The sequence below is a fragment of the Streptomyces sp. GL_140 genome, assembly GCF_057834465.1.
Window position 1 is genome coordinate 57672 of the sequence record NZ_JBYQMJ010000003.1, and the last position, 55740, is coordinate 113411.

The window sequence follows — 55740 nt, forward strand, 5'->3', positions numbered from 1 at the left end:
GCGCCGATGGCGGGCTGGGCGTACGCGGTCGCCCGCAGTGCGGTCTCCTGCGCCGTACGGCCGGCCTGGTCGAACGCCGGCGGCGGGAAGGCGATCGCGGACAGTGCCTGGGCGCCCTCGAAGTGCTGGTTGGCGCGGTCGAAGGCGGAGCGCAGCGCGGGCAGCGCCATGACGGCCGACTTGCCGGGGTTGACGTACTGGCTGCCCTGGCCGGAGAAGAGCGCCCCGACCTTGCCGGGCGCTGCCGCGCGACGGCGGAAGTAGATGCCCTTGGGGTGCGACCAGGAGTCCTCGGAGGGGCGGGCGCGCAGCTGGCCGAGCGCGATCTCGCGCAGCGCGGCGAGCTCTTCGCCGCCGCGGGCGACGAGCGCGACGCGGGCGCTGCCCTCGGGGACGGGGCCGCCGGTCGCGGGGGCACCGTCGGCGAGGGCCTTGGTCAGGGCGGCGGTGTCCTGCGCGTGCCACAGGTGGACCTTGGCGACGGTGTGGGTGACCTGCACGTCGTCACCGTCACCGTGCTCTTCCAGGACGAAGTGGAAGTTGGTGCCGCCGAAGCCGAACGAGGAAATGGCGGCGCGGCGCTTGGGACGCTCCGGGTGGCGGATCCACGGACGCGCCTCGGAGTTGACGTACAGCGGGCCGGCGCCGGGCGCCAGAGCCGCGTTGGGCGTCTCCACGTTGATGGTGGGCGGCAGCACCTTGTGGTGCAGCGCGAGCGCCAGCTTGATCATGCCGGCCGCGCCGGCCGCGGCCTTGGTGTGGCCGATCTGGGACTTCACACTGCCGACGGCCGCGTAGCCGAGGTCGTCGGAGGCCTCGGAGACCACGGCGGTGAGCGCGGTGATCTCGGTGGCGTCGCCGACGGCGGTACCGGTGCCGTGGGCCTCGAAGAGCTCGATGCTCGCGGGCGAGCAGTCGGCGTCCTCGTACGCGCGGCGTAGGGCGACCATCTGGCCTTCGGCGCGCGGAGCGTAGATGGACTTGAACCGGCCGTCGCTGGAGGTGCCCAGGCCGCGCAGCACCGCGTAGATGCGGTTGCCGTCGCGCTCGGCGTCGGAGAGGCGGCGCAGGGCGAGCATGCCGATGCCCTCGCCGATCAGCGTGCCGTCGGCGCCCTTGTCGAACGGCCGGATGTTGCCGGACTTGGACAGCGCCGGGGTCTTGCTGAAGCAGAGGTACATGAAGATGGTGTTCTCGGCGTCGCAGCCGCCCACCAGCATCGTGTCGGAACGGCCTTCGAGCAGCTCGCTGACGGCCGCGCGGATCGCGCCCAGGGAGCTGGCGCAGGCGGCGTCGACGGTCATGTTCATGCCGCCGAGGTCGAGCCGGTTGGCGACGCGGCCGGCGACGACGTTGCCGAGCATGCCCGGGAAGGAGTTCTCCTCCCACGGCGCGTACTTGAGGACGAACTTGGCGGCTATCTCCTCGGCGTCCTTCTCGGAGAGCCCGCAGCTGCGGACGACCTCCTTGATGACCGGGGTCTGCAGGCGCGCGGTCAGCGGCTGGGTCAGCTGGTTGGCGCCGGTGATGCCGAGGACGACACCGGTGCGGGAGGCGTCGTACCAGGGTTTGTCGGCGCCGGCGTCCTTGAGCAGGTCGCGCGCGACGACGAGGCTGAGGAGCTGGAGGACGTCGGTGACCTCCAGGGTGTTCGGGGGCAGGCCGAACTCCAGGGGGTTGAACGGCACGTCGGGAATGAAGCCGCCGCGCGTGGAGTACGTCTTGTCGGGCACCGACGGGTCCGGGTCGTAGTGCTCGGACACGTCCCAGTGGGTGTCCGGCACGTCCTCGATGCAGTCGGCCGCCGAGACCACGTTGGCCCAGAAATCACGGAGGTTGGGCGACTTGGGGTACAGCGCGGAGAGACCGACGATGGCGATCGGGTTGTTGGCGAGCCGGCGGTCAAGGTGGCTGTCAGACGGTGGCTTGACGGGCTGCGGAGTGTTCACGACAGAGCTCTCAGGGTCTCGGGGCGATCGGCACTGTGTGCCGGGGTCCGCCGGTCATCGTGGAGAAGGGGCCTGCCAGGAGCGGGCTTATGTGGCGTGCACCAGCTGTGCGATTACGGCGGCTGCGTCCGGGCGGCTGAGCATGGTGTAGTGGTCGCCGGGGCTCCGGTGGGTGGTGAGCCCCAGGGGTGCCAGCGGCTCCCAGCCGAGCGTGGGGTCGTCCGGGATGAGGCTGCCCTCGGCGGTGACCAGGACCAGCGGCACGCTTGACGGTGCGGCCTGGTACGGGGCGGTCAGCCGGTTGTTGCGCAGCAGTCCGTCCACGTAGGTGTCGTAGAGCTTGCGCAGCCCGAAGATGGGGGTGTCCGCCTTCAGGGCCCCGCCGGCGACGGCGGCTTCCAGAACGACCTGCAGGCCGTCCTCGACGCTCGCGCCAGCGAGCCGCTCCGCGTCCGGGGTCACCGGACAGCCGCGCTTCGCCCCGAGGTACAGCGCGAACCAGCCGAGGAGCAGGGTGGGGTCCAGCTCGTCGTCGGACGGCTTGTACACGTCGGTCGGGGCGATGCTGTCCAGCAGTACGAGGCTGCGCGGGCGCCGGTCGGCCGGGAGCTGCTCGACCAGGGACTGGGCGATGACCCCGCCGAAGGACCAGCCGGCGAGGGAGTACGGGCTGTCGTCGAGGGCGGACGTCAGCTCCGCGGCGAGCCGCCCGGCCAGTTCCTCGACGGTGGTGGCGGCGTGACCGCCGGTCAGTGCCGCCTGCCAGTACTCGGGGAGGGCGGACAGGTCGAGCACGGTGAGTCCCGCGCCGTCGGGCAGCGTCTCGGCGAGGGTCTGGTGCACGGCGGCGTCCAGTGCCCCCGGGTGCACCACGTACACCGTGTTCGCGCCGCCGGTGGCGACGCGAAGACGGCGCACGACCGTAGGAGTCCGGTCAGGACGCAGCCGCATGCTGTTCCTTGGCTCGGGTCGCGGACTCCTCCGCGATGAAGGCGGCGAGGTCCTTGATGGTCGGGTGGTACCACAGGGTGGTGGTGCCGAGTTCGAACCCGAGCCAGTTCTCCATTTCTCCGGCGAGAATCAGAGCCTCGGTGGAGTCGAGATCGAGCTCATCGAAATACAGTTCCGGTGATACTTCGCTCTGCTCCACCCCGAGCTTGTGGGCGATCTTCTCGATAAGCCACTGCTGGGCTTCTGGCGCCGTCACAACGAGCACGTTGATCCTCCCTATTACTGAATCCGGAGAGCCCGGTTCAGTGTGTCCAGATGGGCGAGGGCTCGGAAGCAGCGGCCGTGCGCTTCCTTGCGCGGGCCAGATGCGGTCAGGAGAAACGGAGAATCGCTTTTAATCCACTGGAGTGAAATTGCAAGGCATGTCGCAAACCCCGCCGGCGCGAAATCCGAATATGGATTTCTCCTGCACCCTGCCTACGCCCTTATTCAGCACACTAGGCCGGTCGTGAAGGACGTTGCAACCCAAGGCGGGCCCTCCTGGAGATATGCGTCGCGATCTCGAGGTGGTATTGAGTTCTCGTCAAGTGACAACTCGCCCGAACCGATCTGAACCGGGCTATTCGAATGAGCGTGCCCGGAACGACGAAAGCACCCTCCCGGGACCCGGGAGGGTGCTTTCGCGTCAGTTTTCGAGCCGGAGGGGACCGGGCCGCGGTCCTACCAGGCCTGGGGCAGGAGCTCCGGCTTGTTGCCCAGTTTCAGCAGGAGCAGGGCCAGGGTCGTGCCCTGGGTACCGAGGGCCGAGCGGTACTTGTTCAGCATCTCGGTCTCCTGCACCAGCTGGGTCCGCGGCAGGCCGACCTGGCTCTTGGCGCGCTGGAGTTCCGTCACGAGCTCCGTGCGCCGACGGATCAGGTCGATGATGGTGGCGTCCAGCTCGACCACCTGGTGGTCCTGGCGGGTGATGTCCGGGGTGGCTACCGAGGACATGGGGGTTCTCCCATCTCTGAATCAGTCGGTGAGGGCGGCGTCGAGCAGGTCGGCGAGGATGGCCGTGGCGTTCTGGGTCAGTACCGACGCCGGGTGGAACTGGACCGAGGCGAATCCCGGGCCCGTCATGGCGTGGACCTCGCCCGTGAGTCCGTCGCGGCAGGTCTCGACCGTGCCGGGGCGGACCGGGCAGGGGAACGAGGCGGTCCGGGAACGGGCGGCGAACGTGTTGTAGAAACCGACCAGTTCGGGCCGGCCGAAGAAGTCGATCTTCTGTTGGACGCCCTGGTTGGGGACCGGGCGGCGGTGCACCTGGAGGCCGAGGACGGTGCTCAGCACCTGGTGGCCCAGGCACACCGACACGAACGGGGTACCGCTGCGCAGCAGGGTCTCGGTGGCCGAGCGCATCGCGGCGATCTTGGGGTGGTCCGTGTCGCGCGGGTCGCCGGGACCCGGCCCCACGATGACCAGGTCGTGGGCGGTCAGGTCCGACACCTCGTCGTAGCGGCGGATCGACACGCTCAGGCCCAGCGCGTTCAGCTGGTGCTGCGCCATGGCGGTGAAGGTGTCCTCCGCGTCCAGCACGAGGACCCGCAGGCCCTCCAGGTGGCGCCGGGGTTCGGCCCGCGAGCGCGGGTCGAGCAGCCAGAACTGGCCGAGCGGGGCGTTGCGCGACTCCAGGGCCCGGCGGATCTCGGGATGACCGGCGAAGGACGGGGCCGTCGCGGCCGGCGGCGGCGCCCCGTCCAGCGCCGACAGCAGACCCGCAGCCTTCGCCCGGGTCTCCGCGACCTCGGACTCCGGCGAGGAGTCCCGTACGAGCGTCGCGCCCACCGAGAGCCGCAGTCCGCCCGAGCGGTCCACGTCCGCGGTACGGATCATGATCGCGGAGTCCAGGGTGCGCTCGCCGGCCGCGTCCCGGCCGATCAGCGCGGCGACGCCGCTGTAGTACCCGCGGCCCTCGGGCTCGTACCGCTTGACCACCTTGCAGGCGCTCTCCAGCGGACTGCCCACCACGGTCGGCGCGAACATCGTCTCGCGCAGCACGTCCACGACGTCCAGGTCGGTCGTGCCCTCGATCAGGTACTCCGTGTGGGCCAGGCGGGACATCTCCTTGAGGTACGGGCCCACCACCCGCCCGCCCTCGGAGCACACCCGGCCCATCATCTTCAGTTCCTCGTCTAGGACCATGTACAGCTCGTCGGCCTCCTTGGAATCGGCCAGGAAGCCGAGCAGCCCGTTCACGGTGGGGCCCGACGGGGGATAGCGGTACGTGCCGCTGATCGGGTTCATGACCGCGGCGCCGCCCGAGAGGCTGACGTGGCGCTCCGGCGTGGCGCCGATCAGCGTGCGCTCGCCCAGGTGCACGACGAACGTCCAGTACGCCGACGGCTCGCCCAGCAGCATCCTGCGGAAGAAGGACAGCGCCGTGGCGGCGCTCCACTTCTCCACCGTGGCCGTGTAGGAGCGCTGCAGGACGAAGTTGGCGCCCTCGCCCCGGCCGATCTCCTCGGCCAGCACCCGGGCCGCCCGCGCCGCGTACTGCTCGTCGTCGATGTCGAAGGTGCCGCCCGTGGTGGTCAGCGGCAGCGCGGGAAGGCGCCGCAGCACCTCCTCCAGGGGCACCACCGCCTGGTCGTGGATCTCCAGGGCGACCAACGGCGTACCGTCGTCGGGGAACTCGAAGCCGCGCTCGCGGATCTGCCGGTACGGCAGCAGGGCCAGCAGCTCGTGCTGCGAGCGGGCGCCCGCCGCCGGGAGCGGCAGGCCGTCCAGCCCCGCGGCGTCCGGGACCTCGGTGACCTCGCCGACCAGCAGCTCGACCTGGTCGCGGCCGGACTCCGGGCGGTGGATCAGCGCGAAGGGCGGTGCGCCGGCCGCCAGCACCCGGCTCAGCAGCGGGCTCTCGTACCCGGTCAACGGACCGGCTCCGGCTTGGGCGCGGCCGCCAGCTGGGTCAGCACGTCGTGCGTGGTCACCGCCATGCCGCAGCGCGTGGCCACGTAGTCCACCGTCATCTGGTGGAACTCCGGAGTGAAGTCGGCCACCGCGTCGGCCACCACGAAGGTCTGGATGTCGTGGGCGAACGCCTCGTTGGCGGTGGTCAGGATCCCGATGTGGGCGTAGACGCCGCAGACGATCAACTGGTCGCGCCCGTCGGCGCGCAGCCGCTGGAGCAGGTCCGTACGGAAGAACGCGCTGGGCCGCCACTTGGTCAGCACGGTGTCCTGGCCGGCCGGGGCCAGGGCCGCGGTGATGGCCCGGTCGGCGGGGGCCACCGTCATGCCGGGCCCCCAGAAGTCCTTCAGCAGACCGCGGTCGGCCTCGGTCATGTCGCCGGGCTGTGCCGTGTAGGCCACCGGGATGCCCAGCTCGGCGCACCCGTCGCGCAGCGCGGCGCTGTTGGCCATCAGGCCGGTCAGCGGCTCCTGGCCGGAGCCGAACGGCTGCAGGAAGAACTCCTGCATGTCGTGGATGAGCAGCATGGCCCGTCGGGGGTCGAGGTCCCACCGTGCGGTGTTCACGGGCAGGGAACCGCCGGAGGGCATGGAATACGGTGCGATCGCCGGGATGCCCAAGACGATCTCCTTTCTGGGTCGGGACGGCGGGTGGGGTCGGGACGGCGGGGTGGGGACGGCGGGGTGGGGACGGCGGGTTCGGAGGGCGGTTCGCGGCGTCCGGGTTCAGACGCCGAGGGTCGCGCCCCCGTCGACCACGAGGTCGTGCATCGTGATGTGCCGGGCGCCCTCGGAGAACAGGAAGAGCACCGCGTCGGCGATGTCCTCGGGCTGGGCGATGCGCCGCAGCGGGATGCCGGTGCGGAAGTTCTCCGGGAGGCCCTCGATCGAGCTGCGGGCGACCTCGGCCGGGTCGTACATCCCGCTGAGCATGGGGGTGTCGGTCGAGCCGGGCGCCACCGTGTTGCAGCGGATCCCGTACCGGGCCAGCTCCAGCCCCAGGCACTTGGTGAGCATGGTCGCCGCGGCCTTGGACGCCGCGTACGCCGCCATGTTCATCCGCGGGGTGCCCGCCGCGTTGGAGGCCACCGTGACGACCGAGCCGCTGCCGCGGGCCGCCATGCGCAGGCCGACCGTGCGGGAGAGCCGGAAGACACCGGTGACGTTGACCGCGAAGGTGGTGTCCCAGTCCTCGTCGGAGAGGTCGAGGACCGCGCCCATCCGCAGCACCCCGGCGCAGTTGACCAGTTCGTCCACGGGGCCCAGTACGGCCTCGGTACGGTCCACCGCCGCGGTGATCCCCTCGGGGGAGGTGACGTCCGCGGGGACGGCGAGGACCCGGTGGCCCTCCGCGGCCAGCCGCTTGGCCAGCGGCTCCAGCGCCGCGGCGTCGCGGTCCAGCAGGGCCACCGCGCGGCCCTGCTCCGCCAGGGCCGCGGCCACCGCCGCGCCGATCCCGCCGGCCGCCCCGCTGACCAGGGCCGTCTTGTGCGCGTACTCGCTCATGCGGTCCCTCCCCGGCGCCGCGAGGCCCCGAGCACACCCGCGACGGCCTCGCCGGAGATGCCCAGCGTCCGCGTCGAGAAGGAGGCCAGGGCGTCCAGGTAGTCGTCGCGCAGCTGGTCCTCGTCGAGGTGGACGCTGCGCCCGTCCTCGACCAGCACCCGGCCCGCCACGATCACGGTCTCCACGTCCGTGGACCCGCCGAGGTTCAAGAACCCCTCCAGGGGCCGCGGATTGAGCAGGTAGCGCCAGTCGTCGACCGGCACCAGCACCATGTCGGCCTGCTGTCCGGCGGCCAGCGAGCCGATGCCCTCCCACCGCAGCCCGCGGGCCGCGATCCGGGTGGCCATCGCCAGCGCGTCGGTCGGGACCAGCACGGTGTTGTCGGCGAACAGCTCCGTGTGCGACTGCCAGGCGGCGCGCATCGCCTCCGGCATCCCGCCGATCGGCAGGGAACCGCCGTCCGTGGACAGCGATACGTCGAGCCCGGCCCGGCGTAGTTCCGGGATGGCCCGGGTCTCGGTGAGCGTGGACTCGCCGGTGGGACCGTACTTGGCGGGGGAGTGGCTGATGTGGGCCTTCGCGGCGAGCAGCAGGGAGCGCTCGTGCTCGTCCAGGAAGGCGCAGTGCACCGCCATCAGCCGGTCCGTCAGCAGGCCCAGCTCGGCCAGCCGGCGCACCGGGGTGGAGCCGTAGTAGGCCCGTACGACGTCCACCTCGTCGCGCAGCGCGCCGACATGGGTGGCGAACGGGACGTCGTAGGCCAGGGCCAGCTTGCCCAGGCCCTCGCCGAGCTCGTCGCTGACATTGGTGATGTAGGAGGCGCTGACCTGGGCCCGCACCAGTCCCGAGGTGTCCCGGGCGCAGTCGGTGAGCAGGCCCTCCAGGCGGGCCAGCACGGCGTCGGTGTCCCGGGTGCGGCGGTAGCGGCTCTCGCCGGGGGCGCAGACCGAGTCCCCCGTCCAGTAGCTGACGGAGGCGCGGATGCCGATCCGGCGGGCGGCGGCGGCCAGCGCCTCCGGGCGGTTGAAGGAGCCGACGTCGCCGAGCGCGGTGGTCCCCGAACGCAGCTGGGTCCACAGGGAGTAGGCGGCCACGGCCTCGGCCTCGTCCGGGGTCAGGCCGTCGGCGAGGTTCTGGAAGTCGTCGAACAGCACGGAGATCTTCCGGGCGTCGCCGCCCCGCGCCATGATGCCGGGCTCGTCGGTGACGTCGCGCGGGTCGCGCAGCGCACCCTTGAACGGCAGCCGCATGGCGAACATCTCGTGCCAGTGGGCGTTGACGAAGCCGGGCAGCACCATGTGGCGGCTGCCGTCGATCGTCCGCAGCCCCGCCCGGATCGCGGCGGGCAGTGCTTCGACCGCCGCGTCCACCTCGGTGACGGAGCCCACGGCGGCGACCGTGTCCCCCACCACCAGGACCGAGCCGGCGGGCAGCATCCGGCCGTCGTGGTCGGCGTCGGCGGTGTAGACGCAGCCGCCGCGGACCAGGAGCGCAGAGGGCCGGGCCGGCAGGCTTCCGGACAGGTCGCCCGGGAGTACGGAGCTCATCCGAGCCTCGTCACGATCTCGTCCGCCGGGAGGATGCCGAGCAGGTGCCGCGTCCAGTCCTCCAGGGTCGGCTTCGCCGCCAGTTCCATGACCTCGGCCCGGATCCCCGCCTTGCGCAGGTGGCCGACGATCCGCATGATCTCCAGCGAACCGAGGTCGCGCTGGACCAGGTTGGTCCCGGGCAGCAGGGTCTCGGGGTCGACCTTCATGTACCGGGCGGTGATCTTCCCCAGGACCTGGGTCACCGCGTCGGCCGACTGGACTGTCATCAGAGCTCTCCTAGCGTCAGGGGCGTTCGGGCCGGCGCCGGTCGGCACCTTCGTGATCGGCACGGGCCGGGGCGGGGTCAGCCCACGGTGGCGAGGCCCGCGGCCAGCACCTTCTTGTCGACCTTGCCGAGCCCGGTGAGCGGGAAGGCGTCGACCAGTTCGAGCCGGTCCGGGAGCTTGTACTCGGCCAGTCCCCGGACCTGGAGCGCCTCCTTGAGGTCGCGCAGGCTCGGCGGTTGCCCGTCGGCGACGACGAAGGCGCAGATCCGCTCGCCGAGGTACTCGTCCGGCACCCCGATGACGGCCGCGCGGGCGACCGCCGGGTGCGTGAGCAGGTGACCCTCGACCTCACCGGCCGAGACCTTGTCGCCGCCCCGCACGATGACGTCCTTGATCCGGCCCTCGATGACCAGGTGGCCCTCGGGGGTCAGCCGTGCCAGGTCGCCGGTGCGGTAGAAGCCGTCGGCGGTGAAGGCGACCTTGTTGTGCTCCTCGGCCCGGTAGTAGCCGTGGAGCGTGTACGGGCCGCGGGTGTGCAGCTCGCCCGTGGCTCCCAGCGGGAGTTCCGCCCCGTCCTCGCCGACGATCCGCACCTCGTCCCCCGGTGAGATCGGCCGGCCCTGGGTGGCGACCACGGCCTCCAGTGGATCGTCGTCGCGGGTGAAGGAGATCAGCCCCTCCGCCATGCCGAAGACCTGCTGCAGCCGTACGCCCAGGCCCGGACCGACGCGCGCCGCGAGCTCCGGCGACAGCGGGGCGCCGCCGATCTGGACCGTGCGCAGAGTGCTCAGGTCGTGGTCCGACCATTCCGCCGTCTCCAGCCACAGCTGGGCCACGGTCGGGACGAGCGAGGTGAAGGTGACGCCCTCCTCCTCGATCAGCCGGAAGCAGTCGTCGGCCGTGGGGCCCTCGGCGAGGACCACGGTGCCGCCCGCCCGCAGGGTCCCGATCACACCGGGGCAGCCCCAGGTGAAGTTGAACTCGACGGGGAGGGCCGCGAGGTAGACGTCCTGCTCGGTGAGGCCGTTGACCTGGGCGGCCGTCCGCGTCTGGTACGCGTAGTCGTTGTGGGTGCGCGGGATCAGCTTGGGCAGGGCGGTCGTACCGCCCGACAGCAGGAAGAACGCCACGTCGGCGGCGTCCGGCTCCGGAAGCTCGACCGGATCGGCGTCCACCGCCTCCAGCGGCGTGGCGTCGACGCCCGGGGGCACCTCGCCGAGGACGAACAGCTGCTTCAGCGTCGGCAGTTCCTCGCGCAGGGCCAGTGCCGCCGACAGGTGGTCGAAGCCGCGGTGCGAGGCCGGCAGGGCGTACGCGACCGCACCCGAGATCTCGCACAGGTGGCGGATCTCGCTGGCGCGGTGCGAGGTCAGTGAGAACACCGGCACCGCGCCGAGCCGGAAGAGCGCGAAGCAGACCGCCGGGAACTCGACGGAGTTGGGCAGCTGTACGACCACGCGGTCGCCGGGCGCGATGCCGTGCCGCAGGAAGCCGGCGGCCAGCCGGTCGACCCGGGCGTCCAGGTCGCGGTAGGAGAGGCGGGTGGCGCCCTGCACCAGGGCGGTCTTGCCGTCGTGGCGCCGCGCCCACGAACGCAGCAGGGCCGAGAGGTTCTCGCCCAGCCAGTAGCCGTTCGCGCGGTATGCCGCGGCGATCCGCTCATCGGGCGGAGTGCAGCCGTCGAGCATGGTTGTCGGGTCTCCTTCTGCTTCTTCTGCTTCGCTTGGGGGATGGTGCCGGGCCCTGGCAGGGCCTATTCGGGCATCGGCCCGGTGATCCGGATGACCGCGCAGGTGACCTCGGCGCCGGGGGCGGCGCCGATGAGCATCACGTGGTCGCCGACGGTCACCTGGCCGGTCGACAGGAGGTATTCGAGCCCTGCGAAGGGGTCGACGGCTCCGGCGTGGCCGGTGCGGCGGGTGAACTCCCACACGCCGCGGTCCTCGTCGATGTCCAGCGGGTCCAGGAAGGTGTCGTCCAGCGGCCCCTTGGAGAACCCGATGTGCACGACGCGCCGGATCCCGTCCATGGACACACCGGCTTCCGCGAGGGTGCGCTCCGCGACGTCCGCGACCAGCTCCCCCAGGTTCCCCATGGGGGGCAGCACTCCCTTGGCCCACTGGTCCCGCCAGAACTGGCGGCGGGCCTCCAGGTTGAGCGGCTGCCCCAGGGTCACCGGCGGCGGGAAGAGCACCTCGCCGCCCCGGTTGAACTCCTCCATCACGGGGTTCGAGAGCGAGCCCGCGGCCAGCACCCGGGCGAAGCCACCGTCCGAGGAGACCACCGCCGCGGCGGCCCCGTCGGCCAGCAGGAACAGTCCGGACGCCCGCCAGCGGTCGACCATCGGCGTACCGAAGTTGTCGGCGGCCGTGATCAGCACCGCGGGCCGCGAGGGATCGGCGATGAGCCGGTGGGCGGCCAGCTCCAGCGAGGCCAGCATCCCGAGGCAGCCCTGGCGGACCTCGATCGCGGGGATCGGCAGCTCCAGGGTCTTGCGCAGGATGTAGTGCTGGGCGGACCAGCCGTCCGGCCCCTGGAAGTGCGCACTGCTGTGCAGCAGGGCGGCGAACTCCTCGGGCCGGCGGCCGGAGCGGCGCACGGCCGCCTCGGCCGCGGTGACGGCCATGTCCGGCGCCGCGACGTTCCCGGCGACGGCGACCGACTCGATGCCGGACGCCTCCCGGACGGCGGGGTCGAGGAGACCCTCCTTGACCGCCCGATCGGTGTCGACGACCTCCGGCAGCCAGCTGGCGACGCCCGCGAGGTACAGGTTTTCGAACCGCATGGTGGTGAGCTCTCCTTCCGGGGCTGTGGTGCTCGGCGGGTCGCTCAGCCGGCCAGGGGGACGGCCGTGTCGGTGGTCCCGGCCGAGGCGCTCGCCCCGGTGGCGGAGACCAGGAAGCGCGAGACGCTCTCGAGCTTCTCGGAGGTCTCCTCGAACTCCCGGGCCGCGGTGGACTGCCCGACGATCCCGGCGCCGGCGCGCAGCCAGGTGCGGCCGTCCTGGCGGTAGACCGAGCGCAGGACCAGCGCCGCGTCCATCTCGCCGTTGTGGTCGGTGACCAGGACCGCTCCGCTGTACAGGCCCCGGCTCTCGGGCTCGTACTGGCGGATGACGTCGTAGGCGGCGGCCTTCGGGACACCGGAGGCGGTGACGGCGGGGAAGACCGCGCCGAAGGCGTCCCAGGTCCCGAAGCCGTCGGCCAGCCGGCCGGCCACCCGCGACGCCAGGTGCTGCACGCTGCCCCGCTCGCGGATCGCCATGAACTCGGGAACCTCGACCGAGCCCTCCTGCGAGACGTTGGTCAGCTCGTCCGTGCCGACCTTGACCGAGATGGCGTGCTCGTAGATCTCCTTGGGGTTGGAGAGGAGCTCCTCGCGCAGCTCGCGGTCGCGCTGCGGGTCGCCGGTGAGCGCCCGGGTCCCGGCCAGCGGCTGGCTGAACACGCGGCCGCCCGCCTCGACCTCGACGACGGTCTCGGGGCTGAAGCCGGCCGCCTCGATGCCGCCGAGGTCGAGCAGGAAGGAACGGGCGGGGGTGTTGCCGCGCCGGCCCTGGACGTACGTCTCCACCAGGTCGATCTCGCCCTCGATGTCGACGACGCGGGACAGGATGACCTTCTGGAGCTTCTCGTCGTTGATCTCCGCCACGGCCGACTCGACCGCGCTGCGGTAGTCCGTCTTGTCGAAGCCGCGTACGTCGATCAGGGCCGCCCGGCCCGCGCTGCGCAGGACCGGCGCGCGGAGCACGTCGAGCGCTGCGCTCAGGCCGGCCTGGTCGGCCGAGCGGACGACCGCCGTGGTGCCGTCGAGACGGATCTCGGTGCGCGGCACGATCAGGTGGAGCAGCCGCTCGTCGCCGATGTGGTCCAGTACGCCGTCCTTGGCGTAGGACAGCTCGAAGGTGGCCCAGCCGTAGGCGCGCCAGCCCTCGATGGAGATGGTGTCGAGCAGGGTCTGGATCTGCTGGAGCGGCTTGCCGTCCCATGGCAGGAACTGCTCGTCCTCGGAGCGCAGCCGGGCGCCGGTGCGGTCCAGCGTCAGTTCGGCCAGGGCACCGCCGGCGTAGGACCAGCCGGTCGCGCCCTCGTAGACGACGTAGTCGTCGTAGAGGCCGGATTCGGCCAGCGCCGCGACCGTGGCGAGCTGGTCCTGGCCGAGCGCGATCTTCGTTTCGACGTAGTAAGGCGACATGCCTGGGTCCCCCCGGGGATCATGGTCAAAGGAAAGGGAGTGGAATCGCGGCCGTGGAGAAGGGGCCGGGGACATCGGTTCAACTGCGTGCTTCCTGGAGCTCGGTCGTGGGTGCGGAGGCCGCCGGTGCGGCGGTCGTGGCCTGCGCGGGCGCCTTGCGGATCAGCAGGGCCACGACGACGGCACCGATCAGGCCGGCGATGCCCGAGGCGAGCATGACGTCGTCGAGGGCGGTGGCGAACGAGGACCTGACGAGGTGTCCGACGGCTTCCAGCTGGTCGGCGGGGGCCTGGGCGATCACCCGGTGGGCCTGGCCGCTGCCCAGCGCCGCGGCCACGGATTCGCCGGATCCCGTCCGGGCGGTCCCGCTCAGCGCGCTTTCGAGCCCTTGCTGGAGCACGATGCCGAAGACGGCGATGCCCAGGGCCTGGCCGAGCTGGCGGAAGGTGTTCATCGCGCCGCTGGCCATGCCGCCGCGCTCGGGCGGTACGGCTGCCATGGCGGTGGCGGCCAGCACCGGAGAGACGACTCCGACACCGAGTCCGGTCAGTACCAGACCGGGGATCAGCGCGGTCCAGCTCGAACCGGAGTCGAGCCGCGTCTGCAGCAGGCTGCCGATGCCGATCAGCGCCAGGCCGCCGCTGAGGGCCAGCCAGTTGGGCAGCTTCGGCAGGTGCTTGCCGGCCAGTGCGGAGACCACGAAGGCCATCGCGCTCATCGGCAGCACCACCAGGCCGCCGGAGACCGGGCTCAGTTCGAGTACGGACTGCACCCACAGCGAGGTGTACGGCAGGTAGGCGAAGGCCACGGCGGAGAAGAGCAGGCCGCAGAGCATCACCCCGACGAAGGGGGCCCGGCGGAAGAGCGAGAGGTCCAGCATGGGGTGGCTGCCGCGGCTCTCGATCACCAGGAAGGCCGCCAGGGAAGCCGCCGACAGGGCGCCGAAGCCCAGTACGGTCGCGGAGGTCCAGCCGTCCGTGCCTCCGCGGATCAGGAGGAAGACGAGCGCGCCGACCGACACGGTGAAGGAGCTGATGCCCCCCCAGTCGATCCGGCCCGCCTTGGGGTTGCGGGACTCGGGGAGCACCGCCAGGGACAGGGCGATGGCGGCCACGCTCACCGGCAGGTTGACCAGGAAGATCCACCGCCAGCCGAAGTATTCGGTGAGCAGCCCGCCCAGGACCGGTCCGACCGCGGCCGCGGCGCCGCTGACGGCGCCCCAGACGCCGAAGGCGATCCCGCGGTCCCTGCCCTGGTAGGTGACGTTCAGCAGGGCCATCGCGGTGGCGAGCATCGCCGCGCCGCCGATGCCCTGGACCACCCGGGCCGCGACCAGCGTGGCCGGGGCGTCGGCGATGCCGCAGACGAGCGATGCGGCGGCGAAGAGGAGGAGGCCCCCCACGTAGACCCGGCGCAGGCCGGCCTTGTCCGCGAGGGATCCCGCGCCGAGGAGCAGGGCGGCCAGGGTCAGGGCGTAGCCGTCCATCACCCACTGGAGGTCGGACATGGACGTCTTGAGGTCTGAGCCGATGCCCGGCAGGGCCACGATCACGATCGTGACGTCCACCAGCAGCATGAACACGCCCAGGCTGACCGCTGTCAGCGGTAACCACTTTCGCACGAGGGCCCTCCACGGTCTCGATATGGCGAGTTGAATTCGGGGCGCATGAATAACCGTCTTCATTGACGCCGTTTCATGCGCGGATATTCGGACTCTTGGGACTGCCCCGGTGGCTCGAAATTGAAGATTGCATGCCCGAGTCGGCCCCGCAAGCCAAAACAAGTGCCTTGCGGAACATTCCCCCGGGCCTCCAGATGGGGTTGAGTTCTGCACGAGCGACAAATTGGACTTTCCGGTGTGACCTGGGCTTATCGCCCCACCGCTCTCCCGTGTCTCTGGCCCCGGTCTTGAGCGGTTGTCCGGCAGAAAGGCACCCGGAGCCGTGCCGGAATGACTCCACTTGCGATCCGCGTCCAAAATTCGAGTAGGGCTTTAGCGGTCCGGCCGAGGGTGTAACTGCGACACCGGCCGGATCCGGTGCCTCTGTGGAAAGGGCCTGTATGAGCATCGTCGAGGAAAGACCGCTGGAGCGCGTGAACGCACCGGAAGCCGGGCTGGCCTCTGTGCCGCCCGCCTTAAAAGAGGAAGTCCGCTTCGCCTCTTTGCGTGAACGCACCGCCGAACTGACCGCCATACGGGCGCTGGCCGAGGCCGGTCCGAGCGAGCGCGCCACCGCCGCGCAGCACGCGAAGGGCAAGCTCACCGCCCGGGAACGCATCGAGCTCCTCTTCGACGAGGGCACCTTCAACGAGGTCGAGGGGCTCCGCCGGCACCGTGCCACCGGATTCGGGCTGGAGGACAAGCGCCCGCACACCGACGGTGTCGTCACCGGCTGGGGCAAGGTCCACGGCCGCACCGTCTTCACGTACGCCCACGACTTCCGGATCTTCGGCGGCGCGCTGGGCGAGGCCCACGCCGAGAAGATCCACAAGCTGATGGACCTCGCCGAGGCGGCGGGCGCACCCATCGTCGGCCTGTGCGACGGAGCGGGCGCCCGCATCCAGGAGGGCGTCACCGCGCTCGCCGGCTACGGCGGCATCTTCCAGCGCAACGTCCGCAACTCCGGTGTCATCCCGCAGATCTCGGTGATCCTCGGCCCCTGCGCCGGCGGCGCCGCCTACTCCCCGGCGCTCACCGACTTCGTCTTCATGGTCCGCGGCACCTCGCAGATGTTCATCACCGGACCCGACGTGGTCCAGGCCGTCACCGGCGAGGCCGTCACCATGGAGCACCTCGGCGGGGCGGACAGCCACGCCGGCACCTCCGGAGTCGCCGGCTTCGCGTACGACGACGAGCAGAGCTGCCTGGAGGACGTGCGCCACCTCCTGTCGCTGCTGCCTTCCAACAACCGCGAGCTCGCTCCGCACGGCGACCTGGAGGACCCGGTCGACCGCCGCTGCGAGAGCCTGCTCGACCTGGTGCCCGCCCGCGCCACCCAGGGCTACGACATCCGTGACCTCATCGAGGAGGTCGTCGACGACGGCGACTACTTCGAGGTGCACGGGCAGTGGGCACAGAACGTCGTCTGCGCCCTCGCCCGGCTCGGTGGCCACGTGGTCGGCATCGTCGCCAACCAGCCGGCCCACCTCGCGGGCGTGCTCGACATCCAGGCGAGCGAAAAGGCCGCCCGCTTCGTCCAGTTCTGCGATGCCTTCAGCATCCCGCTGGTGACCCTGATCGACGTCCCCGGCTTCCTGCCCGGCGTCGACCAGGAGCACAACGGCATCATCCGGCACGGCGCCAAGCTGCTCTACGCGTACTGCAACGCCACCGTCCCGCGGATCAGCCTGATCCTGCGCAAGGCGTACGGCGGCGCGTACATCGTCATGGACTCCCGCTCCATCGGCGCCGACGTGGCCCTCGCCTGGCCCTCCAACGAGATCGCGGTGATGGGCGCCGAAGGAGCCGCCAACGTCATCTTCCGCCGTGAGATCGCCGCCTCGGACAACCCCGACGAGACGCGGGCGCAGCGGATCAAGGAGTACCAGACCGAGCTGATGCACCCCTACTACGCGGCCGAGCGGGGCCTGGTCGACGATGTCATCGACCCGGCCGACACCCGCGCACGGCTGATCTCCACCCTCGACATGCTGCGCAGCAAGCACGCGCAGCAGCCGACCCGCAAGCACGGGAACCTGCCGCTTTGACGGCCGACGACCGCCCCGACGAGCGCACCGCCCTGGCGCTGGCCTCGCTGCGGATCACCAGGGGCAACCCCACCGCGGAGGAGGTCGCGGCGATCGCCGTCCTCCTCATGACAAGGCTCCGCCTGCTCGACGAAGCGCAGGCGGAGCAGGCATCGACGGCGAAGGTGCACAAGCTCCCCGTACGCCGTCCGCACGCCTTCGTGGCCCCGGGCGCCTGGGCCTCGTAGACGGGCCTCGTGGACGGGCCTCATGTACCTGGCCCGTGGACAGGCCCCGTGGACGGGGCAGCACAGCGGAAGGATCCCGCCGGAATCCGGCGGGATCCTTCCGCTGTGTCGGGACCCGGTCCGCCGCCCGCCGTCCGCTCTGCCCGCGGTGATCGACTGCACTTCCGTATACGGGAGTTGACGCCGTTGACGGATGTGGCGATTGTCTGATGGAAAGACGGGGCAGCCGGTATATTTCCCGTGTCTCAGGCCAGGGGGAGGGCACGATGCACGCGCAGGTGGCAGTGGTCGGCGGGGGGCCCGTCGGCATGCTGATCGCGGCCGAGTTAGCCGGCTACGGGGTCGACACGTTCGTTCTGGAAACGCGTGCCGACGTCTCCGAGCAGCCCAAGGCGAACACGATGCACGCCCGTGCGGTGCAGTCCCTCGCCAGGCGCGGCCGCCTTCCGGAACCGGGCTACCGGAAGCCGCAGGGTGCGTCGGCCAGCGCCTTCCACTTCGCGGGCCTGCCCGGCCTGGTCATCACGGCGCCGGAGACCGAGCCCGTACCGATCTTCAAGTACCCGCAGTCCGAACTGGAGCGGTTGTTCGAGGAGCAGGCCCTGGCCGCGGGCGCCCGGGTACTGCGCGAGCACCGGGTGATCGGGGTCGCGCAGGAGCGGGACGGAGTGCGGATCACGGCCGAGGGGCCGGCGGGGCCGATCTCCTGCACCGCCCGGTACCTGGTGGGAGCGGACGGCGCGCGCAGCACCGTCCGCGAACTGGCGGGCATCGCCTCCGACACCCACCGGGCGACGGTGTCCGCGCTGATGGGCACCGTCCGGCTGACGGACGCGGGCTCCCTGAAGCCGGGATGGCACCGCACCCCCCGCGGTCATCTCGCCGTCAAGCCCGACCCCGACGGCGGCACCCATATCCGCACCCTCAACTGCAGGGCCGCGCACGAGCACCGGCATCTGCCGCTGTCCCTGGAGGAACTGCGCGACGAGGTGTCCTGGATCGTCGGACGCGAGATCGCGATGGAGGAGCCCCGCTGGCTGAGCAGGTTCAGCGACTTCACCCGGATCGCCCGTACCTTCGGCTCGGGACGGATCTTCCTCGCGGGGGACGCCGCGCACGTGCACTTCCCCATCGGCGGCCAGGGTCTGAGCACCGGGATACTCGACGCCGTCAACCTGGCCTGGAAGCTGGCGTGCACGGTGCACGGCCGAGCGGCCGAGGGCCTGCTCGACACCTACGACCTGGAGCGCCGGCCCGCCGCGCAGCGGGTCGTCGACAACACGCGGGCCCAGCTCGCCCTGATGAGGCCGGTGCCCGAGGACGGCGCCCTGGGGGCCCTGTTCGCGGGGCTGCTCGCGGCGGACCGGGAGAGCGGCTACCTCAGGGAAATGATCAGCGCGCAGGACACCGTGTATCCGAGCCGTACCGGCAGCGCCTGCTCGTGGGAAGGAACGTTTCTGCGGAACACGGCGCTCACCACCGGGGCGGGCGGGACCGATGTGATCGAGCTCCTGCGGGACGGGCGTCCCGTACTGCTGCTCTTCGGGGAAGAGGGAACCCGCCACTGGGAGGGTGCACAGGGCTGGGCCGGGACCTTGAAGGTGGTCCACGCGGCGCCGACGCCGGATGTGCCGTACGACGGGCTGCTCGTCCGGCCCGACGGCTACGTGGCCTGGTCACCGGACGGCGGTCGGCTGGCCGACGCCCTGTCCGCGTACTTCGCCGCGAGCCCGCCCGTCGGAGGACCGGCGGCCGTGCCGTCGGTCAGCGTCTCCGGAGCGGGGCGGAGCTGAGCCCGGCCTGATCGGCAGGGCACCCCCTAGGCCGGGATCGCCTGCGCCTCCTCCGCGACCGTGTGGGCCTCGGCCTCGGTGTAGACGGTGACGCCCCTGGACGGGGAGAGGTCCAGCGAGGCGAGGACCGAGGGGACGGTCACGCTGGGCATCAGGTGGCGCAGCAGCGCGGACACCCGGGTCGACAGGTCCTGGTAGTCGCTGATCGACTGGGACATGGACTGGATCCCGGCGAACGAGCCGACGATCACGTCCGCGGTCTCGGACGGCACGACGTGGGGCAGCAGCTCCCCCTGGGCCTGTGCCTGGGTCAGAAGGGCGGTGCCGACCTCCGCCCACTGCTTGAACGGACCGCTGCGGTCGAGGCCCGGCTGCTGCTCCATGGAGAGCCGCACGCCGGCACGGACCAGGGGATCGTTCTGAAGCCGGTAGGTGTGCAGCATCACCGCGTCCACCATCTCCTGCACCTTGGACGGGCGATCGGGGACCATGAGCCGGCGGTCCACTTGCTCGGCGAGCACCCCCTGGGCCAGGTCGTCCTTCGACTGGAAGTGGAAGTACAGGGCGCCCTTGGTCACCCCGGCCTCGGAGAGGATCTCGGAGATGGTCGCCGCCTTGTATCCGCGATCCTCGAAGACCTTGGCGGCGGCCAGGAGGATGGTCCGACGGGTCTGGATAGCTCGGGCCTGCTCAGCCATGGTGTTGCTTCCCTCCATAGGAGTTGAACCGGCGGGGATGGATACCGTCCAGTCCGTATCTCGCATTCGGATACTGGCAAAACCGCCCAGTCTGTATCTTACACGGAGTGACTAGCGCGCCCAAGGGAAGGGGGAAATGCCGATGAATCTTGTGACCGGCGCAGATGGTGGGCGTGGGGCGGTCGGGACGGCCGGAACGGTTGAGCGGGAAGCCGTGCTCGATCTCCCCGCCGGTCGGGCATTTCGTGCCCTGCCCGTGGCGAGGCCCTCAGGCGGGCGCTGAAGCGGAGCGGACCGCCCTACGGGGGGTGGTCCGGCCCGGGTTCCGGTTGCCCGGCATCCGCTCGGACGCGGGGCGGGCACCGCTCGGACGGGGCCTGCCGGGCTCCGCGTGCCGCGTGGGAGCGCCGGGTGACGAGTGTCCACTCTCAGCCACCGGCGACCCGGCCCGCAGGCGGGGTTCGGGCGGGGGTGGCGTCCGCGGGGGGACATCCGCAAGACGTTCCGGGGTGCGGCGGGTGCGATGGGGGGAAAGTCGGCCGGCCTGGCCCGGCGAGGGCGTTCGCAGTGGAACGGCGAGTGAACGCCGGGTGAATTCGGGACGTTCCCTGCCCGGTGCGCCGCTCTCGGCCGAACGGGAGGCGGGCCGTACCGCTCCTGTAGTGGGTGGGTGGATGGTTGCCCTACGGGCCGTGGCCCGAGGGTGGATTCCGGTGTCCGCGACCCCCGCGTGTCCTTGGGCGGAGTGGCGGGTGCGTGGGGGTGGCTGGATTAAAGCATCCAGCTCCTCAAACCGCGCAAGTGGTTTGTTACGCTGGGTCATTGATCGGCTCTGCCTTCGCCCAGGGGGCCGGCGGGCGATTCCCAGCAGTGACGGAGAGGTCGATGGCCAAGCAGGAACGCGCGGTGCGCACCCGGGAAGCTCTGATCAGGTCCGCGGCCGAGACCTTCCATCGCGAGGGCTTCGCGGTGGCGTCACTCACCGCTATCAGTGCGCGGGCGGGGGTCAGCAGCGGCGCGCTGCACTTCCACTTCGCCAGCAAGGCCGCCCTGGCGGGCGCCGTCGAGGGTGCCGCGCTGGAACGGCTGGGGGACATCACGGGCGAGTGGCCCCTGGACGGGGCGGGCTGTCTCCAGCGTCTGGTCGACGTGACCCACGGACTCACCCGGGGACTGCGCGACGACGTGGTGCTGCGGTCCGGGTTCGAGCTGAGCGGTGATGTCGCGCATCTGCCGAGCATCGACCTGCGCGAGCACTGGCGGAGTTGGGTCGAGGGGGCGATGGTCCGGGCCCGGGGCGCGGGGGAGTTGTGTCCGGGGGTGGCGGCCGAGGATGCCGTGACCGCCGTGGTCGCCGCGACCGTGGGTTTCGAAGTGCTCGGAGCCCGGGACGCGGCCTGGCTCGCGCCGCGGACGGTCACCAGGTTCTGGGAGCTGCTGCTGCCGCGGCTCGCGCTGCCGGATGCGCTGGGAGCCCTGACGGCCACCGGCTCCCGACCGGAATAAAACGGGGTTGCCAGTCTTTTTGGTGGCCACTTCCGGGGTCGGTTGAGCGGGTCGGGAGCGTGCCCGTGCGGCTCCGGCAGCCGATGGTTGGGTAGAAATAGCAGGTCAGGGGTGGTTTGTTAGCGAGGTACTTGAGGGCGCCTAGAAAAAACAGGGTGGACGGTTTGATATTGACAAACGGTCGGGTCTTGTCTTCTACTGGTTGGGCTTGAGTTGGGGCGAGGCTCGTCCACAGACCAGGGGAGTTCGGCGTGAAAATCCAAGTACTTGGCGCACTGGCCGTGCGGGAGAACGGGATCTCCGTCGCGCCGACAGCCCCCAAGCCCCGGCAGGTCCTGGCGCTTCTGGCGCTCCATGCCGACCAGGTGGTGCCCGTGGCCGCCCTCATCGAGGAGCTGTGGGGCGACGCCCCGCCGCGCAGTGCCCGCACCACCCTCCAGACGTACGTACTCCAGCTGCGCGCGCTCATCGCGACGGCTCTGGAGGCGGGCGCCACAGGAGTGGACGGCGCGGAGTCGGCCGGCTCAAGGGCGGACGGCGCGAAGGCGGCCCGGACCGCGAAGGACGTCCTCGTCACCCTCCCCGGCGGCTACCTGCTCAGAACCGGCGGCGGCACGCACGACGTCCGCGAGTTCGACCGGCTCGCCGGCAGCGGCTACCGCGCCATGGACGCCGGAGACTTCCCCGGGGCCGCCCGCCTGCTGCGCGAGGCCCTGGCGCTGTGGTCCGGCTCCGCCTTCGCCGACGTACAGGGCGGCGTCCAGCTGGACATGGAGACGCGGCGGCTGGAGGAGATACGGCTGTGCGCGCTCGACCAGCGCATCGAGGCCGACCTGCGCCTGGGCCGCCACCGCGAGCTGCTGGCCGAACTGACCGTCCTGGCCAGCCGGTACTGCACACACGAGAACCTGCACGGACAGTTCATGCTCGCCCTGCACCGCTCCGGCCGACGGGGCGAGGCCCTGGACGTCTACCAGCGACTGCGCGCCACGCTCGTCAGAGAGCTCGGACTCGAACCCTCCTCCGCACTGCGCCGGTTGCAGCGCTCCATCCTCATGGCCGGTCCGGAAAGCCTGACCGAGGCCGCCGAGCCCGGCGGCCGGCGCCTCGTAGGGGTGTGACGCGGGCGGTGGCGAAACGCGCGTGCGCCGCCGAAGGCCACGAGCCGGAGGCCGGAACAAGAGGGGTACGAGGGGAACGCGACGACTTACGGAGGAGACCGTGAAAATTCAGGTTCTGGGTCCGTTGAGTGCCGAGGTCAACGGGGGCTCGATCGTTCCGACCGCCCGCAAGCCGCGGCAGATCCTGACGCTCCTCGCCCTGTACCCGGGGCGGGTGATGCCGGTGCCCAAGCTCATGGAGGAGATCTGGGGCATCGACCTGCCCCAGAGCGCGCTGACCACCCTGCAGACGTACATCCTCCAGCTGCGCCGCCGACTCGGCACCGCCATGGGTCCGGGCGCCCCGGGCGCCAAGGAGGTGCTCGCGACCCGGCACGGCGGCTACCTGCTGCAGATCCCGCCGGAGGCCGTGGACGTGCACGAGTACGACAGCCTCGTCGCCCAGGGGCAGAAGGCCTTCGAGGTCGGTGACGACGAGCGCGCGGCGGACCTGCTGCGCGCGGCGCTGAACCTGTGGCAGGGGCCGGCCCTGGTCGACGTACAGGTGGGCCCGATCCTGGAGATCGAGGTGATGCGGCTGGAGGAGAGCCGGCTGGTCACCGTGGAGCGGCGGATCGACGTGGACCTCAGGCTCGGACGGCACACCGAACTGCTCGCGGAACTGGCCGAGTTGATGGCCCGCCACCCGCAGCACGAGGGGCTGCACTCGCAGGCGATGGTGGCGCTCTACCGGTCGGGCCGCCAGGCCAAGGCCCTGGACGTCTACCGCAGGCTGCGCGGCCGGCTGATCGAGGACCTGGGCGTGGAGCCGTCGCCGCAGTTGCAGCGGCTGCACCAGGCGATGCTGGCGGTGGACCCGGCGCTCGACGTGTCGGCGGGGTCGAAGCGGGGCTCGACCTTCGATCTCTACGCGGCCTGAGCGGCACTTCGACGACAGGCCCTAAAATCCCGGTGCATGAGTGATCTTGGTCAGTGGGCGCAGCCGTTCCGCCTCGACGTGGAGCAGGGCGCCCTGGACGATCTGGCCGAGCGCCTCGACCGGGCCCGCTGGCCCGACGAACTGCCCGGCGCGGGGCGGGCCTACGGAATGCCGCTCGACGAGGTGCGCGAGCTCGCCGGGTACTGGCGCACCGGCTACGACTGGCGGGCCGCCGAGGCGCGCCTGAACTCCTGGCCGCAGTACACCACCGTCATCGACGGAGCGCGGGTGCACTTCGCCCACCTGCGCTCGCCCGAGCCCGACGCCCGGCCGCTGCTGATGACGCACGGTTGGCCCGGCTCCTTCGTCGAGTTCCAGCGGGTCGCGGGACCCCTGACCGATCCGCGGGCGCACGGCGGGGACCCGGCCGACGCCTTCCACCTGGTGCTGCCGTCGATCCCCGGCTTCACCCTGTCCGGGCCGACCACCGAGCGGGGCTGGGAGTTCAAGCGGGTCGCGCGGGCCTTCGGGTCGCTGATGGAACGGCTCGGGTACGAGGAGTACGGCGTCCAGGGCGGCGACTGGGGAGCGGCGGTCTCCCGCGAGCTGGGGCGGATCCACCCCGACCGGGTCAGCGGGGTCCACCTCAACCTGCTGCCGGGCGGCGGGGCCACCGCCGAGCCGACCGAAGAGGAGCTGGCGGCGCTGGACGGGGCCGAGCGGGAGCGGACCCGCGCCTCCTGGGAGCGCTACCGCACCTGGGCGCGCGAGCGGCAGGGCTACGCCGACATCCAGGCGACCCGGCCGCAGACCCTCGCGTACGCACTGAACGACTCGCCGATCGGCCTGCTGGCCTGGATCGCGGAGAAGTTCGCCGAGTGGAGCGACCCGGACTGCCCGCCGGACCGCGACCAGGTGCTGACCAACGTGATGCTGTACTGGCTGACCGGCACGGCCGGTTCCGCCGCCCGGATCTACCACGAGCGGTTCCACGCCGACTACTACGGGAAGCCGCCGGAGGTCTCCCGCACCCCCACCGCGCTCGCCGACTTCCCCCGGGACAACTTCATCCCGCTGCGCCACATCGCCGCGCGCACCGACTCCGTCGTGCGCTGGACCTCGTACGACAGGGGCGGGCACTTCCCCGCGATGGAGGTCCCGGAGCTGCTGGTGGGGGACGTCCGGGCCTTCTTCCGGGAGCTGCGGACGGTCTGACCCGCGGGTCGGGGTCAGCGGGGTGTCCCGGCCGTCCGATCGGTGAGGTCCAGGGCGCCGACCACCTCGCCGGCGCTCAGCTCGCCGGTGGGGCGGAAGCCCAGGCCCAGGTAGAACGGTTCGGGGGTGCCCGGACCCTGGTGCCACGTCACATGGGCGCGGGCGGCGCCGCGGCGGCCGAGCTCCTCGGCCACCGACCGCACCGCGAAGCGGCCGTAGCCCTTGGTCTGGTGGGCGGCGTCGATGTTCAGGCGCCAGAGGCCCGAGCGGATGTCGGCGGGGTCCTTCTCCGGGTCCCAGGCCAGGTCGAGGAAGGCCATCACGAAACCGACGACCTCGTCACCGTCGACGATCGCCCGCGGCCAGGCCGATTCCCCGTGCACGTAGGCCTCGGCCAGCGATTTGACGACCGGGGCGACGAGGCGGGACTGGTCGGGACGCACCGATATCGCGCAGACGGCGTCGAAATTGTCTGCGGTGACCGGTTCCAGGCGGAGTGCGGGGCGGGGTGCGGGGATGGGTGCGGGGGCGCTCATCCGTGCACCCTACAAACAGTGCGGACGGCGCCGCGAACTGACCCTGGGCCAGCCGATGTCGTCGTCCGGCATCCCGTCCTGGAGCCGCTCCGCGCACACCGATGGCCTCATCGTCGACTCCCAGGCGCTCGATTCGGGAAAAGGGCAGGTCCAGACCGTGCGAAAGGCCGGATGGTGGAGAGCATGGCTTGCTCCGGTCGAGAACCGCTTGAGGAATACCCCATGACCGCTCCGTATCCGCACGAGACGGACGGGGCCGGCCTGGCAAATGTTTGCCCGCGAATTGCCGGGCGGCCTAGTCTCGTCGACGGTTCCCGACAGAGTTCTGCCACCGATCTCAGGGGTGCTCATGCTGCGACAGCCCGCCTTCGGACACCGGCTGAGGAAGCTGCGGCTGGCCAAGGGCCTGTCACAGACCGCGCTCGCCGGTGAGGGGATGTCCACCGGCTACCTCTCCCGGCTGGAGTCCGGGGCCCGCCGGCCCACCGAACGGGCCGTGGCCTACCTCGCCGCCCGGTTGTCCCTGGACCCCGACGACTTCCAGGAACCCGCGACCGGCTCCCTCGCCCACGCCCTCACCCTCGCCGCGTCCACCGGTTCCCCCGACGCCATCGACTCGCTGCGCCGGGCACTGGCCGCCGAGGGCCACGAGAGCGCCGTCCTGCGCTGGCAGGCCCTGTGGCTGCTCGCGCAGGCCTCCCGCCTCCAGGGCGACCACTCCACGGAACGGGCCCGGCTCGCCGAACTCGTCGGGCTCGGCGACGAGGTCGGCCTCGGCGAGCTGCGCGTACGCGGCCTGACCCGCCTGGCCCGCTGCCTGCGCTCGCTCGGCGAGATACTCCCCGCCCTCGACGCGGCCTTCGAGGCGCACCAGCTCGCCCGGAGCGAGCGCCTGGGCGTTGAGGACCGGGCGACCGTGCTGCTCGCGCTGGTCTCCGTACAGGCCGAGGCGGGGCGTACGGGAGACGCGCGGCTGCACGCGGACGAGCTGACCGCGCTGGTCGAGGGCCGCACCGACGCGCTGTGGGCCGAGGCGATGTGGACCGCGGCCGCCGTGCGGATGCGCCAGGGCGACCACCACGGCGCGCTGACCTGCCTGGACGAGGCCCTCGACCGCTTCGGCAGCCACGAGGACCTCGTGCTGTGGCTGCGCCTGCGGCAGGCCGCCGCCCGCCTGCACCTGCAGATGCGGCCCGCCGACCCCGTGCAGGCGCAGCGCCGCATCACCGAGGCGGAAGCGGCCCTCGTCTTCGTCGGCACGCCCTCGCTGCGCCAGTACCAGGCGGCGCTCAAGGCCGAACTCGCCTTCGCCGACGCACGCTACGAGGACGCCCGCACCCTCCTCGCCGAGGCGGTCGGGGACCAGCCGAGGATGACCCACCGCGACCAGGTCCGCCTGGGAATCCTGCGCCACCAGCTGGAGATCCTCGAAGGGGACCCGGCCGGCGTGCAGGGACTGCGCGACCTGGCGCAGCAGGCGCAGGACGACGCCAACATCGACCTCGCCGCGGAGATCTGGCGGATGCTGGCGGAGGCGCTCACCCGGACCACGCACGCGTAGAGCCGGTCCGTGGAGCGGCTTGAGCGGAGTTCTAGTGGCCGGGTGCAGCCTTGAGCGCATCTGCACTCATCCGGAGGGAGGCCGTCGTGTCTTCTTCGTCTTCTTCGAACGCCTCGCGGCGTGTGCAGGCCAGCGAGCGGACCGCCGAGGTGGCCGCCCCGCCCGGCGTGGTCTACGGGCTGCTCGCCGACGCCGTGCGCTGGCCGCTGCTGCTGCCGGCCCCCGTCCACGTCGAGCGGATGGACTTCGACGGTACGCAGGAGCTGCTGCGCCTGTGGGACGTGGACGCTGCCGGTGAGCGGGTGCGCTCCTTCCACCTGCGCCGGGTCCTGAGCCCGCACGCCCGTACGGTCGCCTTCGAGCTGGAGGACGTCTTCCGGATGGGCGCGCCGACCACCGGCCGCTGGACCGTGGACGCGCACGACGACGCCCAGAGCCTGCTGACGCTGCGCCAGGAGCGCACGCTGGAGGGGCTGCCGGGAGAGTCGAGCGAGCGCAGCCGCCGGGAGTGGGACGAGGAGACCGAGGCGCTGCTCGCGCAGGTCAAGGAGATCGCCGAGCGGTGGAAGCAGCTGGACCAGCTGCTGCTCACCTTCGAGGACAGCGTGCACGTCGCCGCTCCGGCCGAGCTGGTCTACGACTTCCTGTACCGCATCGAGGACTGGCCGGAGCTGGTCCCCCACGTGGACGCGGCCAGGGTCGTCGAGGACGTGCCGGGCGTACAACTGGCGTCGGTCGACGGCCTCGTGGAACCGGACGGGCTCAGCGTCACGACGCGCACGGTCCGGCTGTGCTTCCCGGCGGCCGCCAGGATCGTCTACAAGGAGCTGACCTCCCCCGAACTGATCGCCGCCCACAGCGGCGAATGGTCCCTCGAACCCGACGAGGACGGCGTACGGGTCGTCTGCGCGCAGCAGGTGCTGCTGCGGGAGGAGGCCGTCGGCCCCGTCCTGGGCGAGGGCACCGAACTCGCGGAGGCCCGCCGGTACGTGCGCGACGGGCTGGGCCGCGCCAGCGTCGAGACCCTGCGGCTGGCGACCTGGCACGCGCTGAACAGCGGAGTGCGCCGGCTCCGATGAGGGCGGGGCCCGGCCAGGACGCGGACCCCGCGGTCCCGGGCCGTCCGGCCGCAGGGTCTCGACGCCGTCACAGGTGATCGCCGAGGTGATCGTTCAGCTGCGGCTCCTCCAGGTGGTTCAGGCACAGCTCGTACGGGTCCTCGCCGTGGATCTGGGACCAGTGCACCGGTACGGGGACCGAGGCCGGCCACAGCGCGCGGTGCCCGGCCGGATCCCGGACGACGACGAACGTGCGGAACGCGTCGGCGAACGGGTCCTCGTCCCACGGGTGGTCGAAGACGTGCAGGCTGCCGCCCTCCCCCACCCGCGCGGCGTGCCCGGTGCGCCACATGCGGGCCGCGACGCCGTGCGTGCCCACCAGGGGGTCGGGCAGGAAGCGCTCCCCGGTCGCCGCCGGCAGACCCGGGTACCCCTGGGCCACGCCGACGCCGCCCACGTACAGCGCTCCGACCTCCCCGGACGGCACGGGCCGCATCCGCGCGTCCAGTACGTAGGCGTGGTAGCCGGGGGCGGGCCGCGCCGGGCCGCCGGGCACCTGCTCGACCAGCAGCCGGCCCTCCGGCCAGCCCGCGCTGATCGTCAGCTCCGTGTCCTGGGCATGGGCGAGCGCGACCACCACGTCGTCCGACGGGCCCAGGATCGCGGAGGCACCCCGCTCGCGCAGCCAGCGCAGCACCTCGTGCGGAGCCGCGTACGCGAGGGACGGGTCCAGTACGTGCACCTGGGCCCCGCACACCAGCGCCGACAGCAGACCGAGCGCGACCTCCGCGTCCGGATAGCCGTTCAGCAGCCAGGCGGTGTCGCGAGCCCGGCCCCGGCGGGCGGCGGCCAGCGCCTCGCCGCCGACGGCGACGGACCCGCGGGGCGCGACCGCCAGTACCACCGGGGCTCCGGGATCGAGCGGTCTCGTACGGTCGCTCTCGCGCACCGGCCAACTGGCGCCCACCGGCAGCAGGTCGGCGGCCGGATCGCGTACGAGGCGGACGGGCCCGGGGGTCGGCGCCAGCAGCACGTCGGCGGCCTCGTCGAGCAGCAGTACGGCGGGACGCGCGCCCACGGGCAGACCCTGCGAGGGATCCACCGGCAAACAGGCGGCTCCGGTCTTGGCGATGGCCAGCGCGGCGACCGCGAAGCCGGTCGGCGAGACGATCGCGGTGGCCACCGAGGTGCCGGGGCCCGCCCGGTGGGCGATCAGGGCATGGGCGAGCAGGTCGGAACGGGCGTCGAGTTCGGCGTAGTCGAGCCCGGCCAGCGCGGGTGCGCCCGGGGCGCGGGCCACCTGGGCGGCCAGGAGCGCGGCGACGTCGGGCGCGGCCTGGGGCGCGGTGGGCGGGCCGTTCCAGAGGCCCTCGGCCTCCACGGCGGGCTGTTCGGCGCTCGGCAGGCCCAGCCGCCCGATGGTTTCCCGGGGCGTGTCGAGAGCCGCTTCGAGGAGCGCTAGCAGCTGCCCGGTCAGCAGGGCCGCGGCCTGCTCGCCGAGGCATTCGTACGCGTACGAAGCGGTGACGGCGATCCCCGCCGGGGCGCCCGCCGGGTCCTGCCGCTCGGTGAGGATCAGCCCCAAGGACGCTGCGGGGAAAGGTAGTTGCTCCGACTCGGTCAGTACGGTCAGTGCGTCGCCGGCGGGGAACGCGCCGAGGCTCTCGCGCAGCACGCCCAGGGCGATGCCGCCGGGCCTGGCCAGAGCCGCGTCGGGGTCGCGGTAGGCGGCGAGGGCGGCGATGCGGACGCGCCGCAGCAGTTCGGCGAAGGCCGGGTCCCCCGAGGCGTCGACCGTCAGGGCGAGCACCCGCCCGTACGGGCCGACCGCGCCGGCCAGGACCGCGCCGTCCCGGGCCGGTACCGGCGCCGCGACGGTGACCTGCGGCAGCGCGCCGTTGCCCAGCCGGTGGAGGAGGGTCACGAGCGCGGCCTGGACCACCATGAACAGCGTGACGCCGTGCTCGGCGGCGAGGGCCGTGAGCCGCCCGTGGGTGGCCGCGTCGAGGTCGAAGCCGAGGGTGCCGAAGGTGTCGTCGGGGCCGAGCGGACCGCTGCCGGGCGCGGCGGTCGGCGTGACGTCGCCGTCCACCGCCCGGGGCGGCGCCGGGGGTACGGGCCGTGGCGCGGCGGGCTCGCCGTCCTCGACCCGGGCCGCGTAAGCGCCTGCCAGGGCCGCGGCGAGCGGTGCGTGCGACCAGAGGTCGACCTCGTCGGCGGGCAGAGTGAGCTCCAGCCGGTGGTCGTCGGCGGCCAGTTCGCGCAGCCGGGTACCGGCCGAGCCGATGCGGCTGTTGCGCAGCGCGCGGTGACCGCGGCCGAGCTCTTCCAGGGCCGCCTCCAGGGCGGCCACGTCGAGGGCGCCGCGCAGCCGCAGCGGCAGTACGGCGCTGCGCGCGGGCGCCGGGTCGGGCCCGGAGGCGGCGACGGGCCCGTCCCCGGCGAGCTCCGCCAGGTGGGCCGGGGTGGGCGCCCCGTACAGGCCGCGCAGGTCCACCCGTGCGCCGAGCACCTGCCGCGCCCGGGCGACGAGCCGCGCGGCACCCAGGAGGTGCCCGCCGAGTCCGAGGAAATCGCAGTCGCCGCCCACGACCCGCGCGGGCACCCCGAGCACCTCGGCGAACAGGTCCCGCGCGATCCCCTGCAACGGCGTCCCGACCGGCACACAGCCGACGCGGCCCGCGTGGCCGACGTGGCCCGTGCCGCCCGGGTGATGCCGGTCGGCCGCGGCGGTCCGTGGTCCGGCGGCCAGTGCCGCGCGGTCGGTCCTGCCTCCCGCGTCGAGCGGCAGCTCGTCGTGCAACACCACCGTGGCGGGAACCATGTGATCCGGAATCCGGGCCTGGAGATACGCACGCAGCCGGGCCTGCGGGGACCCGGCGCGGGCGAAGCCCTCGGGCACGTTGACGCACGCCTCGGCGCTGGACCGCGGCCCGCCGCCCGTGGCCGTCGCGGCGGACCCCGCCGGCACGGCCGTGCCGAGCACCACGTCGTAGCGCTCGCCCGCGCCGGGGGCCGGGCGGACGTCGATCGTGCGGATCGCCGGGATCTCCCGGGCCAGGGCCGTGAACAGGGCCGGGTCGATCCGCAGCTCGGGGCCGCGGACCGGGCCGCGGCCGAGCGGGCGCAGGTCGCCGAGCAGGAGCGCGCCGCCCGGTGCGAGCAGCTCCAGGGCGCGGGCGACGACGGTCCGCAGATAGCCGAGGCCCGGGAAGTGCTGGACGACCGAGCCGAGGACGACGGTGTCGAAGTACCCGGTGGGCAGCCCGGCGGTGTCGTGCGCCTCGCGGCAGCTGAGCCGCACCTTGTCGCGCAGCCGCTCGTCGCCGCGCGTCCGCGCGCGCAGCGCCTCGACGGCCGCGCCGCAGAAGTCGGTGGCCCAGTACTCCTCGCACCGCGGGCCCGCCGCGAGCGGCCCCATCAGCAGGCCGGTGCCGGCGCCGATCTCCAGGATCCGCCGCTGGCCCAGCTCGCGCACGCGCTCCACCGTGGCGGCGCGCCGTTCCCGTACCGCCTGCGTCTGCGTCTGCGTTTGAGCCGCCACCGGCGCCGCGCCACCGGTGGCGGCGGCCATCCCGTCGGCGAACGCCTCCAGCTCGTACGGGTCCTGCGCGCGAGCATCGGCGTACAGGGCCGCGTAGATCTCCTTCCACTCGCCGATGCGGACCGGCTCCGCCACGGCGGATGACGTGGGCACCACGTGCGCGACCAGTTCCCCGGCCGGCTCCCCGGCCAGGGTGACCACGGCCTCCGCGACCTCCGGGTGCTCGCGCAGCGCCGACTCCACCGCGCCGAGCGCCACCGGCATCCCGTGCACCGTCACGCGGTCCGCCGCTCGCCCGGCGAACTCCAGGCCGCCGTCCTCGCGTACGGTCACCAGGTCGCCGGTCGGCCGCAGCGCGGCCCCGCCGCCCAGCAGCAGTTCACCCGTGCCGCCGGGGCCCGCCTGGGTGCCGTCGCCGGCGACGACCACCGCGCGCACGCCGTCGCGCGGGCGCCCGATCGGGACCGTGCGTGCGCCTTCGGGGACCTCCGAGACCTCGTGCCACAGGGCGAAGGGCGCGGCGCCGGGCGCCCCGTAGACCTGGACGAGCCGGCCCGGCGCCCCGCCCGCGGCGCGCAGTACCTCCCGCACGGCGCGCGGATCGCAGGCCTCGCCGCCGAACAGGACGGTCCGCAGCGGGGCGAAGGCCCCGGGCCGCTCGCGGGCGATCCGCTGGAACAGGGCGGTGGCCAGGAAGAGTACGGAGACCTCGTGCTCGGCGACCGCTTCCTCGAAGCGGGCCGGGTCGGCCACTGTCTCCCGGTCCAGGACGACCAGGCGGGCGCCGGCGGCGAGGGTGGACCAGACCTCGAAGGCGAATGCGGAGGAGTCGGGGCCGGCGGTCTGGGCCACCACGTCATCGCAGGTAAGCCGCACCGGGTCGGCCGAGCCGACGAGTTCGAGGAGGGCGCGGTGCGATACGGCCGCGCAGGTGCCGTCGGGGAGCCGGCGCAGGTACGCCGTGTCGGTGGCCGGGATCGCGGCAGATGTCGCGGTGGGTATCGAGATCGTGCCAGTGCCAGTGCCAGTGCCCGTGTCCGCGCTCGGGACGCGCACGATCTCGGCGACGCCGAGGCCGGTCACGACGGCGCGCGCCGAGGTGTCGCGGACGATGTCCCGCAGCCGTTGCACGCCGGGCGGCAGGGCCGGATCGAGGGGCACGTAGGACGCTCCGGCCCGCAGGATCGCCAGGAGAGCGGTCACCAGCTCCGGGCCGGGCCGCAGCGCGGTGACCACCCGGTCGCCCGGGAGCACCCCGAGCTCCGTGAGATCGGCCGCGAGCCGATCGGCTGCGCTGCTCAACTCGCCGTAGGAGAGCGAGAGTTCACCACCGCCAGGGACGGGGGTCGTGACGGCGATCGCCTCGGGTCGCGCGAGTGCGTGCCGCTCGATGAGGCCGGAGAGTGACATCTGGACGTGCTCCTTCGACTTCGACTTCGACTCGACTGCGGCTGCGACGGCTCGGACTTCGACTTCCACGGGCGACTGCTGACGGGCGGTTACGGCCAGTCGGTGTGGGGGGCGACCGGCCAGCCGATGTCCGAGGCGGGGGCCGAGGCGGCCGGGGCGAGCGGCCAGTCGGTGTTGGGTCCGCTCTTGGCCTGGGCGATGCCGCCGGCGGTCAGGACCGCGAAGCCGACCAGGGCGGTCGTGGCGAGGGCGCGGGCGATGTTCTTCATGGTGACTCCTCCTTGGCAGGTGTTTCGGTCCTGTTTGGCAACACCTCTGCCAAGAAGATTGGCAACGCTTCCTCGGGATTCGCTCGGAATTGGCTGGAGATTCGCTCAACCCGGCAGGAAAAAACCGCCGATCCGGCCATGAGGCCCCTTTCGGGAGCCCTCCATGCACCGCTCTGACCTGCAAAAACAATAATCCTGGCGGGATCGGCGCGCTCCTTTGCCAGCTATTGCCAACCTACTCGGGCGAAGGAGGTCCAGTACTCGGGAACTCGAGTACCGCTGGAGCGGCCGTTGCCAATGCGCGCTGATTCTGGGCAATGTATTGCCAAGAGCGATGGCAATCACCGGTACATCCCAACAGCGAGGTGGGGCCCCCGAAATGAGCGCGCAGACGATCCACCGCGAACCGACGGCCCACCTGAACTCCGCGGGCACGGGCCGGATGCCCGCGGCCGTCCGCGCCGTGCTCGCCGACCGCACGGCGCACGACGACCGCGGACCCTACGCGCCGCGGGAGAACTACGGCTCCGTCCTGGAGGCCGAGGTCCACGCGCGCCTCGGCGCCCTGCTCGGCGTCCCGGCGCACCGCACCGCCCTGTTCACCGGTGCGGCCGACGGCTTCGACTCCTTCGTCTCCCGCCTCCCGCTCGGCCCCGGCGACCGGATCTGGACCACCCCGCACGAGGGAGTGGCCCGCCTGGTCACCCTCCACGCCCTGCGCGACCGCACCCGCTGCACGCTGGAGGTCGTCCCGCTGCGCGAGGACGGCGACCTCGACCTCGACTGGATGCGCGAACACCTCGACGAGCAGGTCGCGCTCGTCTCCGTCGTCCACGTCTCCTCGGCCTGCGGAACCGTCAACCCGGTCGAAGCCATCGGCCGGCTCCTCGCCACGAGCCGTGCGCTGTACGCGGTCGAGGCCTCCCACTCCGTGGGCCGGCTCCCCGTGGACGCCGCGCGCATCGGCTGCGGGCTGCTCACCGCCGACGGCTGGCGGTTCCTGCGCGGCCCGGTCGGTGCCGGGTTCGGCTACGTCGACCCCGGCCTCGGGGAGTCGATGGCGCGGCTGCCGGCCGCCGCGGCCGTGGCCGCGCTGAACGAGGCCCTGGCCGTGCACGCCGCGGACACGTCCCTCCCGTACGAGGACCTCCTGCCGCTGCTGCGCGACGCGCTCGGCAGGCTGCCCGGGATCCGGTTGCTGACCCCGGGCCGGGAGCAGGCGGGGATCGTGGGCTTCCGACACGAAGAGGTGCCGGCCGCCCTGATCCGCCGGGGCCTGGCGCGACGCGGTGTGGTGGTCCGCAAGTCGGTCGCCCAGGAGACCCCCCTCCACCCGGCGTCCCGGACCGGAACGACGGCCGTCGAAGCGTCCGTCCATTACGACAACACCCCGGCGGACATCGACCGCTTCACCCTGGCCCTCGGCGAAGTGCTCCGCGAGGAGCACCGCCCCGCCGCCGCGCCCGCGCCCGAGCTCGGGGCAGTGCCCGCTTCCGCCGCCCGTCCCGTCCGTGCCCTCGTGCTGGTCGGTTCCGCCTGAGATTCGCTCGAGAACCGGTGAAACCCCCTGGCCCGGCGTCCGTGTGAGTGCCACGATCGAGCGCCCGTGCCTGGGCGAGCAGTCCTACCAGTACACCAGACGAGGATTTCCCATGAACCCCAATCCGGTCGGTAGTTCCCAGCCGTACCAAGGCGGCGACCCGAGCCCGTACCCGCCCCAGCCGCCCGTGCCGGCGGCCGCCCCGGGGCGCAGCAAGGTGACCACGGCGCTCCTCCTGGTCTCGACCGTTCTCGTGGGCCTGATGGCGGGCCTCTTCTTCGCCTTCGACGTCTCGGTGATGCCGGGTCTGGCGACGACCGACGACCGTACGTACGTCACGTCGATGCAGGCCTTCAACGCGTCGATCGACGGCAACGGGCTCTTCGGCATGGCCTTCATCCTGGCCCTGCTGGTGTCCGTCGCAGCGACGGTCGTCGAGTTCCGCAAGGGCCGCCGCAACGTGGCGATCTGGGTCGGGGCAGCCGCCGTGGCCTACTTCGTCGTCCTGGTGATCACCTTCTCCGTGAACATCCCGCTGAACAACGATCTGAAGTCCGCGGGCGACGCCGCGCAGATGACGGACTTCTCCATCGTCGAGAAGTTCAAGGGCACATGGGTGTCGACCAACATCCTCCGCACACTGCTGTGCACCGCGGCCCTGACGGCGCTCTCCCGCGCCCTGGTCCTGTACGGCCGGGCCGCCCGCTGAGCCGGGCCGCCCGCTGAGTCCTGTCCTGCGGCGGCCGGAGTCAGCTCATCTGGCCGTGCAGGTACAGGGCCCAGCCGAGGAATCCGACCGAGGCCGTGCACAGCAGGGCGCGCCAGTGGTTGGCGCGCACCCAGGGGCCCTCGAAGGCGCGGCGGACGGCCGCCGGGTCACCGATGCGGTCGACCGGCCCGGCCTGCTCCAGCGCGTTGTTCAGGGGGATGTTCACCTTGCCGGTGAGGCCCATCGAGGCGACGTAGCAGACCAGCGCCGCGATCAGCGGAGGCAGTACCCCGCGGCCGTCGGACGGGACGTGCAGGGCCACGGCCAGGGCGGTGAAGAGGAGCGCGCCGATGTAGCCGAGGAGGAACCAGCCGTTGAGGATGGCCACGTTGATGCGCTGCATGACCTCGATGACCGTACGGTCGTCGGTGCGCTTCAGCCCCGGCATCACGGCGACGGAGAACCCGTAGAACAGGCCGCTGACCAGTCCCGTCGTGAGGGTGGCGGCGATGAGCGAGGCCAAGCGCGCGGTTTCCATCACGGCGATGATACGGGCGGGTCCGGTCCGGGTCCGGTGGATTCGAGCGGCTTTCCAGTCGGACTCGATGGACCGCGAAATGGAGTGCGCCGCCCCCGTACCGCTGTGATGATCATCCGATGATCGATGAACAGCGGACCCGGCCCGTCCTGGTGGGCGATGAGCGCGCCACCCTCACCAGCGTCCTGCAGTGGCAGCGGGACACCCTGATGATGAAGTGCTCCGGCCTGACGGACGAGCAGCTGCGGCGCCGGGCGGTGGCCCCTTCGGGGCTGAGCCTGCTGGGACTGGTGCGCCACCTCGCGGAGGTCGAGCGCGGCTGGTTCCTCAACCTCGTGGGCGGCGCGGACGTGCGCGGCTACTTCCCGAAGAACGAGGCGGGGGAGTGGACCGAGTTCCACGTCGACCGCGAGGACGCGGACGTGGCCGGGTCGTTCAAGATCTGGGAGGACACCTGCGCCCGCGCGCGGGAGATCGTGGACGCGGTCGAATCGCTCGATGCGACCTGGCCCTACGAGGACCAGGTCTACTCCCTGCACTACGTCCTGGCCCACATGATCGAGGAGTACGCCCGGCACAACGGGCACGCGGACCTGCTGCGCGAGGTGATCGACGGGGCGACGGGGGAGTAGGAGCACCCCCTACGGGGCTGCGGCGCCCTCCCCCACCCCCCGGCCACAGCGAGAGACGGCCTAGGCGGCGGCCGCGCCCGCCCGGTCCACCGCCTCCAGGGCCACGTCCCACGGGAAGTGCGCCGGGGCGTCCGGGCCGGCCGGGCCGGGGGTGAAGCCGTCCTCGCCGAAGAGGACGGTGACCCCGGCGCCGCGCAGGACGGCCAGCGACTGGTCGAACTGCGGGTGCGCGGCGAGGGCGGCATTGGTGCAGGGCATGGTGACCACGGGGGTGCCCTTGCCCATGGCCTCGGCGGCGACGCCTACGACGAACCTGTCGGTGAGGCCGAGGGCCCAGGCGTTGACCGAGTTGAAGGTGGCCGGAGCGAGGAGCAGGGCGTCGGCCGTCGGCCACACGTCGGCCTCGCCGGGGAGTTTGTACTGCCAGCGGACCGGGTGACCGGTGAGCGCGGCGAGGCCGTCGAGGCTGCCGGACAGCCAGTGCGCCGCGGTGGGTGTGAGGCCGAGGCAGACGTCCCAGCCCCGGGACTGGGCGTCCTCGATGACACGGGCCACGTCGAATACGGGCGGTGCGGCGGAGCAGAGCAGGTAGAGGGTCTTCGTCGTGGTCATGCCGCAATGTGATCATATGGATTGACCTCGGCTTCACCTGAGGGTGCACGGTCGCGATCCCGACCGGTCGGATCCCGTCAGAGCGTCGCGAGGAACTCCGACAGGAGCGTGTTCAGGACGGCCGGCCGGTCCAGGTGCACGTCGTGGCCGGTGCCGGGGACGGAGACCGCCGTCGTCCTCGCGGACGGGTCGGCGCAGTCGAGCATCCGCACGGACTCCGCGGGCGGGACGATCCCCTTCTCGCCGAGGACCAGCAGGGTGGGGCAGCGGACCCCGCGCCACCGCGGCCACCAGTCGCGGCCGGAGTTTTCGGAGATGGCCGCGACCATGACCGAGCGTTCGAAGCGGGGGTGTCAGCCGTCCGCGCGCAGCTCCAGACCGGCCGCCCAGGCCTCGCCGTTCAGGCCCTGACCGGTGAGGAACTCCCGCGCGGCGGCGGGTGACGGGAACGGGACCGGCCAGGAGTCCAGCCAGTCGCCGATCTTCTGCGCGGTGCCCGGGTCGCCGGCGGCCGCGCCGGCGTCGACCAGCACGAGGCCCCGTACGAGTTCCGGGTGGGCGGCGGCGGTGAGCATCGCGGTGTGGCCGCCGAGCGACTGACCCACCAACACCAGCCGGTGCAGGCCGAGTTGTTCGCAGACGGCTCGCACGTCCGCCACGTACGCGGCGCGGGAGACGTCAGCCGGACGGCGCTCGCTCGCGCCGTGTCCGCGCTGGTCCACCACCACGACCCGGTGGTGCGGGGCGAGGTGCGCGGCGGCCGCGTCCCACTCGCCCGCATGACCGGCGAGGCCGTGCAGGAGGACGACGGGCGTACGGGTGTCGTTGTCGCCGCCGGTGCCGGTGCCGGAGGGGGTCCGGTCCCAGTCGCGGCAGACGAGGCGTACACCGGATCGGGTGATGGTGCGTTCGGTCCACATCATCTGATGATCATCGGACGTGAGGTGCGCCGCGGCCGATGAGTTTTCGGCCCGGCCGGGGTCCACCTCCCGCAGGCACACGAACAAGGCGCCCGAGAGAGGCGCAAGAAGTCCGCTGGGGAGCCGGTGGACCCGATGGAAGAAGGCAGTCATGACCGAACCGCTGAAGGGCCCTGTCAGCTACTTTCCTTCCATCGAGAAGAAGTACGGTCGGCCGATCTCCGAATGGGAGGGGATCATCCGGTCCTCGCCGCTGACCCGGCACATGGAACTGGTCGCCTGGCTCAAGGCGGAGCACGGTCTTGGGCACGGGCACGCGAACGCGCTGGTGGCACACGCTCTCGCGAAGCGGTAGCCGACGGGCGGCGGCCTCCTGAGCGGGCCGAAAAGGCGCATGGCCTTGTTCCTCATGTGCGGGGTACTCTCCGGCAGGGGCCGTATTCGGGCCGAATAATTCCGCCATGCGGAATTCGGTGCCGAAGCGCCGAGCCGCATCTCGCCGCCGGTCCCGCTGAGCAACCCAGGAGGAACACACCGTGACGGACCCCAAGGACCCGCAGAGCCGGCTGGACGCGCTGCGCGCAGACATCGAGCGCCGGAACCCCGCTCAGCCCGAGTTCCACCAGGCCGTACGAGAGGTCCTGGACACCCTGGCCCCCGTGTTCGCGGCACGCCCCGAGTATGCGGAGCCGGGCGTGGCCCTGCTGGAGCGGCTCACCGAGCCGGAGCGGCAGATCATCTTCCGGGTGCCGTGGCAGGACGACCGTGGCCGCGTCCACGTCAACCGCGGCTACCGCGTGGAGTTCAACAGCGCCCTCGGCCCGTACAAGGGCGGCCTGCGCTTCCACCCGTCCGTGGACATCGGCGTGGTGAAGTTCCTCGGCTTCGAGCAGATCTTCAAGAACGCCCTGACCGGTCTCGGCATCGGCGGCGGCAAGGGCGGCAGCGACTTCGACCCGCACGGCCGTTCCGCGTCCGAGGTCATGCGCTTCTGCCAGTCGTTCATGACGGAGCTCTACCGCCACATCGGCGAGCACACCGACGTTCCGGCGGGCGACATCGGCGTCGGCGGCCGCGAGATCGGCTACCTCTTCGGCCAGTACCGCCGCATCACCAACCGCTGGGAGGCCGGCGTCCTGACCGGCAAGGGCCAGGGCTGGGGTGGCTCGCTGATCCGCCCGGAGGCCACCGGCTACGGCAGCGTGCTGTTCGCCGCCGAGATGCTGGCGGTCAAGGGCCTGTCCCTGGACGGGCTGTCCGCGGTCGTCTCCGGCTCGGGCAACGTCGCGATCTACACGATCGAGAAGCTCCAGCAGCTCGGCGCGAACCCGCTGACCGCGTCCGACTCCCAGGGCTACGTCGTCGACGACAAGGGCATCGACCTCGCCCTGCTGAAGCAGATCAAGGAGGTCGAGCGCGGGCGCATCAGCGAGTACGCGCAGCGCCGCGGCGCTTCGGCCCGCTTCGTGCCGGGCGGCCGGGTCTGGGACGTCGCGGCGGACGTCGCCTTCCCGTCGGCCACGCAGAACGAGCTGACCGAGGCCGACGCGCGCTCCCTGATCGCGAACGGGGTCAAGGCGGTGTCGGAGGGCGCGAACATGCCCACCACGCCGGACGCGGTGCACCTGCTGCAGTCGGCCGGAGTCGCCTTCGGCCCCGGCAAGGCGGCCAACGCGGGCGGCGTCGCCGTCAGCGCGCTGGAGATGGCGCAGAACGCGGGCCGCGTGTCGTGGACCTCGGAGCGCGTCGAGCAGGAGCTGGCGGGGATCATGCGCGACATCCACGCGGTGTCCTACGAGACCGCCGAGCGGTACGGCTCCGCCGGGGACTACGTGACGGGCGCGAACATCGCCGGCTTCGAGCGCGTGGCCGACGCGATGCTGGCGCAGGGCCTGATCTAAGGAATCAAGGCTCCTGGCCGATCCATCGGCCGGGCCGGGACCCGATCCGGGACCCGATCCGGGACCCGGCCCGGCCTTCTGGACCCTGACGACACCGGACATGCCCGATCGGGGCCGTAGCCTGGCCCCGATCAGGCACGTCCATTCGCCGCAGGGGGAACAACCAGTGCTGACCGCGCTCACCGGTGCCTACGGGGACCGGCCCGACGCCCTCACGGTGGCCGGCCGGACCGCCTCCTACGAGGCCCTGCTCGGCGCCGCCCGTGCGGTGGCCGCCGATATCGCCGGTGCGCCCGCCTTCGCGGTGACCGCGACGGCCTCGCTGGAGACGGTCGCCGCCGCCGTCGGCGCACTGATCGCCGGCGTGCCCTTCGTACCGCTGCCGCCCGACGCCGGGCCGGCCGAGCGCGAGCACATCCTGCGGGACTCGGGCGCGGTGCTGACCGAGGTGGACTTCGCGCGGCGCGGGGCCGCGGGGCCCACCGCGGCCTCTGCGGCCGACTTCGGCTCCGGCTCCTCCGGGGCGGCGCTGATCCTCTACACCTCCGGTACCACCGGGCCGCCCAAGGGCGTCGTCCTCACCGCCGGGGCCGTCGCCGCCGACCTCGACGCCCTGGCCGGAGCCTGGCAGTGGAGCGCCGAGGACACCCTCGTGCACGGGCTGCCGCTGTTCCACGTACACGGACTGGTCCTCGGCGTCTTCGGCGCCCTGCGCACCGGCAGCCGCCTCGTGCACACCGGCCGGCCCACCCCCGAGGCCTACGCGGCGGCCGGCGGCAGCCTGTACTTCGGGGTCCCGACCGTGTGGTCCCGTATTGCCGGGTCGCCACAGGCGGCGGCCGCGCTGGGCGGGGCCCGGCTCCTGGTCTCCGGCAGCGCGGCGCTGCCCGCGCCCGTCTTCCGGGACCTGGAGCGGCTGACCGGGCTGCGGCCGGTCGAGCGGTACGGGATGACCGAGACGCTGATCACCGTGAGCGGGCGCGCGGGCGGCGAGGTGCGGCCCGGTACGGTCGGCACCCCGCTCCCCGGCATCCGGACCCGCATCGCGGCGGAGCCGGGCGCGGAGATCGGCGAGCTCCAGCTCACCGGACCGACGCTGTTCTCCGGCTACCTGGGCCGCCCGGAGGCCACGGCCGCCGCGTTCACCGAGGACGGGTGGTTCCGTACGGGCGACATCGCGGCCGTGGACGAGGCCGACGGGGTCCACCGGATCGTGGGCCGGGCATCCATCGACATGATCAAATCGGGCGGCTACCGGATCGGCGCGGGCGAGATCGAGAACGCCCTCCTGGACCACCCCGGGGTGAGCGAGGCCGCGGTGGTCGGACTGCCGGACCCGGATCTGGGCCAGCGGATCGTGGCGTTCGTGGTGGCCCAGGGCGTCACGGGCCCGGAACTCACCGACTTCGTCGCCGCGCACCTGTCCGTGCACAAGCGCCCGCGCGAGGTCCGCTTCGTCGCGGCGATCCCGCGCAACGCGATGGGCAAGCCGCAGAAGAAGCTCCTCATGACGGACGGCTGACCACCGGTCGCCGGGGCGGGTCAGCGGCCGTCTCGGGGGACCAGGTGGCGGGCCAGGAGCTCCAGGGCGTGGGTCACCTCGGCGAGTTGGTCGGCCTCTGCTCCGGGCTCGGGATCGGTCGGGGTGAGGGCGAGGGCGCGGGTCAGGGCCTCCTCCACCTTCGAGGTTCCGGCGGCCCGTACGGCGGCCACGCGGGCGGAGGCGCCGGGCGCCTGGCGGACCAGCGTGCGGCGGCGGTCGGTCGGGTCGGGGGCCGTCTCCACGGAGCCGGCCTCGCGCAGACGGGCGACGGCCACGGAGACCTGGCTCTGCGGGAGGCCCGTGCGCTGGGCCGTCTCGCCGACGGTGGTGTCCGGGTGTGCGGCGATGTCACCGGCCACGATGACGACGGAACGGGTGCCGCCGACGTACTGGCCGGAGCCGCCGGGCGGTTCGGGCAGGGCCTCTTCGCCGAGCTTCATCAAGGCCCGGCCCAGCAGGAAGAGTTCGATTCCATCCACGTGGACACGGTACATCGAAGGAGATGCATCTTTTTTGATCCATCACTCTTGATGCATCTATTTCGATGGGTTATGTTGGTTGCAGGGCAGCGGGCGAAGGGTCCGGCGCCACCGCACGGCATGCGAAGGAGTCGCACCATGTCCGCCACCGCCACAGGCCCAGAGTCCGTCGTTTTCGGTGCGCTTCCGGTGCCGGGAGCCACGCTCCACTACCAACTTCAGGGAACCGGGCCCCTGTTGCTCATCTCCCAGAGCGGGGAGGGGGACGCCGACCGCACGGTGGATCTGGTCCCGCACCTCACCGACGACTTCACCGTGCTGACCTACGACCGCCGCGGGCTCTCGCGCAGCCGGCTGACGGAGCCCGGCCGGACCACATCACTCGCCGAACACGCGGAGGACGTGCACCGGCTGCTCGCGGCCGTCACCGACGAGTCGGCGCTGATGCTCGGGTGCAGCCTCGGCGCCGTCATAGGCCTGCACGCGGCGATCCGGCATCCAGGGCAGGTGAGCACCCTGATTGCGCACGAGCCCGTCGCCCCGAGGCTGTTGCCCGAGGCGGAGCGCGCACATCACGAGGCGGAGCTCGCGGGGCTCCAGGACACGTACCGCGCGGGCGGGCTCGCAGCCGCCTTTCCGGAGATGGCCCGGGTCCTGGGCATAGACCTCGATTGGCGCGACGCGGAGCCCGGTCTGACACCGCAGCCCCTGGACGAGCGGCGGCACGCCAACTTCGACTACTTCATCGAGCACGACTTCTCGGCGGTCATCCAGGACACCCTCGACCCGGCCGCCCTCACCGGGACCGGGACCCGGATCATCCCGGCCCTGGGAGCCACCACCCCACCGGCCGTCTTCGACCACCAGTGCGCGACAGCACTGGCGACCCTCCTGGACACGGAGATACGCACCTTCCCGGGCGGCCACAACGGCAACACCACCCACCCCAGGGCATACGCGCAGCAGCTGCGCTCCTTGCTCACGGCCCGGTGAAGCGGTCGGTCACGGAAACTGTCACGGCCTCGGGGTCGCACGCGCGGAGCGGGTGGCGAGGGTCTGGAGGGAGGCGAGGAGCTCCGGCGGGCCGTCGACCTCGAAGTCGGCGTCGATCATGAGCAGGTGCAGGGCGAGGCGGTCGGGGGTGTCCGCGCCCGCGTGGACGATGCACCGGGCAGCGTCCAGCGGGTCCACGCGTACGGAGTCCGGGACGCGGGCCCGGATGTCCTCGGCGGGGGCGTGGACGGTCACGCGGGCCCGGTACCGGGACAGCGCGACGTCGACCCCGCGCGGCACGAGGTCGGCAGGAGGGGCCTCCCGGGCGGTGAAACGGGCGCCTCGGCCGGTCTTGGGGGTGAGGCGGTCGACGCGGAAGGTCCGCCAGTCGGAGCGGTCGAGGTCCCACGCCATCAAGTACCAGCGGCGGCCGGTGTGCACGAGGCGGTACGGCTCGACCTCGCGCGTCGACTCGGTGCCGTCGTGGCCCCGGTACGCGAAGCGCAGTACGCGCAGGTCACGGCAGGCGGCGGCGATCTCCGCGAGGGTGTCCGCCGGGACGGTGGGCCCGGCGGCGCCGCCCGGCAGCAGGGCGACGGTGTGTTCCTGGATCGCCGCCACGCGTCTGCGCAGGTGGTGGGGGAGTACCTGTTCGAGTTTGGCGAGCGCGCGCACCGCGGTCTCCTCGATGCCCGCGACCCCTCCGCCGGCCGCGGTGCGCAGGCTGACCGAGACGGCGACGGCTTCCTCCTCGTCGAGGAGCAGCGGCGGCAGCGCGGCGCCCGCCCCGAGCCGGTAGCCGCCCGCGACCCCGGGGACCGCGTGGACCGGATACCCCAGGTCGCGCAGTTTGCCGATGTCGTACCTGACGGTCCGCGCACTGACCGACAGCCGCTCGGCGAGTTCGGGTCCGCTCCAGTCGGCACGGCTCTGCAGGAGGGAGAGCATGCGCAGCAGCCGTGCGGAAGTTTCCAGCATGGAGCCCATCATCTCCCCATTGCGGCAAGGGACTTGCCGCAATGGGTGAGACGGTGTGTTCATGAGCGGGGGCCGGGAGATCGTCCCGACCGCGACCGCACGCGCACGGCTGCTTCGTACACATCGAGGAGTGCTCATGATTCTGGTCACCGGTGCCACCGGAAACGTCGGCGGACACGTAGTCCGGCTGCTCACCGACGCGGGTGCGTCGGTCCGGGTGCTGGCCCGCGACCCCCAGAAGGCGGCCGCACTCGGCGCCGCCGAGGTGGTCCGCGGTGATCTGGGGGAGCCGGAGTCGCTCCCGGCCGCGCTGGACGGCGTGACGGCCGTGTTCCTGTTCGCGGTGCCGGGTTCGGGACCGGCCTTCGTGGCGGCGGCGCGCGCGGCCGGTGTCGCGCGGATCGTGATGCTGTCGTCCGACGCGGTGGACGACGGAGCCGCCGAGCAGGCGAACCCGATCGCGCAGTACCACGCCGACATCGAGGCCGAGGTGCGCGGTTCGGGCATTGCCTGGACGTTGCTGCGGTCGGGCCACATGGCGACCAACGCGCTGCCGTGGAGTGCCCAGACGAAGGCCGGCGACGTGGTGCGCGGCCCGTACGCGGGTGCGACGAGCGCTCCCGTGCACGAGGCGGACCTGGCGGAGGTCGCGGTACTGGCGCTGACCGGGGAGGGGCACGAGGGGCGGACCTACGGGCTGACGGGCCCCGAGTCGGTCACGGCCGCCGAGCAGGTGGCGCTGATCGGCGCGGCGATCGGCCGTCCGCTGCGGTACGAGGAGCTGCCGCCGGAGGTCGCGCGCGAGCAGATGAGCCGCTTCATCCCGCCGTTCATCATCGACACGCTGTTCGCGGGCTGGGCTGCGTCGGTCGGTGTTCCGGCCGTGGTGGAGCCGACCTTCGAGAAGCTGACGGGCCGGCCCGCGCGCACGTTCGCGCAGTGGGCCGCCGACCGTGCCGCGGACTTCGACGGGGCGGCCGGCGGCGCCTGACCGGGCGGGCCGGTCAGGGCAGGCGCAGGTCAGGCCAGGCGCAGGTCGACGAACGGCACGGTGTGGCCGGGCAGGACGTAGCGGTCGAACTCGACGAAGCCGGCGGCTTGCGCGAAGCGCAGGCCCTCCGGGTTGGAGGTGAGGACGACCGTCTCGATGACCTCGGCTCCGAGCCTCCGGGCCTGCACGAGTCCGTACGCGTACAGCTCGCGCCCGAAACCCCGGCCCCGGTGGTCGGGCAGGATACGCGCGATCACGGTGGCGGTCCTGGAGCCGTCCACCGGCGGGCGGACCGTCATGCATCCGACGAGGGTGTCGCCGAGGTAGGCCACGTCCAGGAGGTTGCGCGCGGAGCGCTCCCGAACGGCTTCGAGCGACAGCTCGTCCGTGGGGATGATCAGATTGTGCACGTACTGCCAGTCGCGCAGGGCGGCTTCGAAGTCGGCATCGGTGCCGGAGTCGGAGCCGGTCCCGGCGGCTCGGACCCGTTCCGTACGGAGTCCGGACGCGGCGGCGAGGAGGATCCGGGCCAGGTCGGACGGGGCGGAGAACATCGGCCAGTGGCCCGTGTCCAGGGTGGTCAGCCGCCAGTCCGGTCCGGTGGCCAGGAGCTTCGCCACGTCGGGGTGGGGTTCGGTGCCGTCCAGCAGGCATTTGACGTAGGTCGCGGGGAGTTCGCCGAGCGGGTGGGTCAGTACGGCCGCTTCGGTGAGGGTGGCGCCGGGGTGCGGGGTGGCGCCTTCGAGGAGCCGGGAGATCTGTTCGTCGGTGAGGTCCTGGCCCTCGAATTCATCGGGCCCCAGTGGCGGCCAGAAACCGCCGTTCGCGGCGATCGAGGCCTCGATCATGGCGCGGCCCTCGGGCCAGCCGGCGGAGACGAACGACTCGCCGTGCACGGGGACGTTGGCGTCGACGAAGACCACCCGGTTCAGCCGGGCGCCGATCCGCTCGGCGGCCTGACCGACCGGGACGCCCGCGTAGCTGTGGCCGACCAGCACGACATCGCGCAGACCGAGCCGGTCGACGGCGTCGGCTATGTCGTCGACGTGCGTCTGCTGACCGGGTGCTCCGGCCGCGGGGTCCCGCTTCTCCCCGAGCCCGGACAGGGTCAGCGCGTGGACCTCATGGCCCTGCGCGCGGAGCTCGCTTGCGACTTCGTCCCATGCCGAGGCTCCGAGCCACGCGCCTGCCACCAGTACGAATTCAGTCATGGACGTACGTTAATCGAACCGGATGTCCGCCCTGATGGGCAGGTGGTCGCTGCCCGTGCGGGGCAGGGTACGCACGCGCGTGACGGTCCCCGAGCGGGCCAGGACCTGGTCGATGCGGGCCAGGGGGAAGGCCGCGGGCCAGCTGAGGGCGAAGCCCGACTCGGGTGCGTGCAGCCGGGCCGCGAGCAGCGGAGCCAGTCCGCGGTCGTCGACGGTGCCGTTGAGGTCTCCGAGGAGGACGACGCGGTCGGCGGGTTCCGCGGTGAGCACGGCGCCGAGGAGGGCGGCGCTCTCGTCGCGGCGGGCGGAGCCGAGCCCGGCGGGGCCCAGGCGCAGCGAGGGCAGGTGGGCCACGTACACGGCGACCGGCCCGCGCGGGGTGGCGGCGGTGGCGCGCAGGGCGCGGTTCCAGTCCGGGCCGAGGCCGGCCGGTCGGATGTCCACCGGGCGGACTTCGGTCAGCGGGTACTTCGACCAGAGGCCGACCGTGCCGTGGGTGGTGTGGTGGGGGTATTCGGCGGCGAGGGCGCCGGTGAAGGCCGGGAGGGCGGCAGGGGTCAGCTCCTCCAGGGCGATGAGGTCGGGGCGGCCGGCGGCGAGGGCGCGGGCGGTGCGGGCGGTGCGGGCGGGGTCGGGGTTCTCGTCGCTGACGTTGTGCTGGACGGCGACCAGGTCGGGACGGCCACCCGGCCCGTCCGGGCCGGCGGCCGGCAGGAGCAGGCCGCCGAACTGCCCGAGCCAGGCGGCGGCGGGGAGCAGCAGCGCGACCAGGGCGACGGTGGAGCGGCGCAGTAGTGCGAGGCCCAGCAGGATCGGGACGGCGAGGCCGAGCCAGGGCAGGAAGGTCTCCAGCAGGCTGCCGATGCGGCCGGGGGTGTTGGGCACGGCGGACGGAAAGCCGAGGAGGCCCGCGATCAGCAGGCAGGACAGGGCGATCCGGTGGTCCGGCCGTCCTGGGAGCCGCGGACGGCGGTGCCACCGCCCGGGGCCGGAACTCACCCGGACCGGGCGGCCGCCATCGCCGCGGCCGCCGCGTGCGAGGTCGCTCAGTCGAGACAGAACTCGTTGCCCTCGATGTCCTGCATCACGAGGCACGATTCGTTTTCCTCGTCGGCGAGCAGCAGCTTTCCACGTACAGCGCCGAGCGGGAGCAGTCGTGCGCATTCGGCCTCGATCACGGCCAGGCGCTCTTCACCCACGAGCCCGGTGGCGACGCGCACGTCCAGGTGCACCCGGTTCTTGACGACCTTGCCTTCGGGAACGCGCTGGAAGTACAGCCGCGGGCCCGCACCTGAGGGGTCGGAGCAGGCTCCCCACGCCGGACCCGGTTCCCCGGGGGCCTGCGCGCGATCGAACTCCTCCCAAGTGGCGAAGTCCTCCGGCGGCGATACGACGTACCCCAGCACCTCGGCCCAGAAGCGGGCGACGCGCGCCGGTTCCGCGCAGTCGAAGGTGATCTGGACCTTCTTGATCGACAACATGGATCCATCCTAAGCGCGGTGTCCCGGAGCCCCGCCTGTCGGGTGGAGTTGTGCCAGGTGGGTGCGGTACCAGGGGGCGGCCCCGGGGACGAAGGACAGCGGGTCGGGGTCGGGTGCCAGGCCCGCCAGGTGCCAGACGGAGGTGCTGTGCTGGCTGTGGTCGCGGGCCAGCAGGGCGAACTGACGCTCCGACACCCCGCCTGGGTGGGCACGCAGTTGCGCCAGGCAGCGTTCCCACGGCCAGTCCTCGTGGACCTCCGGCAGTACTCCGTGGGCGGCCAGCGCGGCCAGCAGGTCCCCGGAACTCACCGGGACGGGGTGGCTGGCGTGGTGGATCCCGGCAGGTGCGGGCTCCTTGGCGGTCGTCGCCAAGGACGCGATCAGTCCGGCCAGTTCGGTGACGCCGATGACGGACAGCAGGCCGCGGCCGCCGTCCCAGCGGGCCGGGACCCGGTGCAGCAGTTCCGCCAGGGTCGCCACCACCCAGCGGTCCCCGACTCCGAGGACCAGCCCCGGCCGCAGTACGAGCCCGCCGGCGGCCAGCACCGGGGCTTCCGCCTCCAGCCGGGTGCGGCTGGCCGCGGACACCGGATCCGGCGCGATCTCGTCGACCTCGATCCCCCGGTGCGGGCGGTGCCCGTAGACCGCGGCGGTGGACAGGTGGACGAGCCGCTTCGTGCCCGCCCGCGCGGCCTCGGCCACGAGGGCCGCGCCGCCCACCACGTTGACCGCGTGGCAGCGCTCCGCGTCCGGACCGATGTCGGAGGCCAGGTGCACCAGCGCTTCGGCGCCCTCGCAGACCCCGCGCAGTGACGGGGGATCGGCCAGATCGGCCTTCACCCACTCCACCCCTTCGCGCGGTGCGCCGGGCGTGCGCGCGAGGGCCCGTACGCGGATGCCGGGACGGCGGGCCAGGTCCTCCAGCGCGGCGGAGCCGATGAAGCCGGTGGCTCCCGTCAGGACGATCGACTTCGGCGCGACAGCTGTACGGGATGGCTGCATGAGCCGGATGCTATCGCCGGACAGATCAACTGATCTGACCAGTCGGCCGATATGACAATTAACGGCGTTAATGCCATGCCGCCGCTGCCGCCATTAACGCCGTTAACGGTGCCGGGTCCGCGCGGCGGGCTCACCCCGGCAGCCAGCCGGACTCCCGCGCCGCGGCCAGCGCGATGTCGGTGAAACGGGCGACGGCGGGTGACGGGGAGTCCGGCAGGACCAGGTGCGTGGTGAGCGGCCGGGTCCCCGGCGGCAGCGGGATCCAGCGGAGCCAGCCGGGCAGTTCCCGGCCGGACGACTCTCCTACGAGGCCCAGGGTGCGGGCGTCGCGCAGGGCGCTCTGGGTCGGGTCGAAGGCGATCGGGCGGGTGGCGAGCCGCGGGGTCAGTCCTTCGGAGCGGAAGAGAGCGAGCACCTCGTCGTGGTGGGCCGGGTTCGCCGCCCGCTCGTGCAGGAGGAGGGGGAAGGCGGCGACGTCGGCGGGGGTGAGCTCGTAGCGCCCGGCGAGGGGGTGGTCGCTGCTGAGGAGGATGCCGCGGCGCTCGGTGCGCAGCGCGAGCAGCCGGATCCCGGGGACGGGTTCGGGCGTCCGGGCGATCCCCGCGTCCGCGCGCCCGGTGAGCACGGCTTCGGCGATGTCGGGGGTGCGCAGGCTCTCGGCGGTGACCTGGAGGCCCGGCAGCCGGCTGCCCACCGCTTCGACCAGGGCGGGCACGGTCCCGTAGCCGGTGCTGGTGCTGTAGACCAGGCGCAGCCCGCCCAGTTCGCCCTGCCCGGCGCGGCGGGCGGCCTCCCAGACGGCTTCGAGCGCGGCCAGAGCGTCGGGGCCGCGTTCGTACACGGCCCGGCCGGCTTCGGTGAGGCGGACCACGCGGGTGGTCCGGTGCAACAGGCTGACGCCGAGCCGGCTCTCCAGGCGGCGGATCTGGCTGCTGAGCGCGGGCTGGGCGATGTGCAGCCGGGCGGCGGCCCGGGTGAAGCTTCCCTCCTCGGCGACGGTCAGGAAGTAACGGAGCAGGCGGGCCTCGGGCATCGTCACGGAGCCATCGTAGGCGCGGACCTGGATTCATATCCGAGGGTTATGAGTGGAGAACCAGCAGGTCTTTCCCTTCGGATCACCCCGCTGCCTACCGTCGTGGACATGACCTCCCACCTGATTTCCCCTACGGGTTCGCCCCTTTCCGCACCCCTCGACCCCCCTTCCCCGCCGGACGCGATGCGCGCCTGGATCGGCGCCCCCGACGGCCCCCTGCTTCGTACCGTGCCCGTCCCCGAACCCGCCGCGGACGAGGCGCTGGTACAGGTGGAGGCGTTCTCCGTGAACCGCGGCGAGCTGAACCTCTTCCGGCGCCGCGCCGAAGGATGGCGGCCCGGCCAGGACCTCGCCGGGGTGGTGGCACGGGCCGCCGCGGACGGCAGCGGACCAGCGGTCGGGACCCGCGTCGTGGCGATGAACGACTTCGGCGGGTGGGCCCGGTACACCGCCGTCCCCGTGGACCGGATGGCGGTGCTGCCCGCCACCGTGGGCTTCGCGGAGTCCGCGACCCTGGGCGTCGCGGGGCTGACCGCGCTGCGCGCCCTGCGCCGCGGCGGACCTCTGGACGGCCGCCGGGTGCTGATCACGGGCGCCAGCGGCGGGGTGGGTTCGTTCGCGGTCCAGCTGGCCGCCGCCCGCGGGGCCGAGGTCACGGCGCTGACGGGCACCCGGCGGGAGCTGGACCTGAAGGAGCTCGGCGCCGAGCAGGTGATCGGCTCGCTCGCCGAAGCCGACGGCGAGTTCGACGTGATCCTGGAGTCGGTGGGCGGCGAGGTGCTCCAGAGCGCCCTGAAGATGCTGTCGCCGCTGGGGCACTTCGTACTGCTCGGCACCTCCTCGGGACGCACCGCGACCCTGAGCATCTCCTCCTTCGTGCCGCACGCCCGCCAGACGCTGCACCCCTTCTGGGTGTTCGGCTCCGGCGAGCCGGTCGGCGAGGACCTGGCGGAACTGGTGGGCCTGATCGAGCGGGGCCTGCTGCGCCCGGTGCTCGGCGCCGTCGACGGGTGGGAGCGGCTGCCCGAGGTGATGACGGCGCTGCGCGAGCGCCGGATCCACGGCAAGGCCGCACTCCTCGTCGACGGCGGGGTGTGAGCGCGGTGGCGCGGATCGTCATCGCGGGCTCCGCCTACCGCGCGGGCAGCGGCAAGGTCATCGCCGCCGCCGCGGCCGGGCGGGGACACTCCGTCGGCTACGTGGACGACCTGGACCGCCTGGCCAGGGACCCCGGGGAGCTCACGGACGCCGACGCGCTGATCCTGGTGCCGAAGCGGGGCGACGCCCCGGTGCACACCGAGCGGGCCACGCGGACCCTGCTGGACCTGGCCCTGGGGCACTGCCCGGACGCCCACTTCGTCCTGTTCAGCTCCTTCGCGGTCGGGCACGGCCCGGCCCATCCGCTCAACCGGATCAACGACACGCTGCTGCCGTCGCGGATCGCCGCCGAGCGCATGGTCCGCGAGAGCGGCCTGCCCTACACCGTGGTCAGGCCCACCTGGATGACCGACGACCCGCCCGGAAGCCACGCCCTGACGCTCAGCCAGAACCCCTGGGGCGACGGCATGGTGTCCCGTTACGACCTGGCCGAGGCGATCGTCGCGGCCGTCGAGCAGGGCGCCGCCCGCTCGACCACCTTCAGCCTGTTCAACGAACCCGGCGAGCCGGTGACCGACTGGTCCGCGGCCTTCGCGGCGCTGCGCCGCGACGAGCCGCAGGAGGAGCTGTGATGTCCGTACTCCCCGCCGCCCAGCACGCCTGGGAGGACACCTTCCGCTCCGACGAGGCGGGCCGTTCGCTGCCGCCCCGACACCACCGGCTGCTGATGCTGGAGGTGGCCGCCGCGCCCACGGCCGAGGACGCCCGCGAGCTGGAGGCGGCGCTGGCCGCGCTCGAAGCCACGTACGGCTACGGCGGCGAGGGGCTGCTGATGTGCCTGGGCTGGGGTCCGGGCTGGTTCTCCCGGTACACGGCGATGCGCTCCCCGGTCGCCGGGCCGGTCCCGATGGCCCGCTGGGAGAACCCGGTCCTGGAGGACTACGACGCCTGCCTGCACCTGGCTTCGGACCGGGAGGAGACGGTGGAGGAGGCGCTGCGGCAGCTGTTCGGGCCGGGACCGCTGGACCAGCGCGGGCGGCTGCACCTGGCCGAGGTGCGCACCGGCTTCGTCGGCGAGGGGCTTCCGGCCGAGCGGCGCCCGCAGGCGGCCATCCCGGGGGACGCGCCGCTGCTGATGGGCTTCCACTCGGGACTCAGGAAGAACCAGGCGACCGAGGAGGAGGTGTCGGTCCCCGACGGGCCCTTCGCGGGCGGTACGACCATGCACGTCAGCTACATCGTGCTGGACACCGACAGCTGGTACGAGCGGGGCGAGGACGAACGGGCCGCGCTGATGTACTCGCCGCGGGTGACCGCGAAGGAGGCGCACGCCCTGGTCGAGGACGCGGAGAGCGACCGTACGGAGCTTCCCGCGGTGGCGGTCGGCCACGGGCGGGTCGGGCACGCGCAGGCGACCGGCAGGGCCCGGCTCGCGGGCCGGCCGCGGATCAACCGCCGGGACTTCGCGACGTTGGACAACGGTGTGCCCGGGAGCCACTTCGTGTCGCTGCAGCGCACGATGGAGGACTTCCAGGCCACGCGGGCGATGATGAACGCCGCCGACGCGCCCGCGCATCACGGGGCGATCGGGGTACGGCGCAACAACGGGATCAACGCGTTCATGGACGTACGCAGCCGGGCCACCTTCGCGGTACCTCCGCGCGCGGCCCGGGCCTACCCCGGGCTGGACGGGCCCCGGTCCGCCTGACCGGTACCGATCCGTCCGACGGGGTCCGTGACCGGCCGTGCCCTCAGCGGGGCCGGCCGGTCACTCGTGTGAGCAGGTCCTCCAGGGCGGCCGCGGAGCCGGAACCGGGCTCGGGGCTGAACACCACGGCGCGCTGCCCGTTGCCCACCCCGTCCTCGATCACCGCCCGGGAGAGCGTCATGCCCCCGACGGCCGGGTGCTCGAAGTGGACCAGGACGTCGCTGCCGTCCTCGGCGGGGCGGGTCCCGTCGGCCGCGCCGGACCAGAGCGCGGCGAACTCCTGGCTGGCCGCCCCCAACTCGACGATCAGGGAGTTCAGTTCCTCGTCCGCGTGCGTCCGGGTGGCGCGCCGCAGGGCCGCCGCGATCCGGGCCGCCTCGGGCTGCCAGGCCCCGTACAGCGTCTGGGTGGCGGGGTCGAGGAACAGCATGCGGGCCAGGTTGGGCGGGACCGGGTCGACGGGCCGGTCCATCCCCCAGGCGAGCAGGGCCTGCCCCGGGAGGTTCCAGCCGGTGATGTCGAAGCGGTGGTTGAAGGCGACCACCGGCAGGTTGGGCACGGCACGGGTCAGGTGGCCCAGCCCGCGGAGCCGGCAGGCGCCGGGCGATCCGCCGAGCCGGAACAGCTCACCGCGGTCCTCGGCTTCCAGGCGCAGCGCCGAAGCGAGGGCGTCGAGCACGGACAGGGCCACGCGCCCGGCCCGGCCGTCTTCGATGTCGTTGTAGCGATCGGCGTCGATCCCGGCCGCCAGGGCCAGTTCGCGCGGTGCGACTCCCGGGTCCGTGCGTAAGCGCTGGGAAATCAGAAATCGGCTGAGGTCGGCGAAGGGTTCCATGTGTTCAGTTTCGCGAGACCTCGGGGTGCGTGCCTGCCCCTGTTGGTCATCCTCAGCAGGGCCGATGCGCCGGGTGGAATCAGGCCGGGGGCGCACCGGAGTCTCCCTCGAGGAGGACCCGTAACGCCCGTTCCTCGGGCGAGGCGGGGTCCGCGTGGTAGAGCACGATGCACTGGTCGGGGGAGTCGGGAAGGCGCAGGCTCTCGAAGGCCAGGCTCAGCTCGCCGACCGCCGGGTGGTGCAGGTGCCGGGTGCCGTGCGTCTTCTCCCCGACGACGTGGCCGGACCAGATCTCGGTGAACTCCTCGCTCTCCAGGCCGAGCCGCTCGATGAGCTCGGTCAGCTCGGGGTCGCCGGGGAAACGGCCGGCCATCATGCGCAGGTACCCGGCCATCTCCACGGCCTCGCTGTGCCACTGGGGGTAGAGGGCGCGGGCGCCGGGGTGCAGGAAGACGAGTTCGGCGAGGTTCGGGGGCGTGTCCCTCGCGAGCAGTTCCTCCACGTCGATGTGCCCGGAGAACATCGTGCGGGCCAGGGCGTTCCACGCGAGGATGTCCATCTGCCGGCCGAGTACGACGGCGGGCCCCTGGACGTAGGCGGCGATCATGCGGGCCACGGCCGGGCGCACCTCGGCGGCGGGCCGGGCCGGGCGGGCGAGCTCGGCGGCCCGGGAGAGGTTGTGCAGGTGCGCCCGCTCGCCCGCGTTGAGCTGGAGGGCGGTGGCGATGGCGTCCAGGACCTCGGGGGAGGCGCTGCGGTTCTGTCCCTGCTCCAGGCGCGTGTAGTAGTTGACGCTGACCTGGGCGAGGTGGGCCACCTCCTCCCTGCGCAGTCCCTGGACCCTGCGTCTCTTGCCGTCGCTCGACAGGCCGATCTCGTCTGGTGTCAGCCTGCTGCGCCGTACCTGGAGAAACATTCCAAGATCTGAATCCCGAACCCCCGCCGCCCGCTGCATTCTGTTTTCGCCTTTCGCTACCCACGTACGGCGCCTAAATGACCGCACGAGAAGATTAGCCGCTGCGGCGCACGTGGAAGCGACCACCGGGGACCTGATATCCCCGGCGCCCGGATTCGCGCCACAGGCCTGCTTCTAACAGAAACCCGGAACGGCGAGTTCCGGCCGGTGACCTTGGTCACTGGAAAGCCAAGCGGACCAAAGATCTCATGCGGGAGCGGTCTGGCGAGCGAGATGGGTGCCTGAGGAATCCATTCAGTGGAAACTCCGACAGGAATTCGGCCACGGAGCGGAGGCGGTCTGGGCGGGTCGTCTATCGGAATTGTTACCGCTAAGAAAATTTTAGTTCGGGTATCTACTACAGCACGTACGGTTCTTTTATCGATCCAGAATGGACAACGCGGAAGCGGATCTTCTCGGGGCGGCTGTGCGGGGGCTCCTGCCGCGGTCGAGATCGGTCACGGGCGTGACTTTGACCAGGGCCGCGACCCGTGCGAGCTCCTCCAGGAGCGTGGCGGGCAGGCAGAGCCGGGCCTGCGCCGGGGAGGCGGCGGCCGGTGAGACGGACTGCAGTTCGGAGGGTGGTCCGGCCGGGTGCGCGGCCCCCGTACCGCTCTGGTTCACGCACATGACCAACTGGCTTGTTTCCACCCCCGGTCGGTATCGCCCCGAAGCACCGGAACCGGGCCCCGAGCTGGTGATGATGCCGAAAGCGCCGACACGGGCCGCCCGCTCGCTGTACCAGTCCGTGGCACCGACATGGCGTGAACGGCGTACCGAAACCATGGCCGATCCGTGGTCCCTGGCCTGCTCCAGCGCCTGGTCCACGGCGAAGGCCAGCGTGGGCTGGCCCAGTCCGTGATGGGCGTCGACCACGGTGACCGCGCCGTACCGGTGGACGATCTCGGGCCGGGCGCCGCCGTCGATGCTCCCGTCCAGCAGCCCCCGTACACAGGGACCGAGCCGGACCACACCGTGTTCGCCGGCCCCCGCCGCGTCGGCGGCCACCAGCACCTGGGCCGTCAGGTCCGCGTCCTCGGCACGGGCACCCGCCGATTCCAGGGCGGCGCCGACGAATGCCGTCAGCTCCTCGCGGCCGACCACGGCGACCAGTCCCGTACCGCGCGTGCGCGCCGCGGTCGACCGCGGAGCCGTCATCACCGCCATGGGACGGCCTCCTTCTTATTCGAAGTGCGGAAGTGGGGAAGGCGGACATCCGGGCAACCGACAGGAGAGTCACCGGATGTCCGCCTCCGTCCATCTGCGGAGCCCCGTGCGCGGGACGCGCGACCGCGGGGCGCCGCGGCTACCGGGAGAGGAACTCCTCCGTGAGGGTGACCAGGGCCACCGGGGTCTCCACCATCGGGTAGTGGCCGGAGTTGCCCACGACCGTCAGTTCGCCGTTGGGGTAGTGCTTCATCCAGGTCTCGCGCATCGCCTCCTCGGTCACCGCGGGGTCGTGCTCGCCGACCACCACCAGGGCGGGCACCTGGGCGCCGGTCACCCGGTCGGCGAAGTCGGTGGTGCGGAAGGAGTCCAGGTAGCTGCGGTACGCGACCGGGCTGACCTCCTTCATCGAGGTCTCCGCCATCCCCGCGACCCAGTTCGCCGACAGGCGGTTCCCGGTGGTCATGTCGACGATGACGCGA

At 72.4% G+C, this 55740-nt stretch carries 52 protein-coding genes and 1 pseudogene (2 of these 53 running past the window's edge); 20 read left to right on the forward strand and 33 right to left on the reverse strand.

All coding sequences use genetic code 11. The annotated features are described in order from the left end of the window. From AC3IYJ_RS41560 to AC3IYJ_RS41620, 13 genes are all read right to left on the reverse strand, one after another. Window positions 1-1949: the beginning of an SDR family NAD(P)-dependent oxidoreductase gene (locus tag AC3IYJ_RS41560; RefSeq protein ID WP_489403398.1), read on the reverse strand. It extends 5344 nt beyond the left edge of the window; 1949 of the gene's 7293 nt are visible here — the first part of the coding sequence; it begins with the start codon at window positions 1947-1949; the stop codon falls past the left edge of the window. A gap of 87 nt (window positions 1950-2036) precedes the next feature. After that, window positions 2037-2900, reverse strand: a complete 864-nt coding sequence (locus tag AC3IYJ_RS41565) for a thioesterase domain-containing protein (RefSeq protein WP_489403399.1) — start codon at window positions 2898-2900, stop codon at window positions 2037-2039. Continuing rightward, window positions 2884-3165 (reverse strand): acyl carrier protein, encoded by a 282-nt coding sequence (locus AC3IYJ_RS41570; RefSeq protein WP_330301464.1) that lies wholly within the window; start codon window positions 3163-3165, stop codon window positions 2884-2886. Before AC3IYJ_RS41570 ends, AC3IYJ_RS41565 begins: the two co-directional genes overlap by 17 nt. Before the next feature lie 455 nt (window positions 3166-3620). Then, complete coding sequence (locus tag AC3IYJ_RS41575; protein WP_489403400.1) at window positions 3621-3893, reverse strand: chorismate mutase; 273 nt, start codon at window positions 3891-3893, stop codon at window positions 3621-3623. Window positions 3894-3914: 21 nt separating this feature from the next. After that, window positions 3915-5813 carry an anthranilate synthase family protein gene (locus AC3IYJ_RS41580; protein ID WP_489403401.1) on the reverse strand — a complete coding sequence of 633 codons (1899 nt, stop codon included), beginning with the start codon at window positions 5811-5813 and terminating at the stop codon, window positions 3915-3917. Next, complete coding sequence (locus AC3IYJ_RS41585) at window positions 5810-6472, reverse strand: isochorismatase family protein (RefSeq protein WP_489403402.1); 663 nt, start codon at window positions 6470-6472, stop codon at window positions 5810-5812. The genes AC3IYJ_RS41580 and AC3IYJ_RS41585 overlap by 4 nt, the downstream gene beginning before the upstream one ends. A 105-nt stretch (window positions 6473-6577) precedes the next feature. After that, on the reverse strand, window positions 6578-7357 hold the full coding sequence (locus tag AC3IYJ_RS41590) for a 2,3-dihydro-2,3-dihydroxybenzoate dehydrogenase (protein ID WP_489403403.1): 780 nt from the start codon (window positions 7355-7357) through the stop codon (window positions 6578-6580). Beyond that, window positions 7354-8904: an amidohydrolase family protein gene (locus tag AC3IYJ_RS41595; RefSeq protein WP_489403404.1), complete on the reverse strand. Its 1551-nt coding sequence runs from the start codon at window positions 8902-8904 to the stop codon at window positions 7354-7356. Before AC3IYJ_RS41595 ends, AC3IYJ_RS41590 begins: the two co-directional genes overlap by 4 nt. Continuing rightward, a complete protein-coding gene (locus AC3IYJ_RS41600; protein WP_489403405.1) occupies window positions 8901-9173 on the reverse strand; it encodes a phosphopantetheine-binding protein in 273 nt (90 codons plus the stop codon). The genes AC3IYJ_RS41595 and AC3IYJ_RS41600 overlap by 4 nt, the downstream gene beginning before the upstream one ends. 77 nt (window positions 9174-9250) lie before the next feature. Next, on the reverse strand, window positions 9251-10861 hold the full coding sequence (locus tag AC3IYJ_RS41605; protein ID WP_489403406.1) for a (2,3-dihydroxybenzoyl)adenylate synthase: 1611 nt from the start codon (window positions 10859-10861) through the stop codon (window positions 9251-9253). 65 nt (window positions 10862-10926) lie between these two features. After that, on the reverse strand, window positions 10927-11958 hold the full coding sequence (locus AC3IYJ_RS41610; RefSeq protein WP_489403407.1) for a ketoacyl-ACP synthase III family protein: 1032 nt from the start codon (window positions 11956-11958) through the stop codon (window positions 10927-10929). A gap of 44 nt (window positions 11959-12002) precedes the next feature. Next, window positions 12003-13367, reverse strand: coding sequence for a salicylate synthase (locus AC3IYJ_RS41615; RefSeq protein ID WP_489403408.1), 1365 nt, complete (start codon window positions 13365-13367; stop codon window positions 12003-12005). 79 nt (window positions 13368-13446) lie between these two features. Then, the gene (locus AC3IYJ_RS41620; RefSeq protein ID WP_489403409.1) at window positions 13447-14988 is read right to left on the reverse strand and encodes an MFS transporter; all 1542 of its coding nucleotides are present in this window, start codon (window positions 14986-14988) and stop codon (window positions 13447-13449) included. 440 nt (window positions 14989-15428) lie between these two features. Here AC3IYJ_RS41620 and AC3IYJ_RS41625 point away from each other — a divergent pair, with 440 nt between their 5' ends. The 3 genes from AC3IYJ_RS41625 (at window position 15429) to AC3IYJ_RS41635 (ending at window position 19095) form a co-directional block, all read left to right on the forward strand. After that, window positions 15429-17075, forward strand: a complete 1647-nt coding sequence (locus AC3IYJ_RS41625; protein WP_489403410.1) for an acyl-CoA carboxylase subunit beta — start codon at window positions 15429-15431, stop codon at window positions 17073-17075. After that, on the forward strand, window positions 17072-17302 hold the full coding sequence (locus AC3IYJ_RS41630; RefSeq protein WP_489403411.1) for an acyl-CoA carboxylase epsilon subunit: 231 nt from the start codon (window positions 17072-17074) through the stop codon (window positions 17300-17302). The genes AC3IYJ_RS41625 and AC3IYJ_RS41630 overlap by 4 nt, the downstream gene beginning before the upstream one ends. Window positions 17303-17568: 266 nt before the next feature. Beyond that, a complete protein-coding gene (locus AC3IYJ_RS41635) occupies window positions 17569-19095 on the forward strand; it encodes an FAD-dependent monooxygenase (RefSeq protein WP_489403412.1) in 1527 nt (508 codons plus the stop codon). Window positions 19096-19121: 26 nt separating this feature from the next. On the opposite strand, the gene AC3IYJ_RS41640 is transcribed toward AC3IYJ_RS41635, so the two are convergent. After that, window positions 19122-19793 carry a ScbR family autoregulator-binding transcription factor gene (locus AC3IYJ_RS41640; RefSeq protein WP_489403413.1) on the reverse strand — a complete coding sequence of 224 codons (672 nt, stop codon included), beginning with the start codon at window positions 19791-19793 and terminating at the stop codon, window positions 19122-19124. An 885-nt stretch (window positions 19794-20678) separates the two neighbouring features. Between AC3IYJ_RS41640 and AC3IYJ_RS41645 the strand changes: the two genes are divergently transcribed. From AC3IYJ_RS41645 to AC3IYJ_RS41660, 4 genes are all read left to right on the forward strand, one after another. After that, window positions 20679-21299, forward strand: a complete 621-nt coding sequence (locus AC3IYJ_RS41645) for a ScbR family autoregulator-binding transcription factor (RefSeq protein ID WP_489403414.1) — start codon at window positions 20679-20681, stop codon at window positions 21297-21299. Window positions 21300-21550: 251 nt separating this feature from the next. Beyond that, window positions 21551-22420: an AfsR/SARP family transcriptional regulator gene (locus AC3IYJ_RS41650; RefSeq protein WP_489403415.1), complete on the forward strand. Its 870-nt coding sequence runs from the start codon at window positions 21551-21553 to the stop codon at window positions 22418-22420. Between the two features lie 100 nt (window positions 22421-22520). Further along, complete coding sequence (locus tag AC3IYJ_RS41655) at window positions 22521-23339, forward strand: AfsR/SARP family transcriptional regulator (RefSeq protein WP_489403416.1); 819 nt, start codon at window positions 22521-22523, stop codon at window positions 23337-23339. A gap of 36 nt (window positions 23340-23375) precedes the next feature. Continuing rightward, complete coding sequence (locus AC3IYJ_RS41660) at window positions 23376-24554, forward strand: epoxide hydrolase family protein (RefSeq protein ID WP_489403417.1); 1179 nt, start codon at window positions 23376-23378, stop codon at window positions 24552-24554. A 14-nt stretch (window positions 24555-24568) separates the two neighbouring features. On the opposite strand, the gene AC3IYJ_RS41665 is transcribed toward AC3IYJ_RS41660, so the two are convergent. Further along, window positions 24569-25090 carry a GNAT family N-acetyltransferase gene (locus AC3IYJ_RS41665; protein WP_489403418.1) on the reverse strand — a complete coding sequence of 174 codons (522 nt, stop codon included), beginning with the start codon at window positions 25088-25090 and terminating at the stop codon, window positions 24569-24571. Between the two features lie 349 nt (window positions 25091-25439). Between AC3IYJ_RS41665 and AC3IYJ_RS41670 the strand changes: the two genes are divergently transcribed. Next, window positions 25440-26651 carry a helix-turn-helix domain-containing protein gene (locus AC3IYJ_RS41670; protein ID WP_489403419.1) on the forward strand — a complete coding sequence of 404 codons (1212 nt, stop codon included), beginning with the start codon at window positions 25440-25442 and terminating at the stop codon, window positions 26649-26651. A gap of 86 nt (window positions 26652-26737) precedes the next feature. Continuing rightward, window positions 26738-27730: an SRPBCC family protein gene (locus tag AC3IYJ_RS41675; protein ID WP_489403420.1), complete on the forward strand. Its 993-nt coding sequence runs from the start codon at window positions 26738-26740 to the stop codon at window positions 27728-27730. 67 nt (window positions 27731-27797) lie between these two features. Here the strand turns inward: AC3IYJ_RS41675 and AC3IYJ_RS41680 are convergent, their stop codons facing one another. Both AC3IYJ_RS41680 and AC3IYJ_RS41685 read right to left on the reverse strand, forming a co-directional pair. Continuing rightward, entirely contained in the window at window positions 27798-32732 is a 4935-nt protein-coding gene (locus AC3IYJ_RS41680; RefSeq protein ID WP_489403421.1) for an AMP-binding protein, read from the reverse strand. A 20-nt stretch (window positions 32733-32752) separates the two neighbouring features. After that, window positions 32753-32932 (reverse strand): hypothetical protein, encoded by a 180-nt coding sequence (locus AC3IYJ_RS41685; RefSeq protein WP_489403422.1) that lies wholly within the window; start codon window positions 32930-32932, stop codon window positions 32753-32755. A gap of 379 nt (window positions 32933-33311) precedes the next feature. Between AC3IYJ_RS41685 and AC3IYJ_RS41690 the strand changes: the two genes are divergently transcribed. Both AC3IYJ_RS41690 and AC3IYJ_RS41695 read left to right on the forward strand, forming a co-directional pair. After that, the gene (locus AC3IYJ_RS41690; RefSeq protein ID WP_489403423.1) at window positions 33312-34472 is read left to right on the forward strand and encodes an aminotransferase class V-fold PLP-dependent enzyme; all 1161 of its coding nucleotides are present in this window, start codon (window positions 33312-33314) and stop codon (window positions 34470-34472) included. 112 nt (window positions 34473-34584) lie between these two features. Continuing rightward, on the forward strand, window positions 34585-35181 hold the full coding sequence (locus AC3IYJ_RS41695; RefSeq protein WP_489403424.1) for an anthrone oxygenase family protein: 597 nt from the start codon (window positions 34585-34587) through the stop codon (window positions 35179-35181). A gap of 40 nt (window positions 35182-35221) precedes the next feature. On the opposite strand, the gene AC3IYJ_RS41700 is transcribed toward AC3IYJ_RS41695, so the two are convergent. Further along, window positions 35222-35719: an anthrone oxygenase family protein gene (locus tag AC3IYJ_RS41700; RefSeq protein ID WP_489403425.1), complete on the reverse strand. Its 498-nt coding sequence runs from the start codon at window positions 35717-35719 to the stop codon at window positions 35222-35224. Window positions 35720-35838: 119 nt separating this feature from the next. On the opposite strand from AC3IYJ_RS41700, the gene AC3IYJ_RS41705 reads away from it, so the two are divergent. Next, on the forward strand, window positions 35839-36351 hold the full coding sequence (locus AC3IYJ_RS41705; RefSeq protein ID WP_489403426.1) for a DinB family protein: 513 nt from the start codon (window positions 35839-35841) through the stop codon (window positions 36349-36351). A gap of 60 nt (window positions 36352-36411) precedes the next feature. Here the strand turns inward: AC3IYJ_RS41705 and AC3IYJ_RS41710 are convergent, their stop codons facing one another. The 3 genes from AC3IYJ_RS41710 to AC3IYJ_RS41720 form a co-directional block, all read right to left on the reverse strand. Beyond that, a complete protein-coding gene (locus tag AC3IYJ_RS41710) occupies window positions 36412-36963 on the reverse strand; it encodes a flavoprotein (RefSeq protein ID WP_489403427.1) in 552 nt (183 codons plus the stop codon). A gap of 77 nt (window positions 36964-37040) precedes the next feature. After that, a complete protein-coding gene (locus AC3IYJ_RS41715) occupies window positions 37041-37292 on the reverse strand; it encodes an alpha/beta fold hydrolase (RefSeq protein WP_489403428.1) in 252 nt (83 codons plus the stop codon). Window positions 37293-37316: 24 nt separating this feature from the next. Continuing rightward, entirely contained in the window at window positions 37317-37886 is a 570-nt protein-coding gene (locus AC3IYJ_RS41720; RefSeq protein WP_489403429.1) for an alpha/beta fold hydrolase, read from the reverse strand. A gap of 148 nt (window positions 37887-38034) precedes the next feature. Between AC3IYJ_RS41720 and AC3IYJ_RS41725 the strand changes: the two genes are divergently transcribed. From AC3IYJ_RS41725 to AC3IYJ_RS41735, 3 genes are all read left to right on the forward strand, one after another. Beyond that, a complete protein-coding gene (locus AC3IYJ_RS41725) occupies window positions 38035-38238 on the forward strand; it encodes a DUF4287 domain-containing protein (protein ID WP_489403430.1) in 204 nt (67 codons plus the stop codon). Window positions 38239-38419: 181 nt separating this feature from the next. Further along, complete coding sequence (gdhA, locus tag AC3IYJ_RS41730; RefSeq protein ID WP_489403431.1) at window positions 38420-39784, forward strand: NADP-specific glutamate dehydrogenase; 1365 nt, start codon at window positions 38420-38422, stop codon at window positions 39782-39784. Window positions 39785-39950: 166 nt separating this feature from the next. Next, window positions 39951-41306, forward strand: a complete 1356-nt coding sequence (locus AC3IYJ_RS41735) for an AMP-binding protein (protein WP_489403432.1) — start codon at window positions 39951-39953, stop codon at window positions 41304-41306. A gap of 20 nt (window positions 41307-41326) precedes the next feature. On the opposite strand, the gene AC3IYJ_RS41740 is transcribed toward AC3IYJ_RS41735, so the two are convergent. Continuing rightward, window positions 41327-41806: a MarR family transcriptional regulator gene (locus AC3IYJ_RS41740; protein ID WP_489403433.1), complete on the reverse strand. Its 480-nt coding sequence runs from the start codon at window positions 41804-41806 to the stop codon at window positions 41327-41329. Window positions 41807-41944: 138 nt separating this feature from the next. Here AC3IYJ_RS41740 and AC3IYJ_RS41745 point away from each other — a divergent pair, with 138 nt between their 5' ends. Beyond that, the gene (locus AC3IYJ_RS41745; RefSeq protein WP_489403434.1) at window positions 41945-42799 is read left to right on the forward strand and encodes an alpha/beta fold hydrolase; all 855 of its coding nucleotides are present in this window, start codon (window positions 41945-41947) and stop codon (window positions 42797-42799) included. 21 nt (window positions 42800-42820) lie between these two features. On the opposite strand, the gene AC3IYJ_RS41750 is transcribed toward AC3IYJ_RS41745, so the two are convergent. Next, a complete protein-coding gene (locus AC3IYJ_RS41750; RefSeq protein ID WP_489403435.1) occupies window positions 42821-43777 on the reverse strand; it encodes a helix-turn-helix transcriptional regulator in 957 nt (318 codons plus the stop codon). Window positions 43778-43913: 136 nt separating this feature from the next. Between AC3IYJ_RS41750 and AC3IYJ_RS41755 the strand changes: the two genes are divergently transcribed. Beyond that, window positions 43914-44768 carry an NAD(P)H-binding protein gene (locus AC3IYJ_RS41755; protein WP_489403436.1) on the forward strand — a complete coding sequence of 285 codons (855 nt, stop codon included), beginning with the start codon at window positions 43914-43916 and terminating at the stop codon, window positions 44766-44768. A gap of 29 nt (window positions 44769-44797) precedes the next feature. Here the strand turns inward: AC3IYJ_RS41755 and AC3IYJ_RS41760 are convergent, their stop codons facing one another. From AC3IYJ_RS41760 to AC3IYJ_RS41785, 6 genes and pseudogenes are all read right to left on the reverse strand, one after another. Further along, the gene (locus tag AC3IYJ_RS41760; RefSeq protein ID WP_489403588.1) at window positions 44798-45196 is read right to left on the reverse strand and encodes a GNAT family N-acetyltransferase; all 399 of its coding nucleotides are present in this window, start codon (window positions 45194-45196) and stop codon (window positions 44798-44800) included. Window positions 45197-45274: 78 nt separating this feature from the next. Continuing rightward, a pseudogene (locus AC3IYJ_RS41765) lies at window positions 45275-45979 on the reverse strand (alpha/beta fold hydrolase); the annotation flags it as partial. Window positions 45980-45988: 9 nt separating this feature from the next. Continuing rightward, entirely contained in the window at window positions 45989-47029 is a 1041-nt protein-coding gene (locus AC3IYJ_RS41770; protein WP_489403589.1) for an endonuclease/exonuclease/phosphatase family protein, read from the reverse strand. After that, window positions 47026-47460: a VOC family protein gene (locus AC3IYJ_RS41775; protein ID WP_330301427.1), complete on the reverse strand. Its 435-nt coding sequence runs from the start codon at window positions 47458-47460 to the stop codon at window positions 47026-47028. The genes AC3IYJ_RS41770 and AC3IYJ_RS41775 overlap by 4 nt, the downstream gene beginning before the upstream one ends. A gap of 9 nt (window positions 47461-47469) precedes the next feature. Continuing rightward, window positions 47470-48462, reverse strand: coding sequence for an NAD-dependent epimerase/dehydratase family protein (locus tag AC3IYJ_RS41780; RefSeq protein ID WP_489403437.1), 993 nt, complete (start codon window positions 48460-48462; stop codon window positions 47470-47472). Between the two features lie 130 nt (window positions 48463-48592). Further along, window positions 48593-49495 carry a LysR family transcriptional regulator gene (locus AC3IYJ_RS41785; protein ID WP_489403590.1) on the reverse strand — a complete coding sequence of 301 codons (903 nt, stop codon included), beginning with the start codon at window positions 49493-49495 and terminating at the stop codon, window positions 48593-48595. Between the two features lie 108 nt (window positions 49496-49603). On the opposite strand from AC3IYJ_RS41785, the gene AC3IYJ_RS41790 reads away from it, so the two are divergent. The 3 genes from AC3IYJ_RS41790 to AC3IYJ_RS41800 are packed head-to-tail and all read left to right on the forward strand — an operon-like array spanning window position 49604 to window position 52301. Continuing rightward, window positions 49604-50593: a zinc-binding dehydrogenase gene (locus AC3IYJ_RS41790; protein WP_489403438.1), complete on the forward strand. Its 990-nt coding sequence runs from the start codon at window positions 49604-49606 to the stop codon at window positions 50591-50593. Between the two features lie 5 nt (window positions 50594-50598). Then, entirely contained in the window at window positions 50599-51225 is a 627-nt protein-coding gene (locus AC3IYJ_RS41795) for an NAD(P)H-binding protein (protein WP_489403439.1), read from the forward strand. Then, window positions 51225-52301 carry a DUF7405 family protein gene (locus AC3IYJ_RS41800; RefSeq protein WP_489403440.1) on the forward strand — a complete coding sequence of 359 codons (1077 nt, stop codon included), beginning with the start codon at window positions 51225-51227 and terminating at the stop codon, window positions 52299-52301. Before AC3IYJ_RS41795 ends, AC3IYJ_RS41800 begins: the two co-directional genes overlap by 1 nt. A 43-nt stretch (window positions 52302-52344) precedes the next feature. Here the strand turns inward: AC3IYJ_RS41800 and AC3IYJ_RS41805 are convergent, their stop codons facing one another. The 4 genes from AC3IYJ_RS41805 to AC3IYJ_RS41820 form a co-directional block, all read right to left on the reverse strand. After that, entirely contained in the window at window positions 52345-53136 is a 792-nt protein-coding gene (locus tag AC3IYJ_RS41805; protein ID WP_489403441.1) for a helix-turn-helix transcriptional regulator, read from the reverse strand. Between the two features lie 79 nt (window positions 53137-53215). After that, window positions 53216-54052 (reverse strand): helix-turn-helix domain-containing protein, encoded by an 837-nt coding sequence (locus tag AC3IYJ_RS41810; RefSeq protein WP_489403442.1) that lies wholly within the window; start codon window positions 54050-54052, stop codon window positions 53216-53218. 417 nt (window positions 54053-54469) lie between these two features. Beyond that, entirely contained in the window at window positions 54470-55258 is a 789-nt protein-coding gene (locus AC3IYJ_RS41815) for an Ldh family oxidoreductase (RefSeq protein WP_489403443.1), read from the reverse strand. Window positions 55259-55397: 139 nt separating this feature from the next. Next, window positions 55398-55740 carry the end of an alpha/beta fold hydrolase gene (locus AC3IYJ_RS41820; protein ID WP_489403444.1) on the reverse strand. It continues 815 nt past the right edge of the window, so only the last 343 of its 1158 coding nucleotides appear in the window; its start codon lies beyond the right edge, outside the window; its stop codon occupies window positions 55398-55400.

What these genes read in the sequence shown, in the direction of transcription:
- AC3IYJ_RS41575 (WP_489403400.1), bottom strand. Translation starts at nt 3,893, where the DNA reads ATGTCCTCGGTAGCCACCCCGGACATCACCCGCCAGGACCACCAGGTG.
- AC3IYJ_RS41750 (WP_489403435.1), bottom strand. Translation starts at nt 43,777, where the DNA reads ATGCTGGAAACTTCCGCACGGCTGCTGCGCATGCTCTCCCTCCTGCAG.
- AC3IYJ_RS41815 (WP_489403443.1), bottom strand. Translation starts at nt 55,258, where the DNA reads ATGGCGGTGATGACGGCTCCGCGGTCGACCGCGGCGCGCACGCGCGGT.
- AC3IYJ_RS41640 (WP_489403413.1), bottom strand. Translation starts at nt 19,793, where the DNA reads ATGGCTGAGCAGGCCCGAGCTATCCAGACCCGTCGGACCATCCTCCTG.
- AC3IYJ_RS41685 (WP_489403422.1), bottom strand. Translation starts at nt 32,932, where the DNA reads ATGAAGAACATCGCCCGCGCCCTCGCCACGACCGCCCTGGTCGGCTTC.
- AC3IYJ_RS41610 (WP_489403407.1), bottom strand. Translation starts at nt 11,958, where the DNA reads ATGCGGTTCGAAAACCTGTACCTCGCGGGCGTCGCCAGCTGGCTGCCG.
- AC3IYJ_RS41775 (WP_330301427.1), bottom strand. Translation starts at nt 47,460, where the DNA reads ATGTTGTCGATCAAGAAGGTCCAGATCACCTTCGACTGCGCGGAACCG.
- AC3IYJ_RS41700 (WP_489403425.1), bottom strand. Translation starts at nt 35,719, where the DNA reads ATGGAAACCGCGCGCTTGGCCTCGCTCATCGCCGCCACCCTCACGACG.
- AC3IYJ_RS41720 (WP_489403429.1), bottom strand. Translation starts at nt 37,886, where the DNA reads ATGATGTGGACCGAACGCACCATCACCCGATCCGGTGTACGCCTCGTC.
- AC3IYJ_RS41800 (WP_489403440.1), top strand. Translation starts at nt 51,225, where the DNA reads ATGTCCGTACTCCCCGCCGCCCAGCACGCCTGGGAGGACACCTTCCGC.
- AC3IYJ_RS41645 (WP_489403414.1), top strand. Translation starts at nt 20,679, where the DNA reads ATGGCCAAGCAGGAACGCGCGGTGCGCACCCGGGAAGCTCTGATCAGG.
- AC3IYJ_RS41625 (WP_489403410.1), top strand. Translation starts at nt 15,429, where the DNA reads ATGAGCATCGTCGAGGAAAGACCGCTGGAGCGCGTGAACGCACCGGAA.
- AC3IYJ_RS41710 (WP_489403427.1), bottom strand. Translation starts at nt 36,963, where the DNA reads ATGACCACGACGAAGACCCTCTACCTGCTCTGCTCCGCCGCACCGCCC.
- AC3IYJ_RS41665 (WP_489403418.1), bottom strand. Translation starts at nt 25,090, where the DNA reads ATGAGCGCCCCCGCACCCATCCCCGCACCCCGCCCCGCACTCCGCCTG.
- AC3IYJ_RS41785 (WP_489403590.1), bottom strand. Translation starts at nt 49,495, where the DNA reads ATGCCCGAGGCCCGCCTGCTCCGTTACTTCCTGACCGTCGCCGAGGAG.
- AC3IYJ_RS41695 (WP_489403424.1), top strand. Translation starts at nt 34,585, where the DNA reads ATGAACCCCAATCCGGTCGGTAGTTCCCAGCCGTACCAAGGCGGCGAC.
- AC3IYJ_RS41660 (WP_489403417.1), top strand. Translation starts at nt 23,376, where the DNA reads ATGAGTGATCTTGGTCAGTGGGCGCAGCCGTTCCGCCTCGACGTGGAG.
- AC3IYJ_RS41690 (WP_489403423.1), top strand. Translation starts at nt 33,312, where the DNA reads ATGAGCGCGCAGACGATCCACCGCGAACCGACGGCCCACCTGAACTCC.
- AC3IYJ_RS41565 (WP_489403399.1), bottom strand. Translation starts at nt 2,900, where the DNA reads ATGCGGCTGCGTCCTGACCGGACTCCTACGGTCGTGCGCCGTCTTCGC.
- AC3IYJ_RS41595 (WP_489403404.1), bottom strand. Translation starts at nt 8,904, where the DNA reads ATGAGCTCCGTACTCCCGGGCGACCTGTCCGGAAGCCTGCCGGCCCGG.
- AC3IYJ_RS41705 (WP_489403426.1), top strand. Translation starts at nt 35,839, where the DNA reads ATGATCGATGAACAGCGGACCCGGCCCGTCCTGGTGGGCGATGAGCGC.
- AC3IYJ_RS41790 (WP_489403438.1), top strand. Translation starts at nt 49,604, where the DNA reads ATGACCTCCCACCTGATTTCCCCTACGGGTTCGCCCCTTTCCGCACCC.
- AC3IYJ_RS41715 (WP_489403428.1), bottom strand. Translation starts at nt 37,292, where the DNA reads ATGGTCGCGGCCATCTCCGAAAACTCCGGCCGCGACTGGTGGCCGCGG.
- AC3IYJ_RS41725 (WP_489403430.1), top strand. Translation starts at nt 38,035, where the DNA reads ATGACCGAACCGCTGAAGGGCCCTGTCAGCTACTTTCCTTCCATCGAG.
- AC3IYJ_RS41745 (WP_489403434.1), top strand. Translation starts at nt 41,945, where the DNA reads ATGTCCGCCACCGCCACAGGCCCAGAGTCCGTCGTTTTCGGTGCGCTT.
- AC3IYJ_RS41600 (WP_489403405.1), bottom strand. Translation starts at nt 9,173, where the DNA reads ATGACAGTCCAGTCGGCCGACGCGGTGACCCAGGTCCTGGGGAAGATC.
- AC3IYJ_RS41605 (WP_489403406.1), bottom strand. Translation starts at nt 10,861, where the DNA reads ATGCTCGACGGCTGCACTCCGCCCGATGAGCGGATCGCCGCGGCATAC.
- AC3IYJ_RS41755 (WP_489403436.1), top strand. Translation starts at nt 43,914, where the DNA reads ATGATTCTGGTCACCGGTGCCACCGGAAACGTCGGCGGACACGTAGTC.
- AC3IYJ_RS41670 (WP_489403419.1), top strand. Translation starts at nt 25,440, where the DNA reads ATGCTGCGACAGCCCGCCTTCGGACACCGGCTGAGGAAGCTGCGGCTG.
- AC3IYJ_RS41615 (WP_489403408.1), bottom strand. Translation starts at nt 13,367, where the DNA reads ATGTCGCCTTACTACGTCGAAACGAAGATCGCGCTCGGCCAGGACCAG.
- AC3IYJ_RS41810 (WP_489403442.1), bottom strand. Translation starts at nt 54,052, where the DNA reads ATGTTTCTCCAGGTACGGCGCAGCAGGCTGACACCAGACGAGATCGGC.
- AC3IYJ_RS41590 (WP_489403403.1), bottom strand. Translation starts at nt 7,357, where the DNA reads ATGAGCGAGTACGCGCACAAGACGGCCCTGGTCAGCGGGGCGGCCGGC.
- AC3IYJ_RS41780 (WP_489403437.1), bottom strand. Translation starts at nt 48,462, where the DNA reads ATGCAGCCATCCCGTACAGCTGTCGCGCCGAAGTCGATCGTCCTGACG.
- AC3IYJ_RS41635 (WP_489403412.1), top strand. Translation starts at nt 17,569, where the DNA reads ATGCACGCGCAGGTGGCAGTGGTCGGCGGGGGGCCCGTCGGCATGCTG.
- AC3IYJ_RS41805 (WP_489403441.1), bottom strand. Translation starts at nt 53,136, where the DNA reads ATGGAACCCTTCGCCGACCTCAGCCGATTTCTGATTTCCCAGCGCTTA.